Genomic DNA, 57,671 nt, shown 5'->3' on the forward strand with positions numbered 1-57,671 from the left:
TCATTAAAGCACCGAAAGGGTTGATTACTAAAATTGAAGAAGAACTCAGTAAAACATAAAAGGAGAGGAATTGGATGCTTCGTCAACTACAATTAAAAAAGCATGCACTGACAGCTATTTCATACATGTTACCAGTTGTTGTGACCGCTGGACTCTTGATCGCTATTGGGAATTTAACAGGTGGGCAAGTCATCAATGATTATCAAGCGTCTTATTCTGTACCCGATGCCTTAGTTTCTCTAGGGGTTTTGGGCATGGGATTATTGGCTCCAGTGATTTCTGCAGCGATTGCCTATTCCATTGCCGATCGCCCAGGGATTGGTCCAGGTTTGTTTATGGGGTTAATTGCCAATGCCATTGGCGCAGGTTTTTTAGGTGGTATGTTAGGCGGTTACTTGGTGGGGTTCTTTGTCCTGTTATTGGTGAAATATCTCAAAGTTCCTAAGTGGGCACAAGGATTGATGCCGATGATGATCATCCCACTGTTAGCGACCCTTAGTATCGGTTTATTGATGTTTTTCGTGGTAGGTGTGCCGATTGTTTGGGCAACAGAAGCGATGACCGATTTTTTACAAGGACTACAAGGTTCTGGAAAATTCCTCTTTGGGTCAATTGTCGGTGGGATGGCTGCCTTTGATTTTGGTGGACCAGTCAATAAGGTAGCCTCATTGTTTGCTGATGGGATGCTTTTGGAAGGTGTGCAAGAACCAGAAGCTGTGAAAGTGTTAGCGTCAATGGTTCCGCCTTTCGGTGTCACCATTTCATGGGTTTTATCTAAGTTATTTCGGCAAACAAAATATTCAAAAGAAGAAGAAAACAACATTAAGATTGCTTTTCCGATGGGACTTTGCATGATTACGGAAGGCGTTATCCCCTTAGCGGCAGTTGATCCGCTTCGTGTGATCATTTCGTGTACAGCTGGTGCAGCGATTGGCGGAGGTTTGAGTATGTCGTGGGGAATTGGGTCACCAGTTCCTTCTGGTGGGGTCTTTATTATCCCAGCAATGACGGATCCGTTGAAGTTTACCTTTGCCTTATTGATTGGTTCTGCAGTTACCGGCATTCTATTGTTTGTTTTGAAAAAGGCGCCAGCTGAACACCCTGTCGTAGAGGAAGAAGAGGAAGAAGAGGAAGAAGTAGATTTTTCTTCTATTAAATTATCTTAAAAACTGTAGAGAGAAGGATTTGATATGTATGTGTCAATGAAAGAGATGCTCAAAAAAGCAAATCAAGAAAACTATGCTGTCATGGCGATCAATTGCTTTAATCTAGAAACAGCTAAAGCAACGATCCAAGCTGCTGAGGAATTACATGCGCCGATCATCATAGATTTATTGCAAGATCACTTAAAGCAACACATCAATTATCATTATTTAACGAAGCCCATCATCCGTATGGCACAGGATGCCAAAGTCGAAGTAGCGATTAATCTAGATCATGGTCAAGACATCGCATTTGTCAAGCAGTGCTTACAAGAAGGATTTTCCAGCGTCATGATGGATGCTTCGATGTATCCCTTGGATCAGAATATCGAAATAACGAGAGCGATGGTTCAATTTGCCCAAACGTATGATGCGAGCGTAGAAGCAGAAGTAGGAAATATGGGGGCAGTCACAGGCGACCATTTTACAGATGATGCCATGTGTACGGACCCAGCAGAAGCAATCCGATTGATCAATGAAACGGGTGTGGACTGCTTAGCGATTTCCTATGGCTCCAGTCACGGAGATTATCCTAAAGGGTACAAACCACGTTTTCGTTTCGATATTGTCCAAGAAATAAAAGAGAAGACTCAACTTCCGTTAGTTTTACATGGGGGGTCAGGAGCGGGAAAAGACAACATTCGCCAATCCATTGAGTTAGGAATCAATAAGATTAATGTTGGTTCTGATTTTATGAAGGCGCAACAACAAAGATGCCAACAGCTTCTACAACAGGAGCCAACGATCGAATACCCCACTCTCATCCAACAAACAGTCATAGCAGGAAAAGAGTTAGTTCAGCAATACATTCAACTATCAGGTTCAACCAATAAATCATAGAAATGGAGAAAATAGACGATGTTAATCAATATGAATCAAATGTTAGAAATTGCCAAGGAAAATCATTTTGCAGTAGGGGCGTTTAACGTTGCTGACAGCAACTTTTTACGAGTAGTCATTGAGGCGGCAGAAGAAAATGATGCACCCGCAATCATTGCAGTCCATCCGACAGAATTAGACTTTACCAAAGATGAGTTTTTCCAATATGCAGTGAGCCGAGCGAAAAACAGCACTGTGCCTTTCGTTATCCATATGGATCATGGCGATAGCTTAGCAAGTATCATGCGAGGGATTCATTGTGGGTTTAGTTCAGTTATGATCGACGGCTCCTTGTTGCCATTTGAAGAAAATATTGCACTAACAAAAGAAGTGGTAGATGTTTGCCATAAGATCGGGGTCTCAGTTGAAGGCGAACTAGGAACGATTGGTAACACGGGTACTTCAGTAGAAGGCGGTGTATCGGAAGTCATTTATACGAAGCCGGAAGATGCACAGGAATTTGTGGAACGTACAGGAATCGATTCGTTAGCGGTGGCAATCGGAACCGCTCATGGTATCTATCCAAAAGATGTCAAGCCAGCATTGAAAATGGATGTTTTAACAAGTATTAAAGAAAAAGTAGCCATTCCGCTAGTTTTACATGGAGGATCTGCTAACCCAGACGAAGAAATTGCAAAAGCAGTGCAAATCGGTATTCAGAAAGTCAATATTTCATCCGACTATAAATATGCTTTTTATAAAAAGTGTCGTGAGATCTTAGCTACAACAGAGCTATGGGACCCAAATGCCATTTATCCTGAATGTATCGCAGCAGCAAAAGAAGTGGTGAAGCAAAAGATGGAACTCTTCCATTCAATCAACCAAGCAAAAGTCTATCGTCAAGCGAATATTCAACCTTGGCGACAAGAACAGAACTAAAAAAAATAATCCAAACTTTGTTTTTCAAGAAAAGTGTATGGCTTAGATCGTCTATCACTTCCGATAGTTAATAGAATAAAAAACCGTAGAAACCAACATGATTGGGGGTTCTGCGGTTTTTTTGAATAACTGAAGATAGGCGAACTACTATAGGAAGGAAGTTTAGTAGAAATAAAATGTGACATTTAAGGATAAGAGGCATCTAAAGTTATCTAAATGAAAAATTATGAAAACAAATTGTTTTTTACAGGAAAAAAGCCTTGCTTTGTGGATTTAGATATATTATAATTACAAAGGTGCGTTTACCTAAACGTAAATGTCACAGACGTGATCTATAGGATTTCGTCGGCTAAGAAACGAGAGGTTGCGACACGCCCGGACGCTTTGCCACGAACGAGCGTGACGGAAATTTTCGTGGAGCTATGTCTACTTTTCAAAATAGGCGAAGGAGGGAACAAGATGGCAAAACAAAAAATTCGTATCCGTTTAAAAGCGTATGAACACCGTATTTTAGATCAAGCGGCGGATAAAATCGTGGAAACTGCAAAAAGAACTGGAGCTAGCGTGTCTGGTCCAATTCCATTACCAACTGAACGCAGTCTTTACACAGTTATTCGTGCGACTCACAAATACAAAGATTCACGCGAACAATTCGAAATGCGTACACACAAACGTCTTATCGACATTGTGAACCCAACACCAAAAACTGTTGATGCTTTGATGAAGCTAGACTTACCATCTGGTGTTAACATCGAAATCAAACTATAATATTAAAATAAAATTAATGGAGGTGTACTCATGACCAAAGGAATCTTAGGGAAAAAAGTGGGAATGACACAAATCTTCACTGAATCTGGCGAATTAATTCCAGTAACTGTTGTAGAAGCTACTCCAAACGTAGTGCTACAAGTGAAAACAATGGAAACTGATGGCTACGAAGCTATTCAAGTTGGTTACCAAGATATGCGTGAAGTTTTATCAAACAAACCTGCGAAAGGTCATGTTGCAAAAGCAAACACGGCTCCTAAGCGCTTCATTCGTGAATTCAAAAATGTTGAGCTAGGAGAATATGAAGTAGGAAAAGAAATTACAGTAGATGTTTTCCAAGCAGGAGACATTATTGATGTAACAGGTACTACGAAAGGTAAAGGATTCCAAGGGGTTATCAAACGTCACGGCCAAAGCCGCGGACCAATGGCTCACGGTTCTCGCTACCATCGTCGTCCTGGGTCAATGGGTCCAGTTGCACCTAACCGTGTATTCAAAAACAAACGTCTTGCTGGCCGTATGGGTGGCAACCGCGTAACAATCCAAAACTTGGAAGTTGTTCGCGTTGATGCAGAAAGAAACGTTATCTTAATTAAAGGAAATGTTCCTGGAGCTAAAAAATCATTAATCACTATCAAATCAGCTGTGAAAGCTAAATAATAGTAGGATGAAAGGAGGAACTAAGGAATGCCGAATGTAGCATTATTCAAACAAGATGGAAGCCAAAACGGTGAAATCACACTTAACGAAGAAATCTTCGGAATTGAACCAAATGAAAGTGTTGTTTACGATGCAATCGTTATGCAACGTGCGTCATTAAGACAAGGAACACATGCGGTTAAAAACCGTAGTGCTGTTCGAGGCGGTGGACGTAAACCATGGCGTCAAAAAGGAACTGGTCGTGCTCGTCAAGGATCAATCCGCTCACCACAATGGCGTGGAGGTGGCGTAGTCTTTGGACCAACACCACGTTCTTACAGCTACAAACTTCCTAAAAAAGTTCGTCGTTTAGCAATGAAATCTGTATTGTCAGAAAAAGTTGCTGAAAACAACTTGGTAGCAATTGAAGGATTAAGCTTCGATGCACCAAAAACAAAAGAATTTAAACAAGTTCTTGCTAACTTATCTATTGACTCTAAAGTATTGGTTGTTCTAGAGAATGGTAACGACTTTGCTGCTTTATCAGCACGTAACTTACCAAACGTAACTGTAGTAACTTCTGATAACGTAAGTGTTCTAGATGTTGTTTCAAATACAAAAGTGTTAGCAACACAAACTGCTCTTACTCAAATTGAGGAGGTGCTTGCATAATGAACTTACTAGACGTAATCAAACGCCCAGTGATCACTGAAAAATCAATGCTTGCCATGGATGACAAGAAATATACTTTTGAAGTGGACACTCGTGCAAACAAAACTTTAGTAAAACAAGCGGTTGAAGCTGCTTTTGACGTAAAAGTTAAAAACGTGAACATCGTGAACGTACGTGCGAAATTCAAACGTATGGGCAAATATGCAGGATATACAAAAAAACGTCGCAAAGCGATCGTTACATTGACTGAAGATTCAAAAGAAATCCAATTATTCGAAGCTGCTGAATAAGCACTTACTAGATAACTCATTAAATTAGGAGGGAAAAACGTGGCGATTAAAAAGTACAAACCTACCTCAAATGGTCGTCGTAACATGACAGGTTCTGATTTTGCTGAAATCACAACATCAACACCTGAAAAATCATTGTTACAACCATTGAAAAACCATGCTGGACGTAACAATAACGGCCGCATCACTGTACGTCACCAAGGCGGCGGACACAAACGCCAATATCGCGTGATCGACTTCAAACGTAATAAAGATAACGTTGTTGCAACTGTTCAAACGATCGAATACGATCCAAACCGTTCAGCTAACATCGCGTTAGTACACTATGAAGATGGAGTGAAAGCTTACATCTTAGCACCAAAAGGACTACAAGTTGGAATGAAACTTGTTTCAGGTCCAGATGCAGATATCAAAGTCGGAAATGCTCTTCCTTTAGAAAACATTCCAGTTGGTACTGTTATCCACAATATTGAAATGAAACCTGGTAAAGGTGGACAATTAATCCGTTCTGCTGGTACAAGTGCTCAAGTACTTGGTAAAGAAGGCAAATACGTATTGATCCGCTTAAACTCTGGTGAAGTTCGTATGATCTTAGCTGCTTGCCGTGCAACAATCGGTTCAGTAGGTAACGAACAACACGAATTGATCAACATCGGTAAAGCTGGACGCTCTCGTTGGATGCGTAAACGCCCAACTGTACGTGGTAGCGTAATGAACCCTAACGATCACCCACACGGTGGTGGTGAAGGTAAAGCTCCTATCGGACGTAAAGCACCAGTTTCTCCTTGGGGACAACCAGCACTTGGTTACAAAACTCGTGATAAAAAAGCTAAATCAGACAAACTTATTGTTCGTCGTCGTAAAAATAAATAATTTCTTTGACCATGTGTCGCACATTTTGAGAGGAGGTTCACCATGGGTCGTAGTTTAAAGAAAGGACCTTTCGTTGATGAGCATTTAATGAACAAAGTTGAAGCTCAAGCAGGGGTTGAAAAGAAAAAAGTTATCAAAACTTGGTCTCGTCGTTCGACCATTTTCCCAAGTTTTGTTGGATATACCATCGCAGTATACGATGGACGTAAACACGTACCAGTTTACATCCAAGAAGATATGGTAGGACACAAACTAGGTGAATTCGCACCAACAAGAACTTATCGTGGCCATGCTGCAGACGATAAGAAAACGAAACGCTAATTGAGGGGAGGATAAAACCAAATGGCAGAACAAATCACATCAGCTAAAGCAACTGCAAAAACAGTTCGCACTTCACCTCGAAAAGCCCGTTTAGTAATTGACCTTATCAGAGGTAAAAGTGTTGCGGATGCAATTTCAATCTTGAAATTCACACCAAACAAATCTGCTGGAATCATTGAAAAAGTATTGATGTCAGCAGTTGCGAATGCAGAAAACAATTTTGACTTAGATGTTGAAAACTTGGTAGTATCTGAAGCATTTGTTAACGAAGGACCAACAATGAAACGTTTCCGTCCACGTGCAAAAGGATCAGCTTCTCCAATCAACAAACGTACAAGTCATATCACGGTAGTCGTATCAGAAAAATAAGGAGGGATAATCAGTGGGTCAAAAAGTACATCCAATTGGAATGCGTGTAGGCATCATCCGCGACTGGGATGCTAAATGGTATGCTGAAAAAGAGTATGCAGAGTTCTTACACGAAGATTTAAGAATCCGTAAATTTATTTCAACTAAACTTGCTGATGCTGCTGTATCAACAATTGAAATCGAACGTGCTACAGGCCGTGTTAACATTTCAATTCACACAGCAAAACCAGGTATGGTTATTGGTAAAGGCGGATCTGAAGTCGAAAACCTAAGAAAAGAATTAAATAAATTAACTGGTAAAAGAATCCATATCAACATCGTGGAAATCAAAAAACCAGATCTAGATGCAAAATTAGTAGGTGAAGGAATCGCACGTCAATTAGAAAATCGTGTTGCTTTCCGTCGCGCTCAAAAACAAGCCATCCAACGTTCAATGCGTGCTGGCGCTAAAGGGATCAAAACTCAAGTATCTGGACGTCTAAACGGTGCGGACATCGCTCGTTCAGAAGGATACTCAGAAGGAACTGTTCCTCTTCACACATTACGTGCGGATATTGATTACGCATGGGAAGAAGCAGATACAACATACGGAAAACTAGGAGTTAAAGTGTGGATCTATCGTGGAGAAATTCTTCCAACTAAAAAAAACACTGAGAAAGGAGGGAAATAATCATGTTAGTACCTAAACGTGTAAAACACCGTCGTGAATTCCGCGGAAAAATGCGCGGGGAAGCCAAAGGTGGTAAAGAAGTAGCATTCGGTGAATACGGTTTGCAAGCTGTTGATTCACATTGGATCACTAACCGCCAAATCGAAGCTGCTCGTATCGCAATGACTCGTTACATGAAACGTGGTGGGAAAGTATGGATTAAAATTTTCCCTCACAAATCTTATACTGCCAAAGCAATTGGGGTACGTATGGGTTCTGGTAAAGGGGCACCTGAAGGATGGGTTGCACCAGTAAAACGTGGTAAAATCATGTTTGAAATTGCAGGCGTGTCTGAAGAAGTGGCTCGTGAAGCGTTACGTCTAGCTTCTCACAAATTACCAATGAAAACTAAGATCGTAAAACGTGAGGAAATGGGTGGTGAATCGAATGAAGGTTAAAGAAATCAGAGAATTAACCACTGCCGAAATGCTTGATCAAGAAAAACAATTAAAAGAAGAATTGTTTAATCTTAGATTCCAATTAGCAACAGGTCAATTAGAAAACACTGCACGTATTAAAGAAGTACGTAAATCGATTGCACGCATCAAAACTGTATTGCGTGAACAAGCTAAGTAATTATGGAAGGAGGCCATTAAGCGTATGACTGAAGAAAGAAATCAACGCAAAGTTTATCAAGGTCGCGTGGTATCTGACAAAATGGATAAAACCATTACAGTTTCTGTTGAAACAAAGAAAAACCACCCTATCTATGGCAAACGCATGAACTATTCTAAGAAATACAAAGTGCATGATGAAAACAACACAGCTAAAGTTGGCGACATCGTGAAAATTATGGAAACTCGTCCATTATCAGCTACAAAACGTTTCCGTTTGTTGGAAGTAGTCGAAGAAGCAGTTATTATCTAATAACACGAGATTTTCCTATATAGATTGAATGCAAAATCTGAAAGGAGGATACACAACGTGATCCAAGCAGAAAGTCGTTTAAAAGTCGCTGATAATTCAGGCGCACGTGAAATTTTGACGATCAAAGTCCTTGGTGGTTCTGGTCGTAAAACTGCTAACATCGGTGATGTGATCGTTGCTACGGTTAAACAAGCAACGCCAGGTGGGGTTGTCAAAAAAGGTGACGTCGTAAAAGCCGTTATCGTTCGAACAAAATCAGGAGCTCGTCGTACAGACGGTTCATATATTAAATTTGATGAAAATGCTGCAGTGATTATTCGTGATGATAAAAGCCCTCGTGGAACGCGTATCTTTGGGCCGGTTGCACGTGAACTACGTGAAAACAACTTCATGAAGATCGTTTCACTAGCACCAGAAGTTTTATAATCTTGAGACACTTATCAAAGGAGGTGCGAAACAGTTATGTTTGTTAAAAAAGGCGATAAAGTTAAAGTTATCACTGGAAAAGGCAAAAATAAAGAAGGCGTTGTATTAGCAGCGTTTCCGAAAAAAGATAAAGTCATTGTCGAAGGTGTGAATGTTGTTAAAAAACACCAAAAACCTTCTCAAGCTGCTCCTCAAGGTGGAATTGTTGAGATGGAAGCACCAATTCATGTTTCTAACGTGATGGTGATCGACTCTACTGGCGTAGCTGGCCGAGTTGGCTACAAAGAAGTAGATGGCAAAAAAGTCCGCGTTTCTAAAAAAACCGGTGAAGTTTTAGATAATAAATAAGTTTAAGGAAGGAGGGGCTTACTGAATGAACCGCCTAAAAGAAAAATATCTTAAAGAAGTAACTCCATCATTGATGGAAAAATTTAACTATAGCTCTGTTATGCAAACACCTAAAGTTGAAAAAATCGTCATCAACATGGGTGTTGGTGATGCGGTATCAAACGCTAAAAACTTAGATAAAGCAGTTGAAGAATTAACTTTGATCACTGGACAAAAACCAATGATTACTAAAGCTAAAAAATCAATCGCTGGATTCCGTTTACGTGAAGGAATGCCAATTGGGGCAAAAGTTACCTTGCGCGGAGAAAGAATGTACGAATTTCTAGACAAATTGGTTTCAGTTTCTCTACCACGTGTACGTGACTTCCATGGTGTAAGTAAAAAAGCCTTTGACGGTCGTGGAAACTATACTTTAGGTATTAAAGAACAATTGATCTTCCCAGAAGTAGATTACGATTTAGTAGATAAAGTACGTGGTATGGACATCGTTATTGTAACGACAGCTAACTCAGATGAAGAATCTCGTGAGTTGTTGACACAATTAGGCATGCCATTCCAAAAATAATTAAAGGAGGCGAACTACGTGGCTAAAAAATCAATGATTGCTAAAAACAAACGCCCTGCAAAACATTCAACACAAGCTTACACTCGTTGCGAACGTTGCGGACGTCCACATTCAGTTTATCGTAAGTTCCATCTTTGCCGTATTTGCTTCCGCGAACTTGCCTATAAAGGTCAAATTCCCGGCGTGAAGAAAGCTAGCTGGTAAAAAAGTAAATTCGCATAAGAAGGAGGTAAAAGATCAATGGTCATGACAGATCCAATTGCAGATTTTCTAACTCGTATCCGTAACGCAAACATGGTTAAACATGAGTCTTTAGAAGTTCCTGCATCAAAAATTAAACGTGACATCGCTGAAATCTTAAAACGTGAAGGTTTCGTTCGTGATGTTGAATATATCGAAGATGACAAACAAGGCGTGATCCGTGTTTTCCTAAAATTTGGTAAAAACGGCGAACGTGTTATCACTAACTTAAAACGTATCTCTAAACCAGGTTTGCGTGCTTATGTCAAAGCTGACGAAGTACCAAAAGTATTGAACGGTTTAGGTATCGCAATCATTTCGACTTCTGAAGGTGTTGTTACTGATAAAGAAGCTCGTGAAAAAAATATCGGCGGCGAAGTTATCGCTTACGTATGGTAATCAACTAGAATTTACAAGGAGGTGTCTTTAAGTGAGCCGTATTGGAAATAAAGTTGTTGTGATCCCTGAAGGAGTAACAGTTACTCAAGATGGAAACAACATTACAGTTAAAGGACCTAAAGGTGAATTAACACGTACTTTCTCTTCTGATATCAAAATGAATATCGAAGGAAACGAAGTGACTTTCACTCGTCCAAATGACAGTAAAGAAATGAAAACAATCCATGGAACAACTCGTGCTAACTTCAACAACATGGTTGTAGGTGTTAGTGAAGGATTCCAAAAAGCATTAGAATTGATCGGGGTTGGGTACCGTGCGCAATTACAAGGATCAAAACTTGTCTTGAACGTAGGTTACTCACATCCAGTAGAAATCACACCACCAGCTGGCGTAACTGTTGAAGTACCAGCTAACACACAAGTAATTGTTAAAGGTGCGAACAAAGAAGAAGTTGGCGAATTAGCTGCGAACATTCGCGGAACTCGTCCTCCAGAACCTTATAAAGGTAAAGGTATTCGTTATGTTGGCGAATATGTACGCCGTAAAGAAGGTAAAACTGGTAAATAGTTTAGAAAAATTGCATAGAAGCCAGCAGCAGGAAAAAAGGATTTTGCAGAAGTTTACCTTCATTCAAAAGAGATTTAACTTGTGCCGCAGCTTCTATTTTTCGAGACTTTGGTGTTTCTGCCTAAGTGCAGTACAATAAAATTAAAGAGGTGACAATTGTGATTACAAAACCAGATAAGAACAAAACACGTCAGAAAAGACATCGTCGTGTACGTAACAATATCTCTGGTACTGCTGAGCGCCCACGCTTGAACGTTTTTCGTTCTAACAAAAACATCTACGCTCAAATTATTGATGACGTAGCGGGTGTAACGCTAGCAAGTGCCTCTACCTTGGATAAAGAAATTTCAGGTGGAACAAAAACAGAAGCAGCACAAGCTGTCGGTAAATTAGTTGCTGAACGTGCAACTGAAAAAGGCATTAAAGTAGTAGTCTTTGACCGTGGTGGATACCTTTACCATGGCCGTGTGCAAGCTTTAGCTGAAGCTGCTCGCGAAAATGGACTAGAATTTTAGGAAAAGGAGGAATACCATTCATGGTTTATATCGATCCAAAACATTTGGAATTAGAAGACCGCGTTGTTGCAATTAACCGTGTAACAAAAGTTGTTAAAGGTGGACGTCGTCTACGTTTTGCTGCTTTAGTTGTTGTCGGTGACAAAAACGGACATGTAGGATTTGGTACTGGTAAAGCACAAGAAGTACCTGAAGCAATCCGTAAAGCAATTGAAGATGCGAAGAAAAACTTAGTTGAAGTACCTATGGTTGGTTCAACAATCCCACACGAAGTCATCGGTGCTTTTAGTGGTGGTAGAATCCTAATGAAACCTGCTGTTGAAGGTTCTGGGGTTGCTGCTGGTGGACCAGTTCGTGCCGTATTGGAATTAGCAGGGGTAGCAGATATCACTTCTAAATCTTTAGGTTCAAATACACCAATCAACGTTGTTCGTGCAACTGTTGAAGGTTTGAAACAATTGAAACGTGCAGAAGAAGTTGCAGAACTTCGCGGCAAATCAGTTGAAGAATTAATCGGATAAGGAGGACAAAAATAATGGCTGAATTAAAAGTTACTTTAAAACGCAGTATTATCGGACGTCCTCAAAACCAACGTGATACAGTAAAAGCGTTAGGTCTTACAAAGATTAACAGCTCAGTGGTTAAACCTGCTAATGAAGCAATCAAAGGCATGATCAACACTGTTTCTCACTTGGTGGACGTTGAAGAAATCTAATTAAACAAACCTAGTATATAGTAAGAAATATGAACTAGAATATTAAGGAGGTGCCAAACCTATGAAACTTCATGAATTAAAACCTGCAGAAGGTTCACGACAAGTACGTAACCGTGTTGGACGTGGTACTTCTTCTGGTAACGGAAAAACTGCTGGACGTGGTCAAAAAGGTCAAAAAGCTCGTTCAGGCGGTGGTGTACGTCTAGGATTTGAAGGGGGTCAAACTCCATTATTCCGTCGTTTACCAAAACGTGGTTTCACAAACGTGAACCGCAAAGATTATGCAGTCATCAACCTTGATGTCCTAAATCGTTTTGAAGATGGTGCTGAAGTAACTCCAGTTGCTTTAGTAGAAGCTGGAATCGTGAAAAACGAAAAATCTGGAATCAAAGTATTAGCTAACGGTGAGTTAACTAAGAAATTGACTGTGAAAGCCGCAAAATTCTCTAAGGCAGCTGAAGAAGCAATCGTTGCTGCTGGTGGGTCAATTGAGGTGATCTAATGTTCAAACTGTTAAAAGATGCTTTTAAAGTAAAAGACATTAGATCCAAAATCCTATTTACTGTTTTTGTTCTATTTGTGTTTCGCTTAGGTGCACATATCACTGTGCCCGGAGTAAATGCTAGTTCATTGCAAAACCTTTCTTCTTTGCCTTTTTTCAACATGTTGAACTTGGTGAGTGGTAGTGCGATGCAAAACTTCTCCATCTTCTCAATGGGGGTTTCGCCTTACATTACAGCTTCGATCGTTATCCAATTGTTACAAATGGATATCGTGCCACGTTTTGTTGAATGGTCAAAACAAGGGGAGGTTGGTCGTAAGAAGTTGAATCAAGCAACTCGATACCTGACATTAGTATTGGCATTTGTCCAATCTGTTGGGATCACTGCTGGATTTAACCAGTATGCTCAACTAGGTTTTGTGAATAACCCTAACGTTTCAACCTATGTTACTATCGGTCTGATTTTGACTGCGGGTACAATGTTTGTCACTTGGTTAGGAGAACAAATCACAGAAAAAGGAATCGGTAACGGAGTATCAATGATCATCTTTGCAGGGATCATTTCTCGACTTCCTGAAAGTGTAAAAGAAATTTATGAAGACTATTTCGTAAATATCAATCAATCAGATATCTGGAAATCTGCAATTTTCATTGCTATTTTAATCGTTGCAATCCTATTGATCGTAACGTGCGTTACATTTTTCCAACAAGCTGAACGCAAAATCCCAATTCAATATACGAAACGTGTAGCAGGGGCGCCAACAAGTAGTTATCTACCGTTGAAAGTCAATGCGGCTGGGGTTATCCCGGTTATCTTTGCAAGTTCGTTTATTGCGACACCTAATGCGGTTTTACAAGCATTGAGTGGAAGATTTGGGGCTGAAAACTGGTATAAAATAATGATGCAGATCTTTAACTATAATACTGCACCTGGTGCAACTATTTATACGATCTTGATCGTCGCATTCACATTCTTCTATGCTTTTGTTCAAGTAAACCCTGAGAAATTAGCGGAAAACTTACAAAAACAAGGAAGCTATATACCAAGCGTACGTCCTGGTAAAGGAACTGAAGAGTATGTCTCAAGCTTATTGATGCGTTTAAGTACAGTCGGTGCGATTTTCCTTGGTTTAGTGGCTTTATTACCGATCATTGCTCAAATGATTTGGAATCTGCCTCAGTCCATTGGGTTAGGTGGTACTAGCTTACTGATCGTCATCGGTGTAGCTTTAGAAACTGCGAAACAGTTAGAAGGCTTAATGCTGAAACGTAAGTACGTTGGATTTATCGAGTAAGAAAGCGTGTTGAGGTTTTTCCTCAACACACGTTCTCACATTTATTAGGAGGGAAAACAATGAACCTCATTTTAATGGGGCTACCAGGCGCAGGTAAAGGAACACAAGCAGAAAAAATCATTGATGCTTATCATATTCCTCACATCTCAACAGGAGACATGTTCCGTGCAGCAATGCAAAATGAAACAGCTCTTGGCTTGGAAGCAAAGTCTTATATTGATAAAGGTGAATTAGTTCCTGATGAAGTAACAAATGGAATCGTGAAAGAGCGCTTAGCTGAACCTGATACGGAAAAAGGCTTCTTATTAGATGGTTTTCCCCGTACACTTGAGCAAGCAGAAGCGCTAGATGTAATGTTAAAAGACTTAGACAAAAAAATTGATGCAGTCATCGATATCCATGTTGGTGAAGATGTATTGGTTGAGCGTTTAGCTGGCCGATTCATTTGCAGCAATTGTGGAGCAACTTATCATAAAATTTTTAACCCTACAAAAGTTGAAGATACATGTGATCGTTGTGGTGGGCATGAATTCTATCAAAGAGAAGATGATAAACCTGAGACGGTTAAAAATCGTCTGGCTATCAACATCAAAAATAGTGAACCAATCTTGGCCTATTACAAAGAACAAGGTTTGCTAAACACTATCGATGGTGATCGTGAAATCGATGCTGTATTTACTGATGTCCAAAAAATTATTGAAAAATAGCACGATTGCCCGTAGCCGACTTGCATTAAGCAGTTACTCTTGTCAAGTTCAATAAATTATGATAAAATATGTCAGTCCGACTTCTAGAGAAATCCTCTAGATGATCCATTTTGAGAATTTTGAGGTGGGAACTGCAGTTTCCGCCATTTTATCGTGTGAAAATGCGAAACAAGTACAAGGAGGTACTGTGCGTGGCAAAAGAAGATATGATTGAAGTCGAAGGTACAGTCGTCGAAACTTTGCCGAATGCAATGTTTAAAGTTGAACTAGAAAACGGACACCAAGTTCTTGCTACTGTTTCAGGTAAAATCCGTATGCATTACATCCGTATCTTACCTGGTGACAAAGTGACGGTTGAATTGTCTCCGTATGATTTAAACCGTGGCCGTATTACTTATCGCTTTAAATAATTGTACTCCGTAAAACTACAGGAGGTATTATCATGAAAGTAAGACCATCAGTAAAACCAATGTGCGAACATTGTAAAGTAATTCGTCGTAAAGGACGCGTTATGGTGATTTGCCCAGCAAATCCAAAACATAAACAACGTCAAGGATAATTGGAGGTGCAATAAATATGGCTCGTATTGCAGGAGTAGATATTCCTCGTGATAAACGTGTAGTAGTTTCTCTTACTTATATCTATGGTATTGGTAACACTACTGCTAAAAAAATCTTAGCTGATGCTGGTGTATCTGAAGATGTTCGTGTTCGTGAATTAACGAATGAACAAACAGATGCTATCCGTGCAGAAGTAGATAAATTAAAAGTTGAAGGTGACCTTCGTCGTGAAGTGAACTTAAACATCAAACGTTTGATGGAAATCGGTTCATACCGTGGAATCCGTCATCGTCGTGGATTGCCTGTTCGTGGACAAAACACGAAAAACAATGCACGTACTCGTAAAGGTCCAGCTCGCGCTATCGCTGGCAAGAAAAAATAATTCTTAAGTGAAGGAGGTTAGAACTTCATGGCAGCAAAAAAAGTGAATCGTAAACGCCGTGTGAAAAAGAATATAGAAGCAGGTATTGCACATATCCATTCTACATTCAACAACACTATCATCATGATCACTGATACTCACGGGAATGCATTAGCGTGGTCATCAGCTGGTTCATTAGGCTTCAAAGGAAGCAAAAAATCAACTCCTTTTGCCGCTCAAATGGCAGCAGAAACAGCTACAAAAGCAGCAATGGAACACGGATTAAAAACTGTTGAAGTAACAGTTAAAGGACCTGGTTCTGGACGTGAAGCAGCAATTCGTTCATTACAAGCTACAGGTTTAGAAGTGACTGCAATTCGTGACGTGACTCCAGTTCCTCATAATGGTGCCCGCCCTCCAAAACGCCGTCGTGTTTAATGAGTGCCGCTCATTTTGAGTTCTATTAGTAACGTCATTGAACAAGACACTTTTCGTTTTGAAAGGGGTAAAGATAAGAATGATTGAGTTCGAAAAACCAAGAATCGCAAAAATTGATGAAGAAAAAGATTATGGCAAGTTCATCGTTGAACCTCTTGAAAGAGGATATGGGACTACTTTAGGGAATTCCCTACGTCGTATTTTATTATCTTCTTTGCCAGGTGCTGCCATCACTAATATTCAAATTGATGGTGTACTGCATGAATTCTCTACCATTAAAGGGGTAAGAGAAGACGTCACTCAAATCATCTTGAACATTAAAGGCTTAGCACTTAAAATGTATGGTCAAGAAGAAAAAACCCTTGAAATCGATATTACCGGACCTGCTACAGTAACTGCTGGCGATATTATCGTTGATAGTGAGGTAGAAATTCTTAACAAAGATATGTACATCTGTAGCGTCTCTGAAGGAGCTACGTTCCACGCTCGCTTAACAGTGAAGCCAGGACGTGGTTATGTTCAAGCAGATGAAAACAAAAAAGAAGATATGCCAATTGGTGTACTTCCAGTCGATTCAATCTACACGCCAGTTCGTCGTGTGAACTACCAAGTAGAAAACACTCGTGTTGGACACCGTGAAGATTTTGATAAATTGACGATGGAGATTTGGACAGATGGTTCAATCGAACCGTTGGAAGCAATGAGTTTATCTGCAAAAATCATGACAGAACATTTAGACATCTTTGTAAACCTAACTGATGAAGCTAAAAATGCTGAAATCATGGTCGAAAAAGAAGAAACACAAAAAGAAAAAATGTTAGAAATGACAATTGAAGAATTAGACTTGTCTGTTCGCTCTTATAATTGTTTGAAACGTGCAGGAATCAATACTGTACAAGAACTTACAAATAAATCTGAGCCAGAAATGATCAAAGTCCGTAACTTAGGACGTAAATCATTAGAAGAAGTGAAAGCTAAATTACACGACTTAGGTTTAGGTTTACGTAAGGAAGATTAAAACCTTTTACGAAGGAGGGAAACCAACGTGAGTTATCGTAAACTAGGACGCACATCTAGCCAACGTAAAGCGATGTTGCGTGATTTAACAACTGACTTATTAATTAACGAACGTATTGTGACTACTGAAGCTCGTGCGAAAGAAGTTCGCTCAACTACAGAAAAAATGATCACTTTAGGCAAACGTGGAGACTTACATGCACGTCGTCAAGCTGCGGCTTTTGTACGTAATGAAGTTGCTAGCGTACGTGAAGAAAATGAGGACATCGTCATTGAATCAGCTTTACAAAAACTATTTAATGATATTGCACCTCGTTATGCTGAACGTCAAGGTGGCTACACTCGTATCTTGAAGACAGAACCAAGACGCGGTGATGGTGCACCAATGGTTGTCTTAGAACTTGTCTAAAATCACACTAATAACATCACTTTATAGATGATTCTTTTAGAGTGTTATGATGTTGGAAGTTAACTCTTCCGAGTCTAGCTCAGCGCTACTCCCCAAATCTATCGGTTTGGGGAGTATGCACTCATCATAAAGTGTTTTTTTGTACCTTCAATTACCTGTCAAGACATCTAATTGAAGGTGTAAAAAAACACTTTAATTAAAACGGAAACAATTGAAAAATCAGGTGTTTTTTGATAGTGTTAGTAGGAACTTAGGATGGAGAAGGAGTAATTATGGAGCCAATAATTGAATTAGGAAAGATTAATTACAAATATCAACCTGATGACCCTCGTCCAGCATTAAAAGACATTTCATTTACCATCAAGCAAGGTGAGTGGATCGCAATCATCGGACATAATGGATCAGGGAAATCAACACTTGCAAAAACAATCAATGGGTTGCTTCTACCAGAGTCTGGTATTGTGAAAGTTGGCAATCAAACACTTAATGAAGAAAATATCTGGTCGATCCGTCAAATGGTTGGAATGGTTTTCCAAAATCCAGACAACCAATTTGTTGGATCTACTGTTGAAGATGATGTTGCTTTTGGTCTTGAGAACCAAGGTATACCTAGAGAAGAAATGGTGATCCGTGTACAAGATGCGCTAGAAAAGGTACGTATGATCGATTTTGCCAAACGTGAACCAGCAAGACTTTCTGGTGGACAAAAACAACGAGTAGCCATTGCTGGAGTCGTAGCTCTACGTCCAGATATTATTATCTTAGATGAAGCTACTAGTATGCTTGATCCAGAAGGTCGTGAAGAAGTGATTTCCACGATTAAAAAAATCAAAGATGAAAGTAATTTGACCGTCATATCTATCACTCATGATATCGATGAGGCAGCAAATGCCAATCGGATATTAGTGATGAAACAAGGAGAATTAGTCAATGAAGGCACACCAGAACAAATCTTTTCTGCTGGTCCAGAATTGATCAATTTAGGGTTAGATCTTCCTTTTCCTGAAAAATTGAAAAGCGCCTTGAAGCAACGAGGAATTGATGTTCCTAGTGAATATATGACAGAAGAAAGGATGGTGGAATGGTTATGGACATCCGTTTTGAAAAAGTAGATTTCACCTATCAACCAAACACACCATTCGAACAACGTGCATTATTTGATATTGATTTAATGATTAAAGAAAATAGCTACACAGCCTTAGTCGGGCATACTGGAAGTGGGAAATCAACCTTACTGCAACATTTGAATGCGTTGATTAAACCTACCAGTGGGATCGTACATATTGGCGATCGACAAATCAAGCCCGATACGAATAATAAAAACTTAAAACCCATTCGTAAAAAAGTAGGTATTGTTTTTCAGTTTCCTGAAGCCCAATTATTTGAAGAAACGGTAGCAAAAGACATTGCTTTTGGACCAAAGAACTTTGGTGTCAGTGAGGAAGATGCACGAGATTTAGCTAAAGAAACATTAGAACAAGTTGGTTTAGATGAAACTTACTTAGAGCGTTCTCCTTTTGAATTATCAGGAGGACAAATGCGTCGAGTAGCGATTGCAGGTGTACTTGCTATGAAGCCGGAAGTACTAGTATTAGACGAACCAACGGCTGGACTTGATCCTCAAGGTCGAAAAGAAATGATGGATATGTTCTGGCGACTGCACAAAGAACAAAAAATCACGATCGTATTGGTCACTCATTTAATGGATGATGTGGCAAATTACGCTGATTATGTTTATGTCTTAGAAAAAGGTAGGATTGTAAATAGCGGTCAACCTCATGCAGTTTTTCAAAATCTATCTTGGCTCAAAGAAAAGCAATTAGGTGTTCCGACTGCGACAGAATTTGCGGAAAAGCTGAATAGTCGAACAGCGCTTTTTTCCGAACTTCCAATCACTGCAGATAAATTAGCAGATCAGCTCGTAGCATTAGTAGGGGGACAACCTTATGATGAATAAATTAATTTTTGGTCGATACATGCCTGGAGATTCCTTGATCCATCGATTAGACCCTCGAGCAAAGTTATTAGTAAGTTTCTACTTTATTGGAATTATTTTTTTGGCAAATAATTGGCAGACTTATGCGTTATTAGCTGTTCTCACTTTACTTGCTGTCTTTCTCTCAAAGGTAGATTTCAAATTTTTCATCCGAGGCATCCGTCCTTTGATCTGGTTGATTTTATTTACAGTGGCACTCCAAGTATTATTTACTAGCGGTGGTGCTACCTACTGGAGTTGGGGAATCTTCAATATTACGGAGTTCGGTGTAATGAATGGGCTGTTTATTTTTTGCCGATTTGTACTAATCATTTTTATGTCTACCTTATTAACATTAACGACTCCACCTTTGGAATTATCTGATGCGATTGAGTATTTACTTCGCCCATTAAAAGCAGTTCGCTTTCCGGTGCATGAAATTTCGTTGATGCTTTCGATTGCTCTACGATTCGTACCAACGTTGATGGATGAAACAGAGAAAATCATGAATGCACAACGAGCCCGTGGGGTTGATTTTGGTGAAGGAAGTCTAGTCCAAAAAATGAAAGCAGTTATTCCTTTACTGATTCCTTTGTTTGTTAGCAGTTTTAACCGGGCAGAAGATTTAGCGACTGCCATGGAAGCAAGAGGATACCAAGGTGGTGAAGGAAGAACAAAGTACCGCATACTGCATTGGCATCAACGAGATACGATGGTCCTTGTTGTTTTTGTCTTGATGACCATTGCATTAGTCTTTTTAAGAAGTTGATGAGTAGGTGAAAGTATGACACGTTATAAAGCAATTATTGCCTATGATGGTACCCATTTTAATGGTTTTCAGAAGCAACCAAATGGTCGTACTGTCCAAGAGGAAATGGAAAAAACGCTAAAGAAAATGGCCAATGGAAAAGAGATCACTGTCTTTGGTTCTGGCCGTACTGATGCAGGGGTCCATGCGATGGGGCAAGTGATCCATTTTGATTATCCTGAAGAACGACCTTTAGAACGTATGCGTTTTGCATTAGATACGCAATCGTCAGAAGATATCGCAGTTAAAGCCGTTGAGATCGTTTCAGATGATTTTCACGCGCGCTATTTAGTAAAAGAAAAAACTTACCAGTTTCGGGTCGATATTGGAAAACCACGCAGTCCGTTTCGTCGGCATTACGCAAGTTATTTCCCCTATCCACTTGATTTATCGAAAATTCAACGAGCATTGCCTGACTTAATAGGTACCCATGATTTCACTTCTTTTTGTGCTTCTGGAAGTTCAATCGAGGACAAAGTAAGAACGATCTATGAAGCAAAGATGGAAGTCAATGAGGCCGGGGATGAGTTGTTATTTACTTTTCGTGGGAATGGTTTCTTGTACAAGATGATTCGGATCCTTGTCGGTACGTTGCTGAAGATTGGGAACGGACGACTTTCAGAGGATAGTATACCCGAAATCATTGCGAAAAAAGATCGAAATGCTGCAGGACCCACAGCTCATCCAGAAGGGTTATATCTGTATGAAGTGGTGTATGATTAATAAAGACCTTTTATTCACACGTTTCGTTTAGAGAAAAAATATTTCTCTAAACGGAACGTTTTTTTATTTTTTTATGAGTTTTAATTCTCCAAAAAATAATAACAGTAAAAAGATATTACTAGCATATAAGTAGCTAAATGATCAATTTTATAGAAATATAAAATAACTATTATTTAAAATAACAATCGAAATAACATAAAGTATATAAAAAAGAAAAAGTTGTTGCTAAAGAGAGGATTCTTTTCTTTATAATAGAACCTAATGAGCGAAAGGAGAATAAATGATATGAGCAATGAAAAATTAGATCAGAATACTTTAATCAGCATACTGGGAGAAGTACATGAGGAAAAACCCTTTATTGAGACGAGACTAGATGAGAAAGAAAATTTTAAAAACGCTATGGGTAATATATTCCAACAAAACGCATCCATACAGCCAAAAATAGTAACACCAGACCCAGCAAAAAATTCGGCAAACAATAATCCATCAATACTATCGAGTGCGAAGATGGGAAATGCAACTAGCATATTGGGAGAAACAACCGGTTCAAAATCGTTTATGGCTATGACAGCAGATGAGAAAAAAAATTTAAAAACGCTATGGGTAATATATTCCAACAAAAACTACCCATACAGCCAAAAATAGTAACACCAGACCCAGCAAAAAATTCGGCAAACAATAATCCATCAATACTATCGAGTGCGAAGATGGGAAATGCAACTAGCGTATTGGGAGAAATAACCGGTTCAAAATCGTTTATGGCTATGACAGCAGCTGAGAAAGAAAATTTTAAAAATGCTATGGGTAATATATTCCAACAAAACCCATCCATACAGCCAAAAATAGTAACATCAGCCTCAGCAAAAAATTCGGCAAACAATAATCCATCAGTACTATCGAGTGCGAAGATGGAAAATCCAACTAGCATATTGGGAGAAACAACTGGTTCAAAATCGTTTATGGCTATGACAGCAACTGAGAAAGAAATTTTTAAAAACGCTATGGGTAACATATTCCTAAAGAACCTGCCCATACATCAGACAACAGTAATACCAGTGCCAATAACAAAGGAATCGTCAGAAACTAAACCTTCTGATCAAGGAGAGCATAGAAGAAAATTCGTTGACGTATTAAATCAAATAAAGTTAAATAATCCAGTAGCACAAGAAAGAACAGCAGAGTCTGCAAAAAAAGAATTTACAGAAAACACCTCTTTGATATTACCGAGTGAGGAGAAGTCAGGACAAGAAGGAAAAACAGGCAGTTTAAATCAACTTACCTCTCAAACCAAAAAAACAGGTGGAGTTCCTTTGTCTAAATCTACATATGTGAATAATATTAGAGACTTGCAAAACAACCCAATATATCAAAGAATCGCTAGACAATTAAGTAATGAAGAGGGGAATAATGGCAAGTTTAATAACGGAGAAGTGGAGAATGGAAAGGTAGATAACGGTAGGTTGAGTAATGGTCAGAAAAAAGAACTGAGAGTAATTTTAGGAGACTGTGGCACACAGGTGGTCAAAATAGATTCGCAGTCTGAAAGACCTACAGCATCTCCAAATCTTGTAAGCCGGGTAAATAATCCTAAGGGCGCCGTTGGGTACGACAGATAAGTAATCAATAAACCAGAACATTTAACTTTTTAACTTCGTTGAGGAATGATCAGAAATTGATGTTGGTTATGAGAGATAGAATAATTGGGACAGAAAGAAGAAAAGTTTCTTTCTGTCTTTTTTTATTTGGTAGGTTTTGCCATGACGGAACATGTTTTGTAGGTTGAAATAATAAAAATAAGCGATTGGATCCTTGACAATTCACCCTCTCTTTCCGGAGGTGGGAATTTAAATAATGGCAGTTCATCTAATCAACAGGGTGATGTTCAACGCTTAGGAGAGCTTTTGGAGAAAAGGCGTGAATCAAGTTCGAGTCTGCAATCAACGTCAAGGATTGCAGGCTCCACAAGTCCTGTAAGGAAGATAACAGAACATAATGAAATTACTGAATACGGTAGTAGATAAGTAATCAGAACTACAAGAGTCATCAACGTAAAAATCAGCGCCATCATTTCAATTTTAGAAATGATGGCGCTGAGTGGATCATTAACTATGTTTATATCGCTTATTTACTTTGGGCTCTTTCTTTTGATACCACACATATAGGATAAAAAGTCCGATACAAAGAACGAACAAAATCGATCCGATAATAAAACCTTGAGGTAAGTAACTAAAAGTGACGGTATGTTTGCCTGCAGGTAGTTTGATCATTACAAAGGCATCTTTGAAGTTTTCGACTTTGACTGCCTTTCCATCGATTTTTGCGGACCAGCCAGCATCATAAGGGATCGTTGTGACTAGCATTCTTTCTTCGGATGTGTTGACAGTACCAGTGGCGGTTCGGCCGGTCGTTTTCATAGCAACACCATTTTCTTTGATTTGATTCATTGCTGCTTGATAAGCAACAACATCAAGTCCAAGAACTTTAGGTTCCATAAAGCTAACCTCTTTTGTGCCATAAAAACTAGCAGAGAAAGTAACTGTTGTGTCTTGAGGATAATATCCTAGATCATAATATTGTCCAGAAATACTGATCTGAGTCTTTCGTGACACACCGTTGACAGTAATCGTGGCGGTAGAACTTTCTAATTGGGCATAGTTAGTAGGGAACAAACTGAGATAAGCTTGTGTGTTTGCTGGTACACGCACTTCCCAAGTGAGCGTTTTGGGCTGGTTATTCGTGGTTTCAGAATAAGTCACCCCGGTAGACGTCTTGTTTACTGTGACGTTTTGTTGGCTTTTCAAAGTTGGTGTGTAGAAAGTAAAATACCGCTCATTTAAATCAGCCAGCCGATTGATCAAATTGGTTTGACTCGTGAGATTGTCAGTTAATGGTTGTTCCACGTGATTAATATCTACTGGTGCTGTAAAAGCTAGCGGTAAAGCATTTAGATTTTTATAGAGTGTATAGTCATCGCTCTGACTTTCTTTCACAAAGCCATATTTGCTAAAGCTACTGTCGTTTTTAGCAATATTATATTTTATTCCTGTAAACCCATCCATCAATAACGTATTGTTTGCGTAGCGGATATTAAGATTTGTTCCTCTTGAACGAAAGCCTAACGAATCTAGATAAGCAGAAGAGTTCCTGTTTCTAATAGAAGAAAACAAACTGATACCACTATAGCCATAGTTAATGGAATCATTAGGAGAAATCGGATCAAGATTTTCTAATCGATAAAAAGTATCCGATTCTTGTTTTGTCTGATCAACAAGTGACTTGATGCTAGGAGCAGGATCAGTATATAAGCTTCGTGAAGCATAATTCCAATCGTCTAATATCCCATGAATCATACTATTCGTATTGACACTTGCTTCTCCTGTCATCAGTAACAGTAACAATAAGCTAAGGTATTTAACGGGCTGTTTTGGTTGCTGGAAAAAGCCAATTGTTAACGCGTAAAGACTCAAGAAAACAATCGTTAAGACAAACGATGTCGTTGTAATATAAGAGTAACTATTATTAGGCTTAAGTCCCCATGCGATAGCAAAAACTGCTGCTAAAATGATGATGATACTTAGGAGTAAGCCTTGATCCTCTTTAGTTATTCGTTCCCATCCTTTGGCCGCTAACAAAAGGACGAGAAAAGAAAACAAATAGGAATAGCGGAACAAAAACATATTAGGCGCATGCATACCATGCCAAAAGAGGTTGAGTGGTACAAGATAGAAACTAGCAATCAATAAAGCAAATAAACTACCATACAAAAGTTTGTTCTTTAAGTTGATTTTTCGACTAGCAAAATAAAATAGACATAAAACTAATGGAAACAAACCAGCATAAATAAAAGGAATGGAGCCATATTTGGTTGTGTCATAGACACCGATCATGTTTTTCATGATGATATCCAAATATGAGGTAGCTTCGGTTTTTAGTGTAGTGATCTGTGTTAATGTTTCGCCATTTGATCGGAGATCCAAGACTGCTGGAAGAATAATGATCATTGATGCTCCACCAGCTAATAAGGAAGTAATCCCATAAGGTACAATCGATTTTTTGTAGAGTGACCATTTTGTAAACAGCCTTGCCATAAAATAAAGAAAAGAAAAAATACCGATCATAAAGCCCATATAAAAACTGGATAAAAAGAGCAATAAGTAACTAACAAATAATAATGTTGGTCGTTTATAATCCATGACCCGATGGATACCCAAAATAATAAGTGGAAGATAAATAAACGCATCCAACCACATAATGATCTCAGAATGAGCGGTAATGAAAGAGATCGAAGCATAGCTAACACTTAAAGCCACTTGTCCCCAACGTGGAATTTTATACGTCCGCGCAAGGAACCAAAAAGATAATCCAGCAAACCCAACTTTAAGCAGAGTTAGAAAATATAAAGCATCAGGCATCATATTATTAGGAAACAAAAGAACAAGCGGAGTAAATAATCCGCCTAAGTAATATGAAATTAAAGATAAATAATTCAGACCTAATGAAGCGTTCCAAGTATAAAAAATACTTTGCTTTCCTAATAACATGTTCCGAAAGCTTGCATGGAAATTTGAAAATTGAGAAAATGCATCACTTGCAAGAATGCTTCGGCTACTTCCTGGATAAATTCCGATACTTAAGTAAACTAACGCAAGTATCAAAAAAGGGATCAGAAAACTAGCAAAAGCATAACGACCATTTTCTTTTAAAAAAAGTTTGATTTTTGTTTTCATTGATTCATTCACCAAATTTCTATGAAATATGAAGTTATCTCTAGTTTATCATATTCATATTTTTAACTACATGAAAAGACTTGGCATTTCCAAAAAAATAAAAAAACAATAATAAATAACGTTTATTTTGAAAATAAAAGGCAAGAAAACTTATATAAACTGATTTTATAAATAATAAAATACCAGTTTTTAAAAGAATACATGTTTAATATTAAGGACTTGGCAAAACCTAAAAAGCCTACAAATGATCGTTCATCAAGATCATTTGTAGGCTTTTCAACTAACTTCTTTTATGAAAAGTAAGGCATTATAATAAAAATAAAAACCGTTCACGCACCGAACGGTTCAAACTTCATTCAATTAAACGCGTGCAACTTTTCCTGACTTCAAAGCACGAGTTGACACCCAAACTTTTTTAGGTTTTCCGTCGATCATAACGCGAACTTTTTGTAAGTTAGGTTTAACAGTACGTTTTGTTGAGTTCATCGCATGAGAACGATTGTTTCCACTTTTTGTCTTGCGACCAGTAAAGTAACAAACTTTTGCCATGTAATTTTCCCCCTTTACCTCGATTTGGAGCGATAGAATAATTCAGCTCATACCAGAATAACATATCATATGAAGGGGTAATATGCAAGTGTCTTTTCATAGCAAGAATTGACAATCCATGGGAATAATTGTAAATTATACAGGACTAATTTTAAAATTTTCAGCGGTTTTTGAGTACTTTAGGGTAACTGCCTTTTATTTCGGGTGACGCTATGATAAAATATGATAGAAGAAAAATGGGAGTATTTTGCCCGTTAAGGAGGCTCATTCATGGCTGTAAAAATTCAAACGTCAGCTGGAACCATTGAAATTACCAATGATGTGATTGCAACAGTTGTTGGTGGCGCCGCAACAGATGTGTTCGGTGTTGTAGGAATGGCCAGCAAGAACCAAATAAAAGATAATATTACTGAAATTCTACGAAAAGAAAATTATTCTCGAGGAGTAGTTGTTCGCCAAGAAGCTAATGGCATCGCAGTAGATGTTTATACGATCATTAGTTATGGTACAAAAATTTCAGAAGTTTCTCGCAATGTCCAAGAAAAAGTAAAATACAACTTGGAGACATTACTAGGTGTAACAGCCAATTCTGTTAATGTTTTCGTCCAAGGTGTTCGTGTACTGCCAGACTAGGCAGAAGGCTTGCTGAATGATTCAGCAGTCGATCTGAAGGAGGATTATCTAGGTGAGTGTAACAGAAATCAGTGCAAGCCAATTCCAGGAAATGGTTCAGGCGGGCGCGAATCGTCTGCAAGTAAATGCAGAATATGTCAATTCGTTAAATGTATTCCCAGTTCCTGATGGAGATACAGGTACAAATATGAATTTATCTATGACAAGTGGAGCTAAAGCAGTTGCTGATTCTACTTCTGAAAAAGTAGGCGAGTTAGCAGCAATGTTATCAAAAGGCCTACTAATGGGAGCCAGAGGAAATTCAGGAGTTATTTTGTCTCAATTATTCCGAGGCTTTTCAAAGCAAATACCTGATGTGACAGTGTTAAACGCTGCAGATTTAGCTGCGGCTTTTACGCATGGCGTTGAGACAGCTTATAAAGCAGTCATGAAGCCTGTTGAAGGAACCATTTTGACAGTAGCCCGTGAAGCTGCAAAAGCAGGAGAAAAGAAAGCTAAAACAAGTGACGACGTTGTTGAAGTGATGACGGCTGTGGTAAAAGGTGGGAAACGTGCCTTAGCGAAAACACCTGATTTGTTACCAGTGTTAAAAGAAGTCGGTGTCGTCGATAGTGGCGGTCAAGGTTTGCTATTTGTATATGAAGGCTTCTTAAGTGCCTTGAATGGTGAATTCAAAATGACAGAAGTCTATGAACCATCACCAGCTGAAATGGATGAAATGGTCAATGCTGAGCATCATCGCAGTGTCCAAGGTCAATTAGCAACAGAAGATATCCATTATGGTTACTGTACAGAAATCATGGTAAAAATCGGTGAAGGGCCAACCGTCGATAGCCAATTTGACTATGAAGAATTTCGTAATTACTTAGATGGAATCGGTGATTCATTATTGGTTGTTAATGATGATGAGATCATTAAGGTCCACGTGCATACCGAAAATCCAGGTGAAGTATTAAATTATGGACAAAAATTTGGTTCATTAGTAAAAATCAAAGTCGACAACATGCGTTTACAGCATGAAACGATTTTAGAACACGATGAGCAAGCGAAACCACAAAAAGCAGCTCGTACACCTTATGGGATCGTAGCGATTGCAGCCGGTAAAGGAGTGCAAGAGTTATTTGAAAGTTTAGGAGCAAACTATGTCATTAGTGGTGGACAAACGATGAACCCAAGTACGGAAGATATCGTTAAAGCGATCAAGGAAGTCAATGCGGATAAAGTCATCGTATTACCAAACAATAAAAATATCTTCATGGCTGCGGATCAAGCGGCTGAAGTAGCAGATATCCCAGTAGCGGTCGTACCATCAAAAACGATCTCTCAAGGATTAACTGCGATACTTTCATTTAATGATCAAGTATCGTTGGAAGAAAACAAAGCGACTATGACAGAAATGCTTGCAAGTGTCGTTAGTGGGCAGATTACTCATGCGATTCGTGACACAACCATTGATGGTGTGAAAATTACTGAGGGCGATTTCTTAGGGATGATTGACGGGAAAATCGTTATCTCAGATTCTGACATGATGGCAACTTCATTCGCTACCTTAGAAAAAATGATCACTGAAGAAACAGAAATTGTGACGATTTTAGTAGGTGAAGGTGGTTCGGTTCATCAAGCAGAAGAATTATCAGCTAAATTAGTTGAACAACATCCAGATTTAGAAATTGAAATTCATCAAGGCGATCAACCGGTTTATCCGTATTTATTCTCTGCAGAATAGAAAAGGACAATCCTTTTCGCCTGAACGAACGGTAAAAGAACGGGGGCTGTACCAGGTTGTTGGTGCAGCCCTATTTCTAAGGAATGGATTGATAGTGAAACATACGGTAAAGGAGGGTGAAATATGAGGTCTTTAAATGATCCAGTGACGATGTTAGCCGGTGTGGGAGCAAAAAGGGCGAATAGTCTTGCTAGTCTGGGAATCCAAACCATCGAAGACCTATTGACCTATTATCCTTTTCGCTATGAAGACATTCAAGAAAGAAATTTAAATGAAATACTTGATCAAGAAAAAGTGACTTTAAAAGGCCTGGTTGTTTCACCACCAGTAATGAGTCGCTTTGGCTACAAAAAGAATCGACTCCAATTTCGTATGATGCAGGATCATGCTGTTTTCAATGTTTCTTTTTTCAATCAACCATATTTGAAAGATAAAGTGATCTTATCCGAAGAAATTGCTGTCTATGGAAAATGGGATGCGAAACGGAAGTCATTAAATGGTATGAAAATTTTGGGTTCTCAAGCGGTGGATGATTTTTCTCCAATCTATCATGTCAATAAATCAATCCGTCAAACAACTTTAGTCGATTTGATTCGAAGAGGTTTCGAAGAGTATGGTGATTTGATCGAAGAGAATCTTCCCAATGGATTAGTTGAGAAATATCGACTGTTGGATCGGCCAACAGCTGTTAAAAGCATGCATTTTCCGAAAAATCATGAAGAAAACCATCAAGCAAAACGAAGAATTGTCTTTGAAGAATTCTTTTTATTTCAAATGCGACTTCAAGGGCTTAAAAAATCGGAAAAAGCAGAAACAAATGGCATTGAAATTTTATATGACATCCAGCGCTTGAAACAATTTATTCAAAAACTACCTTTTGAATTGACGGATGCCCAAAAAAGAGTCACGAATGAAATTTGTCGTGACTTAAGAAGTCCGCAACATATGCAACGCCTATTGCAAGGTGATGTAGGTAGCGGAAAGACGATTGTTGCAGCAATTGCCTTATATGCGGCGGTCACTGCAGGGTTTCAAGGCGCATTGATGGTACCAACTGAAATTTTGGCACAACAACACATGGAAAGCCTTCTTCAATTATTTGATGCGCAAGAAGTTAAACTTGCTCTGTTAACGGGTTCGACGAAAGCCAAAGAACGAAGAGAACTACTCGAATTGCTGGAACAAGGAGAAATCGATATCGTTGTCGGTACCCATGCGTTGATTCAAGAAGGAGTCGAATTTCAACACTTAGGTTTAGTTATTACGGATGAACAACATCGTTTTGGTGTGAATCAGCGAAAAGTACTCCGTGAAAAAGGCTGGCGTCCAGATGTTTTATTTATGACAGCCACACCAATTCCTCGGACTTTAGCGATTACTGCATACGGAGAAATGGATGTTTCGGTAATTGACGAACTTCCAGCTGGCCGGATTCCAATAGAGACGAGATGGGTTCGTACGCCACAATTAAATAGTGTGTTAGATTGGACATGGAAGGAACTGGCGAAAGGACATCAAATGTATGTCATTTGCCCGTTGATCGAAGAGTCAGAAGCATTAGACGTTAAAAACGCTGTTGAAATTTATGAAAAATTAAGTGCGCTTTTTGCGCCTCAGTATGAAGTCGGATTGTTACATGGTAAAATGAAGAACCAGGAAAAAGAAGCAATTATGGAAACATTTAAAGAAAACAAGATGCAAATCTTGGTTTCAACGACGGTCATCGAAGTGGGTGTAAATGTTCCGAATGCTACAGTCATGTTGATCATGGATGCTGATCGTTTTGGATTAGCACAGTTACATCAATTACGTGGACGTGTTGGACGTGGTAGTGATGCTTCTTATTGTGTATTGGTAGCTAATCCTAAAAATGAATTAGGGATTGAGCGAATGAAAATAATGACAGAAACGAACAATGGCTTTATTCTAAGTGAGAAAGATTTAGAGTTGCGTGGACCAGGAGAAGTATTTGGTTTTCGCCAATCAGGCTTACCGCAATTTGCAATTGCTGATCTTGTAACAGATAGTAATATATTAGAGGTAGCTCGTGATGAGGCACAAAAGCTATGGCAGTTAAAGGATTGGCAACTATTGCCAGAATACCAACATTTGGTCCGCAGTTTAGACTTGGAAAATCAAGATAATCGTTATTTTGATTAATAGACTGTGCTATACTTTATAGTGATGATAAAAAAGGAGTGGAAATAATGAAAATTGCCGTAGATGCAATGGGTGGAGATCACGCACCACAAGCCATTGTGGAAGGTGTGGCTTTAGCTCAAAAAGATTTCCCAGATGTGGAATTTATCCTTTATGGTAAGGAAAATGAAATAAGAAAATATCTAACAACAGAACACAATGTGACGATCATTCATACAGATGAAAAAATCGATAGTGATGATGAACCAGTTAAAGCCATTCGCCGTAAAAAGAATGCTTCGATGGTTTTGGCAGCACAAGCTGTCAAAAATGGTGAAGCAGACGCGATTTTTTCAGCGGGGAACACTGGCGCATTATTAGCAGCTGGACTCTTTATTGTTGGTCGTATCAAAAACATCGAACGCCCTGGTCTGATGTCTACTTTACCGGTAGTCGGTCAACCCAATGCAGGGTTTGATATGCTTGATCTAGGTGCAAATGCTGAAAATAAACCGGAACATTTATTACAATATGGCATCTTAGGCTCATTTTATGCAAGAAAAGTCCGAGGAATCGGTAGACCTCGAGTTGCTTTATTGAATAATGGGACGGAAGCAACAAAAGGAAGCGAATTAACTAAAAAAGCTTTCGAATTACTTCAAAATGAAACCAGTTTGAATTTTATTGGAAACGTTGAAGCGAGGGAACTATTGAACGGGGTAGCAGATGTTGTTGTAACCGATGGATTTACAGGCAATGCAGTATTGAAATCCATTGAGGGAACAGCCATGAATCTGATGGACCTTTTGAAAGCTGCCATTTTAAATGAAGGGTTTAAAGGAAAAATGGGCGCACTATTGTTGAAAGATGGGTTACGTTCATTAAAATCAGAAATGGATTATTCAAAACATGGCGGAGCAGTTCTTTTTGGATTAAAGGCACCAGTCATCAAAACTCACGGTGCGACTGGACCAGATGCAGTGAGACATACCATCAGACAAATCCACACTATGTTGGAAACCAATGTGGTAGGGCAGTTAGTTGAACAATTCGAAAAACCTGCAGAATAATGTTTCTGGTTGCTCGTCGACGACCCTATAGAAAAAAAGGTGGACAATATTAGAAAATGTCAGTAAAATTAGCCTTGGTGAAGGAAATCGGCAATTTTGATAATTGTTGGAGGTGAAAACATTGTCACGTGAAGAAGTATTTAATAAAGTAGCGAAAATTATTTCAAATCATTTTGAAATTGATACAGATAAAGTAACTGATGAATTAAATATCAAAGATGACCTAAAAGCTGACTCAATCAGCATCATGGAATTTGTTTTGGAACTTGAAGATGAGTTTGGAACAGAAATTTCTGACGAAGATGCAGAACAAATTGAAACAGTTGGTGGGGCAGTTGACTACATCAGCAATCATCTTAACTAATCATCAGCATGAAAGTGAGTAAAGATCAATCGGATCTTTACTCACTTTTTTTTAATTTTTCAAGTGATTTATCTTTATTTTAAATAGATTTTTCTGATAATTCTGGCAACTGACTGAAATTCTCTTGCATTGTAGAGGGGTTTTATATATAATTATTAATAATATATTGCACTATCCTTAGAATAACGCTTATTATAAAACGTTTTATTCTGTGGGATATCATTTTTTATTAAGAAAACTTCCAACCAGGGAGCAGAGAGGGGTATTCGATTGTCAGATAATCAACTATTAGATGTTCAGAACCTACATACAGGCTTCCGTCTTAAAGATGAGTATTACGATGCAGTAGATGACGTTTCTTTTACATTAGATAAAAACGAGATCTTAGCAATCGTTGGAGAATCTGGTTGCGGGAAAAGTACATTAGCGACTACTATTATGGGGTTACTTGATCCAAACAACACAAAGATCACAGGCGAAATTTTATATAATGATTTAAACTTGATTGAATTGAATGAAACTTTGTATAACAAAATCCGCGGGAATGATATTGGGATGATTTTCCAAGATCCGTTATCTGCGTTAAACCCTTTGATGCGTATTGAAGATCAAATTAAGGAAGGGTTATCTTATCATACCAAAATGAACGCTGAACAACGGCAAGCTCGTGCCTTGGAATTGTTGGAGCAAGTTGGGATTCCTAATCCTGCCAGAGTCGGACGACAATATCCTCATGAATTATCTGGGGGGATGAGACAGCGGGTAATCATCGCCATTGCGATTGCGTGTAAGCCACCGATTGTTATTGCAGATGAGCCAACGACAGCGCTAGATGTAACGATTCAAGCGCAAATTCTTGATTTATTAAAAGACTTACAAGAAGAAACCAAAACAGGAATCATTCTGATCACGCATGACTTAGGTGTTGTGGCAGAAATGGCTGATCGGGTAGCGGTAATGTATGGCGGTCAATTTGTTGAAGTAGCTGGGGTCAAAGAACTTTTTGAAAATCCTAAACACCCTTATACCCGTTCATTGTTGAACTCTATTCCTCAAGAGGGGAACCATGAAGCTGAGCTCCATGTGATTGAAGGCGTTGTTCCTTCTTTGAAAAATATGCCACGAACTGGTTGTCGTTTTGCTCCTCGGATTCCTTGGATTCCAGCCAGTGATCACGAAGAAAACCCTGTCCTTCATGAAATTGCTCCGAATCATTTGGTTCGTTGCTCTTGCTACAAACATTTCCACTTTAGAGACGAAAAAGGAGAGGTGTAGATGACAGAATTAATTACAATCAGCGATTTGAAAGTACACTATCCTATTCGTAGTGGATTCTTTAATCGAGTAACGGATCATGTATATGCAGTAGATGGTGTCGACTTCATTATTGAAAAAGGAAAAACGTATGGCTTAGTCGGAGAATCTGGTTCTGGTAAATCAACGACAGGGAAAGCAGTCGTTGGATTAGAAAAAGTGACTTCAGGACAAATCATTTATGAAGGTAAAGATGTCACTAAAAAAAGTAACCGACAAAAAATTGGCTATAACAAAGATGTTCAAATGATCTTCCAAGACTCAATGTCCAGCTTGAATCCTAAAAAGCGAGTATTGGATATTATTGCAGAACCGATCCGTAACTTTGAACGTTTGAGTGATCAAGAGGAAAAGAAAAAAGTGAAAAATCTACTGGATATCGTAGGGATGCCGGAAGATGCGCTGTATAAATATCCACATGAGTTTTCAGGTGGACAGCGTCAACGTTTAGGGGTTGCACGTGCAGTTGCGACAAACCCAAAACTCATCGTAGCAGATGAACCAGTTTCTGCATTGGATTTATCCGTTCAGGCGCAAGTATTAAATTTCATGAAACGAATCCAACAAGAATTTGGTTTAAGTTATTTATTTATTTCTCATGACTTGGGAGTCGTGAAACATATGTGTGATAATATCGCAATTATGTATAAAGGTCGATTCGTTGAAATTGGTACACGAGAAGATATTTATAATGATCCACGTCATATCTATACGAAACGTTTACTGTCTGCTATCCCTCGGATTGATGTCGAAAATCGGGAGTTACACAAAGAGAATCGACGAAGAGTGGAACGTGAGTACATCCAAAATCAAAAGGAGTACTACGATGCAACTGGTCGAGTGTACGATCTCCGTACGATCACACCGACGCATAAAGTAGCGTTGAAAGATGGAGGTGCCAGCTAATGTGGAAAACGATATTACGACGTGTATTATTAATGATCCCACAAGTTATTATTCTTAGTATTTTGATCTTTATGTTGGCAAAAGCGATGCCTGGAGATCCTTTTACCGGGTTGATCAACCCCAACCAAGATCCAGCAGTCATCGAGCAAATGAGACAGGCAGCTGGTTTGAATGATCCTTGGTATGTCCAGTATTTCCGATGGATCGGGAATGCGTTACAAGGAGACTTCGGTCAAAGTTTCTTATACAAACGTTCAGTTTCTGATTTGATTGGTGAGCGTATCGTCAATACTCTTTACTTGTCGATCTTAACAGTTATCATTACTTATTTGATTGCTGTACCACTAGGTATGTTGGCGGGCAGATACCAAAACTCATTTTTGGATAAAGCTGTTGTAATCTACAATTTCTTTAGTTTTGCTGTTCCGTTATTTATCTTTGGATTGATTATGTTATTTGTATTTGGTTATCGTCTAGGTTGGTTCCCAACCAGCGGCTCCCAGACGTTAGGAATCCAAGGGGGCTTTTTCACCCAGTTGATTGATCGCATGAAATACATCATTTTACCATCGATCACTCAAGCCTTTTTAGCTACAGCTGTAACGATTCAGTATTTACGTAGCGAAGTCATTGATTCAAAATCTTTAGACTTTGTGCGAACTGCCCGTTCAAAAGGGGTACCAACCAATAAAGTATTTAGTCGTCATATTTTCCGAAACGCGGCATTGCCGATGGCTTCACAAATGGGTTATGAAATTACTTCCTTGATTGCTGGTTCAGTAGTTATTGAAAAGATTTTTGGCTACCCAGGAGTCGGTAAATTGTTTATTGATTCGATCGGACAACGTGACTATACAGTTATTACCTCCTTAGTATTGATTTTAGGAATTGCGACGTTGATCGGAACCTTGCTTTCAGATATCATCATGAGCATTGTTGATCCACGTATCCGTATCCAATAAAATTCAATCAGAAAGGAGAAAAGACAAATGAGTGATAAAAAGAAAGACGTTGTGCAAGAAAGTATCCCGCCAATGGGATTACGAATGATTGCCCGTGAATTTAAAAAAGATAAAATCGCCATTTTTTCATTAGGTTTACTCGTTATTTTATTGTTAGTTATCTTTATCGGTGCGTTATTTACAGACCAAGATAAAGTAATGTATGTCAGCATCTTTGATAAATATGCAGCTCCAGGTGCTATCTCTACCGAGGGGACAAAATTTATTTTAGGAGCAGATGAAGGTGGTCGGGATGTTTTAGGACAACTGATTATCGGTGCAAGAAACTCCGTCACCATTGGTTTTGCAATCACAGTCATCACTTCGATTATCGGGGTTGGACTAGGGATCATTTCTGGGTTTTATGGGGGGATCATCGATAATATTTTGATGCGTATCGTTGACTTCATTATGATTTTACCGATTATGTTGATTATTATCGTATTTGTATCGATTATCTCTAGATATAATGTTTGGTCGTTCATCTTCATTATGAGTGCATTTTATTGGGTTGCTAAAGCTCGATTATTCAGAAGTAAAACTTTATCAGAAGCAAGGCGTGATTATGTGAGTGCTTCAAAAACAATGGGAACAAGTGATTTTAAAATCATGTTCCGTGAAATCATGCCTAACTTAAGTTCATTGATCATTACCAACTTAACGATGAACTTTGCAGCAAATATTGGGATCGAGACCACTTTGACTTTCTTAGGGTTTGGCTTACCAGCAAATGTTCCTAGTTTAGGAACACTAATCGGTTATGCCAGCAACGGTGAGGTTTTAGTGAATCGACAATGGATCTGGTTACCTGCGTCAATTCTAATTTTAGTATTGATGTTGAGTATAAACTATGTTGGACAAGCGTTTAAGCGTTCTGCCGATGCACGCCAACGATTAGGATAAAGAAGAAAGCAAAGGGGGAAATAAGGAATGAAGAAATCAATTTTAGGCGTTGTTACACTTTTTTCAGTAATGGCATTAGCTGCTTGTGGAAGCGGCGGAGGTTCTAACTCTTCTGGGAGTTCAGCAAATAACGGTGAGAAGAAGGAATTAACATTTCCAATCTCAACGAAAAATGATAAAGATGCAATAAAAGATGGCGAATTAGAGGCTGCAGTAGCAACCGATAGTCAATTCAAAGGATTGTTCCAATGGGAATTTTATCAAGATTCTTACGATGCAGCATTTATGGCACCTTCTCATGAAGCACTATTTACAAATGATGCGGACTTCAAGATCACAAATGATGGTGCAGCGAGTTTAGATTTAGACCAAGAGACGAAAAAAGCAACGATCAAAGTAAAAGACAATGTAAAATGGTCAGATGGTAAAGATGTAACCGCAGATGACGTGATTTTCCCTTATGAAATTATCGGTAACAAGGATTATACAGGTATCCGTTATGATGATAACTTCCGAAACATCGTTGGGATGGAAGAATACCATAGCGGTAGCGCTCCGACAATCTCAGGTATCAAAAAAGTGGACAATAAGACAGTTGAAATCGAATATAAAAAAGTGGAACCAAGTATGCTTCAATCAGGTGGTGGGATTTGGGCATATGCAGCTCCAAAACACACACTTGAAGGTGTAGCAATCAAAGACATGGAATCAAGTGATCAAGTACGTAAAAATCCAGTGACTTTTGGTCCATATTACATGAGTAATATCGTTGCAGGAGAATCAGTAGAGTATCTACCAAATGAATATTACTGGAATGGCAAACCACAATTGAAAAAAATCACGATGAAATCATTGCCGATTGCTAGTGCAACAGAAGCTTTGAACTCAAAACTTTATGACATGATTTTCCAAATGCCTACAGATACGTATGACACATATAAAGATGTCTCAGGTTACACAAACTTAGGACGTGAACAAACATCATACACTTACTTAGGCTTCAAATTAGGTAAATGGAATGCTGAAAAGAGCAGTGTTGAATACGATCCAAATTCTAAAATGGCAGATAAATCATTGCGACAAGCAATGGGTTATGCATTAGATAACGATGCAGTAGGAGAACGTTTCTATGCAGGGTTAAGAAGCAATGCTACTTCATTGATTCCTCCTGTATTTGAATCATTCCACGATGACGATCTAAAAGGATTTACGCAAGATATCGATAAAGCAAACAAATTATTGGATGATGCTGGCTATAAAGATGTAGATGGTGATGGGTTACGTGAAGATAAAGACGGAAATAAATTAACGATCAACTTTGCTTCAATGTCAGGTGGCGAAACAGCGCAACCATTATCTGATTACTATGTGCAACAATGGAAAAAAATCGGCTTAGATGTGAAATACACGACTGGACGTTTAATCGAATTTAACTCATTCTACGATAAATTAGAAAATGACGATCCTGAAATTGATGTATATCAAGCAGCTTGGAGTACAGGAACTGATCCAAATCCAAACGGACTATGGGGACCAAATGCAGCATTCAACTACACTCGTTTTGAATCAGAAGAAAATACGAAATTGATCAATGATATCAATTCAAGTGAAGCATTTGATGCAGATTACCAAAAAGAAGCATATAAAAAATGGCAAGCATATGCATTTGAAGAAGCTTTCGCAATTCCAACATTGTTCCGTAATGAAGTACTACCAGTGAGCGATCGTACTAAAGATTGGGATTGGTCATATGATGCACCAAATCCATGGGCGAAAGTAACGGTAACAGCAGAATCACGTTCTTAAAATAAGGACATACATGCCGTTTAGCGAAAGTATTGAACGAATCTGGCAATGAGAAAGACCTCCCAAACACGGAAACGGTTTGGGAGGTCTTTTCGTATAGCTGGCAACTTTTGAATACTATTTATCAAATCAATCAAATGATCAGCTAATAAATTCTTTAATCGAAAAAATCATTGGATTCTTGAGGTTTATTAAACCTTTACTTACCTTTTGTCGGAACCATTTCAAATTTAGACAAAAACCAGTATAATAAGGAAGTATTGAAAAAATATCCATAAAGGAATGTGAAAAATGGACAATCAGCTGACAAATGAATTAAAAGAAAAGTATACTATCGTTTTTCACGATCTCAATTTACTTGAACAAGCTTTTACCCATTCATCCTATGTGAATGAGCATCGCAACCTTCAATTATCAGATAATGAACGATTAGAATTTTTAGGAGATGCCGTATTAGAATTAATGGTTTCAGAATATTTATATCGTTTATATCCAGATATCCCAGAAGGGAAACTAACAAAGACACGTGCGGCGATCGTTCGTGAAGATAGTTTATCCAAGTTTGCCAAAGAATGTGGATTTGATAAATATATCATGTTAGGTAAAGGAGAAGAAAATTCTGGGGGAAGAACCAGACCAGCTCTTCTTTGTGACTTATTTGAAGCCTTTCTAGGTGCTTTGTACCTTGATCAAGGGTTTGAAGCAGCCCATGCCTTTCTTCAAACAGTTGTCTTTCCAAAAGTCAAAGCAGGTGCTTTTTCACATGAGATGGATCATAAAACGAAGTTGCAAGAAGTGTTGCAAAAATCAGGTGATGTATTTATTGAATACCGATTAATAAAAGAGGAAGGTCCGGCACATGAACGGATTTTTTGGATCGAAGTCTATGTAGATGACAAGTTGATTGGGACTGGGCAAGGAAAATCGAAAAAACTAGCAGAACAAGCTGCTGCAGAAAATGCACTGGCAGCACTGTAAAAGTAAGTGAGGGAACGCTTCGTGTATTTAAAACGAATTGAAATAGCTGGATTTAAATCCTTTGCAGATAAAACAGTGATTGATTTTGAAAATAGTGTGACAGCCGTCGTTGGACCAAATGGGAGTGGCAAAAGTAATATCACTGAAGCAATCCGCTGGGTTTTAGGCGAGCAATCTGCTAAGAGCCTTCGAGGGGGGAAAATGCCCGATATTATTTTCGCTGGTTCAGACTCTCGTAAGCCTTTGAATGTGGCAGAAGTTACAGTACTTTTGGATAATTCCGATCATTATTTACCATTGGATTATCAAGAAATCAGCGTGACTCGTCGCTATCGACGAACAGGCGAAAGTGATTTTTTTATCAATAAACAACCTTGTCGATTGAAAGACATCCAAGAACTGTTCTTAGATTCAGGTTTAGGAAAAGAATCGTTTTCGATCATTTCACAAGGGAAAGTAGAAGCAATTTTTAGTAGTAAGCCAGAAGACCGTCGGGGAATATTTGAAGAAGCAGCAGGTGTATTAAAATATAAACAACGCAAGAAAAAAGCGGAACAAAAGTTATTTGAAACAGAAGATAATCTTAGTCGAGTACAAGACATTATTTACGAGTTGCAAGAGCAATTAACACCTCTAGCTGAGCAAAGTGAAATCGCTAAGAAATTTTTGCAGTTAAAAGAAGAATTAACCCAAACGGATATAGCGTTGATGATTACGGAGATCAACGTAGCGAAAAAAGAGTGGGAAGAAAAACAAACTCAGCTGACACAATTCAATCAAGAGCTGACAAAATTAGCGACACATATCCAATCGCAAGAAGCCGTACTATCAGAAAAAAGAAAGCAAAACGCCAAAAAAGACCGTCAAATTGAAAAAGGTCAACAAAGTCTGTTGGCATTGTCTGAAAGATTAAAACAAGCAGAAGGGCAAAAAGATGTCTTAATAGAGCGGACAAAGCATACACAAAAGAGTACGCAAGAATATCAGGCTTCTTTGGCCGAGGCGCAAAAGAAAGTAGCGCATTTTGAGGAACTTCAGGAAAAATTGACAAAAGAAACAACTGAAAAAGAAACAGAAATCCAAGAAGCACAACAACAGTTGATGAAGACACAACAAGAATTGGAAAAATATCAAAAATCAACGAAGGAATTATTATCTGAATTACGAGATCAATATGTTGATTTGATGCAAGAACAAGCGAATGTCGGAAATGAATTGAAATATCTTGAACGTCAATATTTACAAGAAACGTCCAAAAGTAAACAAACATTAGCGAAGCAATCAGAAGTAGAAGCCTCTGTCTTGGCGTTATCCTCTCAAAAACAGGAACTATCTGAAAAACAAGCAAATCTTCAACAAGCTTTAGTTAAGAACCAACATGAGTTGGAAGAAGTTCAAACAAAAGGGAAAACAGTACAAACTAAATTAACCAATGAACAACCTAAAATGTACCAATTGATGAACCAAGTCCAACAATTACAGGCACGCCAAAAAAGTTTACAAGAAATCCAAGAAAACTATTTTGGTTTTTACCAGGGCGTTCGGTTAGTTTTACAACATAAACAACAATTATCTGGTATCGTAGGTGCAGTCGCTGAGTTGATTGATGTACCTAGCTCTTTTACCCTTGCAATCGAAACAGCTCTAGGTGGAGCAGCGCAACACGTCATTGTTGAAAACGAACACGATGCACGTCAAGCAATCACTTATTTGAAAAAGCAAAGAGGGGGTAGAGCGACCTTTTTACCGTTAACAACGATTAAACCTAGACAGTTACCTGCGCACGTTCTTTCGCAAGCAGCAGCGGTAGATGGGTTTTTAGGTATCGCAAGTGAACAGGTGACATTCCCTGCAGAAATTCAAACCGTGGTCCACAATTTATTGGGAACGATCTTATTAGCGAAGGATCTAACTAGTGCCAATGCTATTGCTCAGACCATACGATACCAATACCGAGTAGTGTCTCTGGAAGGAGACGTGATGAATGCTGGTGGTTCCATGACGGGTGGAGCAAATAAACGGGGAAATCAAGGCAGTCTCTTCTCTCAAAATCAAGAATTGAAACAGCTGACAGCTGAATATGAACAAGCAGATCAGCAGTTGCAAAATCAAGAAAAAATTGTTCAAGAACTACAAACCAAAGTCGCTGACTTGAGCCAAAAACAAGAAAAGTTGCGTACGCAAAATGAACAATTGCGGTTTGAAGAGCAGGAAATAACGAATCAACTGCAAAATATCACGAATGACTTAGCACGCTTTGAAAAAGAAAAGCAACTCTCAAACTTTGAAACGAGAGAATTGCAACAATTCATCGAAACATATCAAAAACAACAAGCAGAGTTAACGGCAAGACAAAAGGAAATCGAACAACAACGACAACAAATCGATGAAGAGATCAAATCACTGAACCAAGAAAGTGATCAAATGGAAGAAAAACGATCACAAGTCCAAGCACGAAAAGCACAGGAACAAGCAGATTTAGCTGTCTTGAAAGAGCAATTCAATCATTTACAGATCCAATTACGTGGAGCACGTGTTCAAAAAAATGAAGCACTTGAACGTCAGACAAGTTTAGAGCAACAATTAGCAACATTGACTGCAGATTTTTCTGATCATGAAATCACTGAAGAAAGTTTAGCGAGCCAAATCACGGAACTTGCGCAACAGCGTGAAGAACTACAAGCAGAACTAGTGGCAGTGAAGGAACAACGAGAACGTACGCAAAAAGAAATCGATCAGCTTGAAACAGTACTTGCTGAAAAAAACCAACAACAAAAGCAACAGCTAACAGAACAATCGAAACTGGAAGTGCAAAAAGACCGTGCAGAAATGTTGTTGGATCATCAGCTGAGCTATTTGCAAACGGAATACCAAATCAGCTTTGAAAAAGCTGTCACTGATTACCAGCCAACTTCCGATATTGTAAGTAGTCGCACGAAAGTAGCAGTCTTAAAAGAGCAGATCGCAGACCTTGGACCAGTGAATATCCGTTCGATTGAGCAATTTGAGCAAGTGAATGAACGACATACGTTTTTAGCCACACAACGTGATGATTTGTTATCTGCAAAGAACCAATTGTTTGAAACAATGGAAGAAATGGATGCTGAAGTACGGGCTCGCTTTAAAGAAGTCTTTGAAGCAATCAGGCAAGAGTTTAAAGTAGTCTTTCCTAATATGTTTGGTGGTGGTCGCGCAGAATTGGTATTGACTGACCCATCGGATCTATTAAAAACAGGGATCGAAATCGAAGTGCAACCACCAGGCAAGAAATTACAAAGTCTGAGCTTGCTTTCTGGAGGGGAAAGAGCATTAACTGCTATCGCCTTGCTGTTTTCAATCATCCGAGTTTGTCCTGTTCCATTTTGTATTTTAGACGAAGTAGAAGCTGCGTTAGATGAAGCAAATGTGAAAAGATTTGGACGTTATTTAAGTGATTTCCAAGATGACACTCAATTCATCGTGGTCACACACCGAAAAGGTACCATGGTAGCTGCCGATGTTTTATATGGAGTAACCATGCAAGAATCAGGTGTTTCAAAAATTGTGTCTGTCCGTATGGAAGATATCAATGAAGAAGAAAAAATGGAAACGAAGGTGTAAGGAAATAAATGATTAAATTAATTGCGATCGACTTAGACGGTACATTATTGAATGAAGAAAAACAAATTTCAGATGAGAATAAGCAAGCTTTAGCGAAAGCAAAAGAAAAAGGTGTTAAGATCGTTTTATGTACTGGTCGTCCCTTAGCAGCAATGGCTCATTATTTGCAAGAGTTAGGATTAGTGGACGAAGGGGATTATAGCATCACCTTCAATGGTGGTCTTGTTCAAAAAAATGATACAGGAGAAATCATTGAGAAAAAAGTGATGGAAGTTGCTGATATCCATCGTTTATATGATCTTGCGCAAAAATTGGCATTGCCCTTAGATATATTATCAGATCATGTGGTTTTACAATTACCGACTGCACCAGGGAAAAAATCTTTATACAACACATTAAATAAATTATTGCAGTTTCAACCGGCAAATTTAGCAGATCTGACAGACGAGTTTGTGTTGAATAAAGCAGTTATTGCCTATCCGCAAGCGGAATTAGATCCTAAGATCAAAGAAATACCAGCCGAATTTCATGAACGTTATGAAATCATCAAGACCCGCAGTATGCTTTTAGAATTTATGCCAAAAGGTGTGACAAAAGCTTATGGTATTTCTTTACTAGCAAAAGATTTAGGTTTAGAACCAGCTGAGATCATGGCAATTGGGGATGAAGAAAATGACTTGCCGATGATTGAATACGCTGGAATGGGTGTTGCCATGGCAAATGCCGTCCCATTTGTTAAAGAAGCAGCGAATTATGTTACGTCAAGTAACTTAGAACATGGTGTAGCCAAAGTTATCGAAAAATTTGTTTTAGATTAGGGGGGATCATATGGGCTTTTTTGATAAAATCAAGCGTGCTTTTACTGGTGAACAACAAGAACCAGAAGAAGTCGAAGTACAAGAGAAATATGATAAAGGGTTAGAAAAAACCAGAAAAACATTTGGCGAACGAATGAATGAATTGTTTGCTAATTTTCGGACAGTAGACGAAGACTTTTTTGAAGAATTAGAAGAAACACTGATTGGTGCGGATGTTGGGTTTGATACGGCTATTCAGATTTCTGAAGCGTTGCGTCAAGAAGTAAAACTGAGAAACGCAAAGAAACCAGCTGAGATCCAAAATGCAATCATTGAAAAATTAGTGGATTTATATGAACAAGAAGGAATCAACGAAGTTAATGAATTAAATCTACAAGAAGAAGGATTAACAGTTATTTTGTTTGTCGGGGTAAACGGTGTTGGAAAAACAACCAGTATCGGAAAACTAGCCCACCAATACAAAAATGAAGGAAAAAAAGTGCTGCTGGCAGCAGCCGATACTTTCCGAGCAGGTGCGATTGACCAATTAGTGGTTTGGGGCGAACGTGCTGGTGTCGAAGTGGTTCGGGGAAATGCTGGTGGCGACCCAGCAGCCGTTGTGTATGATGCGATGGAACGTGCGAAAAGTGAACAGGCAGATGTGTTGTTAGTAGATACAGCTGGACGTTTACAAAACAAAGTCAACTTGATGAATGAGTTGGAAAAAATCAAACGTGTCATTCAACGAGAATTACCAGATGCACCTCATGAAACATTACTTGTACTAGATGCGACTACTGGTCAAAATGCAATGGTACAAGCAAAACAATTTAAAGAAACAACTGATGTCACTGGGCTTGTTTTAACCAAACTAGATGGTACAGCCAAAGGTGGGATCGTGTTAGCCATCCGTAATGAACTTCACTTACCAGTGAAATTGGTAGGGCTTGGCGAAGGAATCGATGATCTTGAACCATTTGAACCTAATGATTTTGTTATTGGTTTATTTAAAGGATTGTTGAAAGAAGAGTAAGCAGTTATTCTTTTTATCAGCAAGAAGAGCACCTAGCTAAAAAATTGAATCTTTTTAGCTAGATGCTTTTTCTTATAGAAAGGTAACGGTAATTCTACATATAATGATGGTATTAGTAAGGTATGGGAGTGAACCAACCCAACCGACGAAGTAAGCGTACATAAAATTGAACAGGCTTTTTTTATATTTTGAAACAATTTCATTCTTTTTCTGGCTATTTTTTACTATAATTAGAGGCATACGAACTGGAGGATAATCAACATGAATTTTAAACAATTACTAAAACATCCTAGTTCACGTCCATTTATCGATCAAGCACGTTTTGGTGTGGAACGAGAAGGACAGCGAGTGAACCTTACAGGAGATCTAACACGTACTGATCATCCAAGTGTTTTTGGCGATCGTACGTTTCATCCATATATACAGACAGACTTTAGTGAAACACAAATTGAATTAATTACACCAGTCACCGATTCGATCCATGAGCTTTTCCAATATATGTCAGCCATTTATGATGTTGCTGCTCGCTCAATTCCTGAAAATGAAATGATCTGGCCTTTAAGTATGCCACCAGCATTGCCAGCAAAAGATGAAGACATCATGATTGCAAAATTAGCAAATTTTGAAGATGTGTTATATCGCCGCTATTTAGCTAAAGAATATGGGAAAAGAAAGCAAATGGTTAGTGGTATCCATTTTAATTTTGAATTTGGAGATGATTTGCTTCGATCGTTGTTTGTGCAACAAACAGAGTTTTCGGAGTTTGCTGCTTTTAAAACAGAGCTATATTTGAAAACTGCGCGCAATTTTCTGCGCTATCGGTGGTTGATTACCTATTTTTATGGGGCATCACCATTAAGTGAAGCAAACTATTTCATTGATAAACCAGCTCCTAATGAGCCAGTTCGAAGTATTCGGAATAGTTCGTATGGTTATACGAATCATCCAAATGTCAAAGTTTCGTATGCTTCAATGGAGCAATATTTGTTCGACATTGAAAAGATGGTTGAAGAAGGAAAACTATCAGAAGAAAAAGAATTTTATACGCCACTTCGTTTTCGTGGTGGTAAACGGGTAGCAGATTTAGCTAAAACGGGTGTGCGTTATATCGAATTAAGAAATATCGATTTAAATCCCAATGCACGTTTAGGAATTGATCAAGAACAAGTTCGTTTCTTACAGTTATTTTTAACTTATATGTTATGGACGGAAGAAAAAGAAGCAGCTGATCAATGGGTAGAAGAAGGAACTAGAAAAAATGAAATCGTCTCTCTTGAACATCCTCTAAATCAAACCGAGTTTATCGAGGAAGGCCGTTATCTTTTAACTGATATGAAGAAAATGGCGCTCGAACTTGAGCAACTAGAGGCACTACCATTGATTGAAAAAATGTTAGAAGAACTGGAACGTCCAAGTGAAACACTAGCAGGAACAATCTATCAAGCAGCAAAAGAAAGTAGTCAACATCAGTTTGCTACCTCTTTGGGTCTTTCTTACTATCAAAAAGCGCATGAACGTCCGTATCAACTCGCAGGATTTAGAGAGATGGAGTTGTCTACGCAAATCTTGTTATTTGATGCGATCCAAAAAGGTATTGAAGTGAAAGTGATTGACGAATCGGATCAATTTTTGCGGTTACAGCATCACGATCATATTGAGTACGTGAAAAATGCAAATATGACAAGTAAAGATAGCTATATCGTTCCCTTGATCATGGAAAATAAAACGGTCACTAAAAAAGTCTTGAGAGAAGCCGGCTATCGTGTGCCAAACGGAGCCGAGTTTACGACAATGGAGGAAGCAGTCAAAGCCTATCCAAGATTCGCAAACAAAGCATTTGTCATTAAACCTAAATCAACGAACTATGGACTAGGCATCACGATTTTTAAAGAAGGTGCTGATTTAGCTGACTATCAAGCAGGACTTGCGATTGCCTTTAGCGAAGATCGTTCGATTTTAGTAGAAGAATTTATGCCAGGCACGGAATATCGCTTCTTTGTGATTGATGGCAAAGTCAAAGCAATCATGCTTCGTAAACCTGCTAATGTCGTTGGAGATGGACAACGTACAGTTGCTGAATTGGTCGCTGAAAAGAATCTTGATCCTTTAAGAGGCACAAACCATCGAGCACCTTTAGAGCTAATTCATTTAGGAGAATTAGAGCAACTGATGTTAAAAGAACAAGGGCTTACCGTTTCTTCTGTTCCCCAGAAAGATCAGGTTGTTTATCTACGAGAAAATTCTAATATTAGTACAGGTGGCGATTCGATTGATGTCACAGACGAATTTTCTGAAAGTTATAAGCAGATAGCTGTTTCTGCAGTTGAAGCTTTAGGCGCAAAAATTAGTGGAATCGATTTGATTATTCCGGACAAAGAGGTAGCACCGGAAAACAGCGCTACTGCTTATGGGATTATCGAAGCTAACTTTAATCCAGCGATGCATATGCACGTGTACCCATTTGCAGGTAAAGGGAGAAGATTGACTTTAGACGTGTTGAATTTATTGTATCCTGAACTTAATATCCTGACTCAAAATTAATCACATTATGGCAAAACTCACTAGCTAAAAAATAACCCATAGAATCCAGAAAATAAGGATGTTATTTTCGGATTTTATGGTTTTTTTTATGCATCGGGTTGCTAAGTACACGATTTATTTTTAAAAGTCATGTGCAAATGATCGCCCTGTTTACTACTTTTACTGCTCAGTCTCTTAGATTTTTTGAAAACAAGTATGAAATCAAAAAAAACGAACAAAAACTGAATCTAGTTTAATGATACGCTTTTTTTGTTCAATCAGGACAGTATAAAAATACCCGATGTTTGAAAAAGAAAGTGAGTGAAATAAATGAAAAAAAGTACTTTTTTAATCAGCACTGGCTTGTTGGCTTCTTTTTTATCAATTAATAATCCAAGGGTATACGCAGCAAGCACAACTACGACTCCGAGTCCAGCAACAGCTGAAACACCGATCAGTGCGCCATTAGAATTACCAACAAATGGTGGGACTAATCCAACGCCACCAAGTAATACGAAAGATCCTGCCAGCTCATCTGATCCAGGGAATAAATCAAATAATCCTACGGTTGCCTTTGGGATTGCTTATGAACCAGGTACTTTTACAATCCCGTCAACAAAATTATTGGAAACTGGCTCTCAAACGATCCCTGTGACCATGCCGCAAAATTCTGGCACATTTGATGTCGGGGTCAAAGACAAAACTCGGGAAACTATGGGATGGTCTTTAAAAGCACAAGTTGTTTGGGATAATGGAGAAAAAGGAATGTCGATTCAAACTGCCCATACTGGAACTAATGCGAAGGTCAATACTGGAAATGGTCAGTTAGTGGACGCTCCAGCTGGTTCAGTTACTGCTGTGCCTAATGTTGAGATTACATCAGATGCTCAAGTTTTATTGATGTCAGGAACACAGGGATTTGTGCATAATGACACCTATGATTATGGATTAGGACAAGTGTCTCTTAAAATAGCAGATACAAAAACTACGCCAGCAGGGACACATACAGGACATGTCGAATGGAATCTATCGGTTGCTCCATAATTACCTTAAGAAGGGAAAGGACTTACTCTTTTCCTTTTTTTGATTATTGGCAGACCAAGCTTTTGATCAAAGAGCTGCTGATAATCAAAAAAAGGAAGGAAGAACGGTATTGTTAAAAAAAGTGCAATCAATCATCTTATTTCTTATGTTTATGTTTATTGGTACGTTGGATGTTCAAGCAGAAGAAATAATGGGAGGCTATACGATCGAACATATTCCCAATGTGCATCAAATTGATATTAATTTAGGCTATTTTTATCTATGTGAGCAACCAGGTACACAAGATCAATTGGGTGTTAAATTGATCAATAGTTCAAATCAGGAGAAACGATTAACGATTAAAGTTACAAACGCAAATACCAATGTGAATGGTTTGTTAGATTATACAGGTACGATAAAAGACAACAAAGATTTGAAATTACCATTGACTTCGATCGTCAAATCGACACAGTCAGAAGTCAAAGTACCAGCAAAGAGTGAAGTAAATACCTCTCTTACGGTTACATTACCCAAAGAAAAATTTCCCGGTGTGGTCGTCGGAGGAATCGTGGTTTCTGAGAAAGCTGAAAAAACACCAAAAGATCAGAAAAAAGAAGTATCAATCGAAAATACGTATAACTACACATTAGGAGTAGTTTTAAACAACAATGCAAAAACCAAAATGAATCAACCTATTTCTGTTACTTTAGAAAAAGTCGCTCCGATTTTATCAAATGGAAGAAAAATCATTCAAGCAGATATTTTAAATCCTAACCCTTATATATTTGATCAAGCAACTGTTGCAGGTAAAATTCTTGAAAAAAATACAGATAAAGTCATCAAAGAGCAACAAAAAACAAATGTAAATATTGCACCTTATTCAGTCTATCCTTTTCAATTTGATTGGAAAAAGGATGAACTAAAAGCAGGGACATATGTTTTTACTGGTTCAGTTAAGGCAGGTGGCAAGGAATGGTTATTTAGCAAAGAATTTACGATCAATCCAACAACGGCTAATGATATCAATGAACAGTCGCTTTATCACGTTGTTGTTCCTCAATGGTTCCAAATTAGTTGGATCATTCTCTTTTTAGTCAATGTAGCTGGCATCATCTATCTGGCTATAAGATATAAGAAAAAATAATGAGTACTCATTCTCTTTTTTCGTTTATATCCATTTTTAGAAAAAATAGGAGTATGAATGATTTACTTTATGAACAGAAATAACATACTTTCAAAGGAGGAATCAAATAAGTATAAGTCTTATATTTATTTGATTGGAAGGAGTGAACAATTATGTATACGATACCGATTTTTATTATTTCAACGGGTATTCTCTTCATGAGCTTAGCCATTTACCTATTTTTAATGAATTATAAAAGAGTGATTATAGGAGAAGAAAATAAAACGATTCTTTATCTTAATACACTAATTCTTATTACTTCAATTTGTTTCATCTTATTAGGTATTGGTTACTTTTTCGTTGTGGCGAAACAATTATAAGTGAAGAGGAGCTGACTGATTTGAGAAAAATAAAATATGTTTCGATTATGATGATTTTGTTAGGAAATATGGTTTATTATGGACAATCAGGCTTTGCAGATAGCCAAACAGAGCAAACAGCGACTGCCGTTGAAAACAACGACTTGAAGCAAGTAATAGAATCGCCAAAACTACTCACTAAGAAAGAAAATTCGCCAACAGGAGGAATTCATCAGGGAGTCTATCAACACATCAACTATCTATTGAATGATTCAGAACTAACGCTGTCAGGATTGTCAGACAATACCCAAGTCCCAGCCATCGTGATTAATTCTTCATTTTTAGATGCTATTCAACCAAATATAAAAAAACTAATCTTATCTCCACAATTTTTGAGAGATATCAACAAAAATGAAGTGCATTCTTTGACGGTATCTGCTGATCTTCCTTTCGCCCCTTGTATTGCTAGTGATCAGGGAAATAGTGTCAACTTGTCACAAGTATTTTTTAGAAATCAAACACTTAGAAATGTTGATTTTGGGCAGACTGATTTTAGTCAAGTGACTAATACAAGTGAAATGTTTAAAAACTGTGCACAATTACAATCTGTAAAGATCAACAAACTTGATGCGACTAATTTAGGAGGCATGTTTATGAATTGTCCGAATTTAACACAAGTGACAATCTTAGAAAATGAAATGCCAGAAGATTTGAGTGATATGTTTAATGATTGTCCACAGTTAACAAAAATTGAGGGAATCAACAATTGGAAGACAACCATGATTAAAAGTGTCAAAGGATTCGTCACTAATTGTCACGCATTAAAAAATTTAGATTTAAGTCATTGGCCTGTTTCATTACAGAATCAATTGCAAGAACAACTAGCAAACAGTGTCATTTTAAAAGACCTAATGAATGAACATTCTATTGAGGGAAGTTATGTAGCGACATCGCCTGTAGATCAAATAACTTCCTCTGTTACAGCAGCAACCGGTACTGTATCGGAATGGCAATATCAGTTGACGCCACAAAAGGATCGTTATCTTTTAACGAAATACATTGGAAAGAGCCAAGAAATAATTGTACCTACAGTAATCAATGGAAAGCCGACTATTTTGAACAATATCAACACTGCAGTTTTCCCTAATTATAAATCGATTACCAGTTTTAAAATTGCTTCGGGGAATAAAGTACCAATTCAAACGACAGATTTAAGACATGCTTTTCAATTTTGGTCGAATTTAAAGGAAGTAGATTTGACGGGATTGGATGTTAGTACAGTGACAAACACAGGAGCGATGTTTGCTAATGATCCCCTTTTAACTAAAGCAAATCTGAGTGGTTGGGATACTTCCCATATTATAGATATGAATTATATGTTCAATGCAGATCGAAAATTACAAGAATTAGAACTAGCAAATTGGGATGTTCGTCAAGTAGTAAATATGGATCATATGTTTTCTTATTTATCTAGTGTAAAAAAATTAGATTTGAGCTCTTTTCAAACCGAAAAAGTAAAGATTATGAACAGCATGTTTCTTGGCATGAATGAGTTAAACTTATTAGATTTAAGACAATTTGATCTGACGAATGTCACTGATACTACTAATATCGTTACTACAGACAACAAGACTCCACTATTAGTTATTGCCAAAGATAATAAACTATTGAATTATAATTATCTTTCAAATAATCGGATAATCGCTGGTCCAACTTTTGATGCCAACGGGGGGACGTTTGAAGATAATAGTATAACAAAACACTATTTCCAATCTGTTGCGGTTTCTCCTACCGATCCTAAACTACAAATGGCAACACTTGATCAATTCAAAGCTACTCTAGTCGCTGAGAAACCAAATAGCATTTTTATCGGCTGGAACATAAAAGAAGGGGGCAGTGGAAATCAGGTGACAGACTTACTCAATACGACTTATCAAGCCATCTGGTCACCATTACCAGAAATGCCATCTCCTTCAGACAATATGAGACCGGGAACAACAAGTTCATTTGGACTTTCTTATATCCCTAAGAAATTTAGCTTTCTTGAAACACCATTAAAAGAATCAGGAGAGCAATATATTCCATTTATTAAACAAACTTCTTTTGATGTCGGTGTATGTGATGAGAGTCAAACTAATAATAGTTGGTCACTACAAGCGCAACTTGTTTGGGATAGCGCTCAGGAGATTCCAACAAGCTCGATCGTCCTAACTAACCAAGGTATCGTGAAGAAAAATATCAATGATGGAAATGCGCCATTTAATCCTAGTACGGACTTGGTTGATTGTGGTAGTGAAGTCCAAGGTACTATTTCACCAGAAATAAAAACGGATAGCCCAACCGTTATAATGAAAGCTACTCAAGCAATTCATACCTCTGTCTATAATTATGATTTAGGAAATGTCTCGCTCAAAATCACTGATGCAAAGGTAGCACAACCCGGAAATTATACGGGGCACGTTGAATGGAATTTAGTTAATGCCCCTTAAAATTGATTGAATAGTTATGAAGATCAAAAGAAATTAGCTATGGGATAACATAGGTGAAAGATTTTTTACTGAATGAGGTATGTTGTAGATTGAAAATAGTGTTCAACGCCAAAAAAAGAGAAGATACTTAAATTGCTTGTCAATTTTAGTATCTTCTCTTTTTTAGAGATTGTTTTGAGTATCATGCCTTTTATGGGAAATATGACAGTCAGCATAAGCTTAAAATAGTCGTTCCCAAAAACTTTTTTTCTTCGGCTGTTCTTTTGGAGAAAGAGACTCTTGTTTGGGATATTTCTTTTCTACATCAATGACTGGCTCGTTGACCGCTTCTTTAGCAGCGACTAATAAACCAAAGCTATTGGGATCATCAGATACATAATCATTAACGATCGTAAAGCGTACATTTTGTTTGGTAGCAAGTTGGATATATTGATTCTGGATCGTTAAAGGTAGCGAGCCATTCAGAAGAACCGTAACATCGGGTTGTTTTTCGATTTCTTTGAGAAAGTTTTCTTTGTTTATGGGATCTTTCATCTCAGCTACAGTCATACTTAAGTAGCAACGTTCACGGAATGTCCCCATATATTTATGTTGTTCCTCTGGATTAACTAATGGTGTACCATACATCCCCTTATCTAAGTGGCTCTGTACATCATCTTTTGACATCAAAATATCCTCCTTTTCATTGTATAGCTAATAAAAGTATAACATACAAACAATTGAAGTTTGAAAGGAAAAAAAGCGGTTGCTTTTGTTCATCTGTTCACTTAGAATAAGAATGAGAATCATTATCAATTACAGGAGGGGTTTGATGCGCTACGGTTGGCTCATAGGGTTGTTAGGTTTACTGACTATCAGCTCATTATTTATTGGTGTCTCAACGATTCAAGTAATTGATTTGCTTCAATTCAAAGGACAAAGCACGCAATTGTTTCTTGCCACTCGTCTGCCACGAACGGTTTGCCTGATCCTTGCAGGAGCAACTAGCAGTATTTGTGGCTTGATCATGCAACATTTGACGCAAAATAAATTTGTTTCGCCTACCACAGCTGGAACGATGGATAGTGCAAGATTGGGTATTTTAGTGGTGATGCTTTTTTTACCAAATGCACCGTTGCTTTTACGTTCATTTACCGCTTTTTTGTTTGCTTTTGGTGGGACACTTTTATTTCTTTTTTTGGCACAAACGTTACCTCAAAAGAATCAACTGATGTTACCATTGATCGGTGTCATGTTAGGTAATATCATCGGCTCCATTGCCACTTTTTTTGCTTATCAATTTCAATTGATCCAAAATATGTCTTCTTGGTTACAGGGGAATTTTGCCACGATTATACGTGGAAATTATGAATTGCTTTATGTAACCGTTCCATTATTAATCGTTATTTCTTTCTTTGCTTATCGATTTACGATTGTTGGATTGGGGGAGTCATTTGCGGTCAATTTAGGGATTGACTATAAAAAAATGCAGTTACTAGGGATCGGTCTCGTTTCTTTGGCTAGTGCGATTGTTTTGATCATGGTGGGAAGTATTCCATTTTTAGGGGTAATCATTCCAAATATCACAGCCCGTTTATATGGAGATCAAGTACATAAAACAATTGGTATTACTGCATTGTTGGGAAGTGTTTTCTTACTTTTTTGTGATATCGTTGCTCGCTTGGTGATCTATCCTTACGAAATCCCAGTAAGTGTGATCGTGGGAATCTTCGGGGCTATTATTTTTCTCTATTTGTTGGTTAGGAGGAAAAAATATGCTTAAAAAAAGGGGCGTATTCATTGGACTGTTGCTTCTTGTCCTCTTAGTGATTATGAGCTATTTAACGATCAACACTTATGGAAATTGGCAATTTGCTTGGGCCTTACGGAGTAAAAAAATCGTTGCTTTTTTACTGGTTGCGTTAGCCACCAGTAGTGCCACGATCAGTTTTCAGACAATTACCCAAAATCAGTTTTTGACACCCTCAGTATTAGGACTAGATTCTCTCTATGTCTTAGTTCAAACGGTCCTTTTCTTTATCGTTGGGGGTGTGACCATGCTTCAGCAAACAGGGACTGGCTTTTTTTTGACAAATATTGCGTTAATGGTTGGCTTGAGTCAATTACTCTTTTTCTTTTTACTAAAGAAAGGACAAATGAACTTGTTTTTGCTTTTGATGACTGGTGTCATCTTAGGGACTTTGTTCAGTAGTGTGAGTGCATTTCTACAAGTGGTGATGGACCCAAACGAATATGATTTATTACAAGGAAAATTATTTGCTAGTTTTGGGAACATCCCTAGTCATTATCTAGTACCAGCAACTATATTGATTAGTGGTACATGGCTCTTTTTGTTTTATAAAAGTCGTTATTTAGACGTTTTTCATCTAGGGCAAGAGCAGGCAATCAATTTAGGAATCGATACAGAGCGATTTCAATTTTTAATCCTGTGTTGTGTCAGTCTTTTAACAGGAACAGCAACGGCATTAGTAGGACCATTAACTTTTTTAGGTTTTATTGTAGCGAATGTTAGTTACCGATTATTTGCGACTTATCGGCATCGAGAGTTGTTTTTAGGTAGTTTTTTGGTAGCGTTACTGTTTTTGGTAGGGGGACAACTGCTGGTTGAACAAATTTTTAAATGGAATACCACTGTCAGTGTCATCGTAGAGTTTTCAGGAGGACTGTACTTTATGATCAAACTGATTCGAGAAAGGAAGACAATTGGATGATCGATTTAAAAAAGGTCAATAAAAGTTACCATGACAAACGGGTAGTCAAAGATGTCGATGTCTCTATCCATGACCAAAGATTAACGGCTTTTATTGGTCCCAATGGTGCTGGTAAATCAACGGTTTTATCCATGATTAGTCGTTTGATTGCGAAAGATACTGGGGAAATCTATCTTGATCATAATGAAGTGAAAGCCTGGCGATCAAAAGAATTAGCTCAAAAATTAGCCATTTTACGCCAATCAAATGGCATCAGTATGCAAATCACAGTGGAAGAATTGGTAGAATTTGGGCGCTTTCCTTATACAAAAGGCAAGCTAACTACAAAGGATCAACAAATCGTGGCGGAAGCTTTGCAACACTTAGGTTTAACCTCCTTAAAAAACCAGATGATCCATACGCTTTCGGGTGGGCAACTACAACGAGCCTATATAGCGATGGTGTTAGCCCAAGATACTGATTATATCTTACTAGATGAACCGCTAAATAATTTGGATATGAATTTTGCTGTTCAGATCATGCAAATTTTACAACACTTAGTTCGAGATTTAGGGAAAACGATCATTATTGTGCTTCATGATATCAATTTTGCAGCAAGCTATGCGGATGAGATCATTGCCATGAAAAATGGGGAACTGTTTCTTCAAGGAGCCACCAATGAAATTATTCAAAAGAACATCTTAGATGAATTATATGAAATGGACATTCGAGTTTGCGAGATTGAAGGGCGCAGATTCTGTCTTTATTTTTAAAATAGCAGAAGGAGAATCGGAATGAAAAAATTAGTTGTCAGTTTTTTATTAGTAGCAACAGTAGCGTTAGCGGCATGTGGTAGCAATGCGGGGAGTACTACGTCAAATACGAAAACCAGCGGCGGAGAAGTTCAATCTTCTTTGACCGTAAAAGACAGTAACGGTGAGAAAATTGAAGTTAAACAAAAACCTCAAAAAGTCGTCGTCTTTGATAATGGTTCTTTAGATACTTTGGATGCATTAGGAGTGAGGGATAAAGTCGTTGGTGCGGCCACGAAGAATTTACCAGACTATTTGGCAAAATATAAAGAAGTGGATTCCGCAGGCGGACTTAAAGAACCTGATTTAGAAAAAATCAACCAAATGCAACCTGATTTGATCATTATCTCAGGGAGACAAAGCGATTATCAAGAGGAATTAAATAAAATTGCGCCTACTTTATATTTAGCTGTTGATTCAAGCAAGCCATGGGAATCGATACAACAAAATGTTCAAACCTTAGGAAAGATTTTTGATCGAGAAGATCAAGCCGAGGCAGGACTTACCGATTTAACTAAAAAAATCAATGAGATAAAAGAAAAAACAAGTAATCTTGATCAAACTGCGTTAGTGACGTTAGTCAATGAAGGACAATTATCCGCCTATGGTTCAGGATCACGCTTCGGACTTGTTCATGATGTCTTTGGTTTTAAACAAGCAGATGAACATATTGAAGCTTCTACTCATGGACAAAGCGTCTCTTATGAATATGTATTAGACAAAAATCCTGGTATTCTTTTTGTGGTAGATCGTACGAAAGCGATCGGTGGCGATGACAGTAAGGATAATGTCGCTGCGAATGAGTTGATTGTACAAACGGATGCAGGTAAACATCATAAAGTGATTTCGCTACAGCCAGACGTTTGGTATCTAAGTGGTGGAGGCTTAGAATCCATGAAATTAATGATTGAAGATGTTGCTCAAGCCTTGAAATAAAGTAAAAACGAGATGGGACGATTGTTATCGGTCTCATTTTCTTTATATATAAAAAAATATTAGATTCTATAGATGGTGGAGTAATCTTTTTTATAGTCATAACGGGATGTGCTCATATTTATGTAAGCTTAGAACGACTATTTCTTTCTTGAGGAAAAAATTAATGAATATTATATCTTCAACTATGCTATATTTGTTAGCAACTCCCACTAATGAATCGAATAAAGTTTTTTAAATTATTCATCTTAATCTCTACATATGAAAGGAATTGAATTATATGGATTATTATCAACGTCGTTATGAGCTTTTAGCCCTGACCTTAGGGTTAAAACGTAATACCAACTTATACTATAGAATGGAAGATGCTGTCAAAGAGCACAAGAGAGACGGTGATACTGGCACAGAGGACGAAGTGATGCTACTTTCTACCTACAAAAAAATGATTGAACAGGATACTGATGGGTTCTTTATTGATGAAAATAGGAAAGAACACATTCTTTCGTCATTAACAAAAACACTAGATTTTTGTAATGCACCAAGTACTACTGCATCGTTACAAATACTGGAAAGTCTTAAAACAAATGATCCTACGTCATTTTTGATTGTACCACTTGCCTATCCTCTTTATTCTGGTAAAGGACATTGTTCTGGATTAATAATATATAAACATGGAAATTGTTATGACGTAGTAATGGTTGATAAAGCGAAACTATTTAATCATCAATTTCCTGTTGGACTTGTAACCATCTATGCTGAAAGAATAGATCAGCTTAATCATGTACTTTATTTAAGTAATAAGTTTGCTCTACCAACGATACAACCTTTCGAAGAATTAAAGAAATTAGTTCACATATCAACAAAAAAGTGTGTTTCTAGGCTTAACGTTGATATGTCACCTCAAAATGTTGGAAACTGCATTGTTAACGAGGTAGAATCTACACTTAAAGTAGCTCTTTTTAACTGTCAAAAAAGTATTCTGTCATATTCTCATTCTAAACCAACATTGAGACCTAAATGGAACTCTTGCCCTCATTCAACTTTAGAGATGAGAAAACGATTTCTTAAGGCTTTAAAAACTAATAAACATGAACAAAATAAGTCTTTTGACTATATTTTTAACAATTATTATCTGAA

Annotated in this window: 66 protein-coding genes (2 of these 66 cut by a window edge); 63 read left to right on the forward strand and 3 right to left on the reverse strand. The window is 38.1% G+C overall.

Going from position 1 to position 57,671, the window contains the following annotated elements; genetic code table 11:
• From AB3I42_RS05490 to AB3I42_RS05680, 39 genes are all read left to right on the forward strand, one after another.
• A protein-coding gene (locus AB3I42_RS05490; protein ID WP_010736797.1) for a PTS fructose transporter subunit IIB crosses the window boundary here: on the forward strand, window positions 1-59 show its 3' portion. 256 nt of this gene lie to the left of the window's left edge; the window shows 59 of its 315 coding nt (coding positions 257-315); its start codon lies beyond the left edge, outside the window; the stop codon is at window positions 57-59.
• 15 nt (window positions 60-74) lie between these two features.
• Window positions 75-1,166, forward strand: a complete 1,092-nt coding sequence (locus AB3I42_RS05495; RefSeq protein WP_088762596.1) for a PTS fructose transporter subunit IIC — start codon at window positions 75-77, stop codon at window positions 1,164-1,166.
• Between the two features lie 24 nt (window positions 1,167-1,190).
• Window positions 1,191-2,042: a class II fructose-bisphosphate aldolase gene (locus tag AB3I42_RS05500; protein ID WP_010720452.1), complete on the forward strand. Its 852-nt coding sequence runs from the start codon at window positions 1,191-1,193 to the stop codon at window positions 2,040-2,042.
• Between the two features lie 18 nt (window positions 2,043-2,060).
• Window positions 2,061-2,960 (forward strand): ketose-bisphosphate aldolase, encoded by a 900-nt coding sequence (locus tag AB3I42_RS05505; RefSeq protein ID WP_010736799.1) that lies wholly within the window; start codon window positions 2,061-2,063, stop codon window positions 2,958-2,960.
• A 459-nt stretch (window positions 2,961-3,419) separates the two neighbouring features.
• Window positions 3,420-3,728, forward strand: a complete 309-nt coding sequence (gene rpsJ, locus AB3I42_RS05510) for a 30S ribosomal protein S10 (protein WP_010720450.1) — start codon at window positions 3,420-3,422, stop codon at window positions 3,726-3,728.
• A gap of 30 nt (window positions 3,729-3,758) precedes the next feature.
• On the forward strand, window positions 3,759-4,388 hold the full coding sequence (gene rplC, locus AB3I42_RS05515) for a 50S ribosomal protein L3 (RefSeq protein WP_002290445.1): 630 nt from the start codon (window positions 3,759-3,761) through the stop codon (window positions 4,386-4,388).
• A gap of 27 nt (window positions 4,389-4,415) precedes the next feature.
• A complete protein-coding gene (rplD, locus tag AB3I42_RS05520; RefSeq protein ID WP_010720449.1) occupies window positions 4,416-5,039 on the forward strand; it encodes a 50S ribosomal protein L4 in 624 nt (207 codons plus the stop codon).
• Complete coding sequence (rplW, locus tag AB3I42_RS05525; protein ID WP_002290449.1) at window positions 5,039-5,329, forward strand: 50S ribosomal protein L23; 291 nt, start codon at window positions 5,039-5,041, stop codon at window positions 5,327-5,329. The genes rplD and rplW overlap by 1 nt, the downstream gene beginning before the upstream one ends.
• Window positions 5,330-5,368: 39 nt before the next feature.
• Window positions 5,369-6,202, forward strand: a complete 834-nt coding sequence (gene rplB / locus AB3I42_RS05530) for a 50S ribosomal protein L2 (protein ID WP_010720448.1) — start codon at window positions 5,369-5,371, stop codon at window positions 6,200-6,202.
• Window positions 6,203-6,244: 42 nt separating this feature from the next.
• Window positions 6,245-6,523 (forward strand): 30S ribosomal protein S19, encoded by a 279-nt coding sequence (gene rpsS, locus AB3I42_RS05535; RefSeq protein WP_010720447.1) that lies wholly within the window; start codon window positions 6,245-6,247, stop codon window positions 6,521-6,523.
• Between the two features lie 21 nt (window positions 6,524-6,544).
• Window positions 6,545-6,892 (forward strand): 50S ribosomal protein L22, encoded by a 348-nt coding sequence (gene rplV, locus AB3I42_RS05540; protein WP_002288657.1) that lies wholly within the window; start codon window positions 6,545-6,547, stop codon window positions 6,890-6,892.
• Between the two features lie 13 nt (window positions 6,893-6,905).
• Window positions 6,906-7,562 (forward strand): 30S ribosomal protein S3, encoded by a 657-nt coding sequence (gene rpsC, locus AB3I42_RS05545; protein WP_010720446.1) that lies wholly within the window; start codon window positions 6,906-6,908, stop codon window positions 7,560-7,562.
• Window positions 7,563-7,564: 2 nt separating this feature from the next.
• The gene (gene rplP, locus AB3I42_RS05550; protein ID WP_010720445.1) at window positions 7,565-7,999 is read left to right on the forward strand and encodes a 50S ribosomal protein L16; all 435 of its coding nucleotides are present in this window, start codon (window positions 7,565-7,567) and stop codon (window positions 7,997-7,999) included.
• Window positions 7,989-8,177 (forward strand): 50S ribosomal protein L29, encoded by a 189-nt coding sequence (gene rpmC, locus AB3I42_RS05555; RefSeq protein ID WP_002288664.1) that lies wholly within the window; start codon window positions 7,989-7,991, stop codon window positions 8,175-8,177. Before rplP ends, rpmC begins: the two co-directional genes overlap by 11 nt.
• 24 nt (window positions 8,178-8,201) lie before the next feature.
• Window positions 8,202-8,468, forward strand: a complete 267-nt coding sequence (gene rpsQ, locus AB3I42_RS05560; RefSeq protein ID WP_010720444.1) for a 30S ribosomal protein S17 — start codon at window positions 8,202-8,204, stop codon at window positions 8,466-8,468.
• Window positions 8,469-8,525: 57 nt separating this feature from the next.
• Window positions 8,526-8,894, forward strand: coding sequence for a 50S ribosomal protein L14 (rplN, locus tag AB3I42_RS05565; RefSeq protein WP_002288669.1), 369 nt, complete (start codon window positions 8,526-8,528; stop codon window positions 8,892-8,894).
• A 36-nt stretch (window positions 8,895-8,930) separates the two neighbouring features.
• The gene (gene rplX / locus AB3I42_RS05570) at window positions 8,931-9,242 is read left to right on the forward strand and encodes a 50S ribosomal protein L24 (protein WP_368022371.1); all 312 of its coding nucleotides are present in this window, start codon (window positions 8,931-8,933) and stop codon (window positions 9,240-9,242) included.
• 25 nt (window positions 9,243-9,267) lie between these two features.
• Window positions 9,268-9,807 (forward strand): 50S ribosomal protein L5, encoded by a 540-nt coding sequence (gene rplE, locus AB3I42_RS05575; RefSeq protein ID WP_002288671.1) that lies wholly within the window; start codon window positions 9,268-9,270, stop codon window positions 9,805-9,807.
• 18 nt (window positions 9,808-9,825) lie between these two features.
• Window positions 9,826-10,011, forward strand: coding sequence for a type Z 30S ribosomal protein S14 (locus AB3I42_RS05580; RefSeq protein ID WP_002356214.1), 186 nt, complete (start codon window positions 9,826-9,828; stop codon window positions 10,009-10,011).
• Window positions 10,012-10,047: 36 nt separating this feature from the next.
• Window positions 10,048-10,446 (forward strand): 30S ribosomal protein S8, encoded by a 399-nt coding sequence (gene rpsH, locus AB3I42_RS05585; RefSeq protein WP_002288675.1) that lies wholly within the window; start codon window positions 10,048-10,050, stop codon window positions 10,444-10,446.
• A 31-nt stretch (window positions 10,447-10,477) separates the two neighbouring features.
• Window positions 10,478-11,014: a 50S ribosomal protein L6 gene (gene rplF / locus AB3I42_RS05590; RefSeq protein ID WP_010720442.1), complete on the forward strand. Its 537-nt coding sequence runs from the start codon at window positions 10,478-10,480 to the stop codon at window positions 11,012-11,014.
• Between the two features lie 158 nt (window positions 11,015-11,172).
• Window positions 11,173-11,529: a 50S ribosomal protein L18 gene (gene rplR / locus AB3I42_RS05595; RefSeq protein ID WP_005880747.1), complete on the forward strand. Its 357-nt coding sequence runs from the start codon at window positions 11,173-11,175 to the stop codon at window positions 11,527-11,529.
• A 20-nt stretch (window positions 11,530-11,549) separates the two neighbouring features.
• Entirely contained in the window at window positions 11,550-12,050 is a 501-nt protein-coding gene (gene rpsE / locus AB3I42_RS05600) for a 30S ribosomal protein S5 (RefSeq protein ID WP_002288681.1), read from the forward strand.
• A gap of 14 nt (window positions 12,051-12,064) precedes the next feature.
• Window positions 12,065-12,244: a 50S ribosomal protein L30 gene (gene rpmD, locus AB3I42_RS05605; protein WP_010720441.1), complete on the forward strand. Its 180-nt coding sequence runs from the start codon at window positions 12,065-12,067 to the stop codon at window positions 12,242-12,244.
• A gap of 61 nt (window positions 12,245-12,305) precedes the next feature.
• Complete coding sequence (rplO, locus tag AB3I42_RS05610) at window positions 12,306-12,746, forward strand: 50S ribosomal protein L15 (protein ID WP_010720440.1); 441 nt, start codon at window positions 12,306-12,308, stop codon at window positions 12,744-12,746.
• Window positions 12,746-14,041, forward strand: coding sequence for a preprotein translocase subunit SecY (secY, locus tag AB3I42_RS05615; protein ID WP_010720439.1), 1,296 nt, complete (start codon window positions 12,746-12,748; stop codon window positions 14,039-14,041). Before rplO ends, secY begins: the two co-directional genes overlap by 1 nt.
• Window positions 14,042-14,100: 59 nt before the next feature.
• Entirely contained in the window at window positions 14,101-14,748 is a 648-nt protein-coding gene (locus AB3I42_RS05620; RefSeq protein ID WP_368022373.1) for an adenylate kinase, read from the forward strand.
• A gap of 191 nt (window positions 14,749-14,939) precedes the next feature.
• Window positions 14,940-15,158, forward strand: coding sequence for a translation initiation factor IF-1 (gene infA, locus AB3I42_RS05625; protein ID WP_002288695.1), 219 nt, complete (start codon window positions 14,940-14,942; stop codon window positions 15,156-15,158).
• 32 nt (window positions 15,159-15,190) lie between these two features.
• Complete coding sequence (gene rpmJ, locus AB3I42_RS05630) at window positions 15,191-15,307, forward strand: 50S ribosomal protein L36 (RefSeq protein ID WP_002288710.1); 117 nt, start codon at window positions 15,191-15,193, stop codon at window positions 15,305-15,307.
• A 17-nt stretch (window positions 15,308-15,324) separates the two neighbouring features.
• Window positions 15,325-15,690, forward strand: coding sequence for a 30S ribosomal protein S13 (gene rpsM, locus AB3I42_RS05635; RefSeq protein WP_002288713.1), 366 nt, complete (start codon window positions 15,325-15,327; stop codon window positions 15,688-15,690).
• A 27-nt stretch (window positions 15,691-15,717) separates the two neighbouring features.
• Complete coding sequence (gene rpsK / locus AB3I42_RS05640) at window positions 15,718-16,107, forward strand: 30S ribosomal protein S11 (protein WP_002288714.1); 390 nt, start codon at window positions 15,718-15,720, stop codon at window positions 16,105-16,107.
• A 79-nt stretch (window positions 16,108-16,186) separates the two neighbouring features.
• Window positions 16,187-17,125 carry a DNA-directed RNA polymerase subunit alpha gene (locus AB3I42_RS05645; RefSeq protein ID WP_005880735.1) on the forward strand — a complete coding sequence of 313 codons (939 nt, stop codon included), beginning with the start codon at window positions 16,187-16,189 and terminating at the stop codon, window positions 17,123-17,125.
• Between the two features lie 27 nt (window positions 17,126-17,152).
• Entirely contained in the window at window positions 17,153-17,533 is a 381-nt protein-coding gene (gene rplQ, locus AB3I42_RS05650; RefSeq protein WP_005880733.1) for a 50S ribosomal protein L17, read from the forward strand.
• Between the two features lie 272 nt (window positions 17,534-17,805).
• Complete coding sequence (locus AB3I42_RS05655; RefSeq protein WP_010736800.1) at window positions 17,806-18,645, forward strand: energy-coupling factor ABC transporter ATP-binding protein; 840 nt, start codon at window positions 17,806-17,808, stop codon at window positions 18,643-18,645.
• Window positions 18,621-19,490, forward strand: a complete 870-nt coding sequence (locus AB3I42_RS05660) for an energy-coupling factor ABC transporter ATP-binding protein (RefSeq protein WP_368022390.1) — start codon at window positions 18,621-18,623, stop codon at window positions 19,488-19,490. The genes AB3I42_RS05655 and AB3I42_RS05660 overlap by 25 nt, the downstream gene beginning before the upstream one ends.
• Entirely contained in the window at window positions 19,480-20,277 is a 798-nt protein-coding gene (locus tag AB3I42_RS05665; RefSeq protein ID WP_181914251.1) for an energy-coupling factor transporter transmembrane protein EcfT, read from the forward strand. Before AB3I42_RS05660 ends, AB3I42_RS05665 begins: the two co-directional genes overlap by 11 nt.
• 15 nt (window positions 20,278-20,292) lie before the next feature.
• Window positions 20,293-21,039, forward strand: coding sequence for a tRNA pseudouridine(38-40) synthase TruA (gene truA / locus AB3I42_RS05670; protein WP_010736802.1), 747 nt, complete (start codon window positions 20,293-20,295; stop codon window positions 21,037-21,039).
• Between the two features lie 285 nt (window positions 21,040-21,324).
• Window positions 21,325-21,684, forward strand: coding sequence for a hypothetical protein (locus AB3I42_RS05675; protein WP_014834361.1), 360 nt, complete (start codon window positions 21,325-21,327; stop codon window positions 21,682-21,684).
• A 62-nt stretch (window positions 21,685-21,746) separates the two neighbouring features.
• A complete protein-coding gene (locus AB3I42_RS05680; protein ID WP_258924791.1) occupies window positions 21,747-22,655 on the forward strand; it encodes a hypothetical protein in 909 nt (302 codons plus the stop codon).
• A gap of 486 nt (window positions 22,656-23,141) precedes the next feature.
• Here the strand turns inward: AB3I42_RS05680 and AB3I42_RS05685 are convergent, their stop codons facing one another.
• Window positions 23,142-25,766, reverse strand: a complete 2,625-nt coding sequence (locus AB3I42_RS05685) for a YfhO family protein (RefSeq protein WP_034866722.1) — start codon at window positions 25,764-25,766, stop codon at window positions 23,142-23,144.
• Window positions 25,767-26,126: 360 nt separating this feature from the next.
• Entirely contained in the window at window positions 26,127-26,315 is a 189-nt protein-coding gene (gene rpmB / locus AB3I42_RS05690; protein ID WP_010720425.1) for a 50S ribosomal protein L28, read from the reverse strand.
• Window positions 26,316-26,585: 270 nt separating this feature from the next.
• Between rpmB and AB3I42_RS05695 the strand changes: the two genes are divergently transcribed.
• The 19 genes from AB3I42_RS05695 to AB3I42_RS05785 all read left to right on the forward strand — a co-directional run bounded on the left by AB3I42_RS05695 (window position 26,586) and on the right by AB3I42_RS05785 (window position 52,099).
• Window positions 26,586-26,948: an Asp23/Gls24 family envelope stress response protein gene (locus tag AB3I42_RS05695; RefSeq protein ID WP_010720424.1), complete on the forward strand. Its 363-nt coding sequence runs from the start codon at window positions 26,586-26,588 to the stop codon at window positions 26,946-26,948.
• Window positions 26,949-27,000: 52 nt separating this feature from the next.
• A complete protein-coding gene (locus AB3I42_RS05700) occupies window positions 27,001-28,674 on the forward strand; it encodes a DAK2 domain-containing protein (protein WP_181914253.1) in 1,674 nt (557 codons plus the stop codon).
• A 123-nt stretch (window positions 28,675-28,797) separates the two neighbouring features.
• Window positions 28,798-30,834, forward strand: a complete 2,037-nt coding sequence (recG, locus tag AB3I42_RS05705) for an ATP-dependent DNA helicase RecG (protein ID WP_181914254.1) — start codon at window positions 28,798-28,800, stop codon at window positions 30,832-30,834.
• A 47-nt stretch (window positions 30,835-30,881) separates the two neighbouring features.
• Window positions 30,882-31,883, forward strand: coding sequence for a phosphate acyltransferase PlsX (gene plsX, locus AB3I42_RS05710; protein ID WP_010720421.1), 1,002 nt, complete (start codon window positions 30,882-30,884; stop codon window positions 31,881-31,883).
• A 121-nt stretch (window positions 31,884-32,004) separates the two neighbouring features.
• A complete protein-coding gene (gene acpP / locus AB3I42_RS05715; protein ID WP_010720420.1) occupies window positions 32,005-32,247 on the forward strand; it encodes an acyl carrier protein in 243 nt (80 codons plus the stop codon).
• 270 nt (window positions 32,248-32,517) lie between these two features.
• Window positions 32,518-33,522, forward strand: coding sequence for an ABC transporter ATP-binding protein (locus AB3I42_RS05720; RefSeq protein ID WP_010736807.1), 1,005 nt, complete (start codon window positions 32,518-32,520; stop codon window positions 33,520-33,522).
• Window positions 33,523-34,467 carry an ABC transporter ATP-binding protein gene (locus tag AB3I42_RS05725; protein WP_010720418.1) on the forward strand — a complete coding sequence of 315 codons (945 nt, stop codon included), beginning with the start codon at window positions 33,523-33,525 and terminating at the stop codon, window positions 34,465-34,467. It begins immediately after the preceding gene.
• Window positions 34,467-35,429, forward strand: coding sequence for an oligopeptide ABC transporter permease (gene opp4B, locus AB3I42_RS05730; RefSeq protein ID WP_010720417.1), 963 nt, complete (start codon window positions 34,467-34,469; stop codon window positions 35,427-35,429). Before AB3I42_RS05725 ends, opp4B begins: the two co-directional genes overlap by 1 nt.
• Before the next feature lie 27 nt (window positions 35,430-35,456).
• The gene (locus AB3I42_RS05735; protein WP_010720416.1) at window positions 35,457-36,371 is read left to right on the forward strand and encodes an ABC transporter permease; all 915 of its coding nucleotides are present in this window, start codon (window positions 35,457-35,459) and stop codon (window positions 36,369-36,371) included.
• 27 nt (window positions 36,372-36,398) lie between these two features.
• A complete protein-coding gene (locus AB3I42_RS05740; RefSeq protein WP_010720415.1) occupies window positions 36,399-38,177 on the forward strand; it encodes an oligopeptide ABC transporter substrate-binding protein in 1,779 nt (592 codons plus the stop codon).
• A gap of 291 nt (window positions 38,178-38,468) precedes the next feature.
• Window positions 38,469-39,155, forward strand: coding sequence for a ribonuclease III (gene rnc / locus AB3I42_RS05745; RefSeq protein WP_010720414.1), 687 nt, complete (start codon window positions 38,469-38,471; stop codon window positions 39,153-39,155).
• A gap of 21 nt (window positions 39,156-39,176) precedes the next feature.
• Entirely contained in the window at window positions 39,177-42,755 is a 3,579-nt protein-coding gene (gene smc / locus AB3I42_RS05750; RefSeq protein WP_081129467.1) for a chromosome segregation protein SMC, read from the forward strand.
• 8 nt (window positions 42,756-42,763) lie between these two features.
• A complete protein-coding gene (locus AB3I42_RS05755; RefSeq protein WP_034866719.1) occupies window positions 42,764-43,573 on the forward strand; it encodes a Cof-type HAD-IIB family hydrolase in 810 nt (269 codons plus the stop codon).
• Window positions 43,574-43,583: 10 nt separating this feature from the next.
• Window positions 43,584-44,585: a signal recognition particle-docking protein FtsY gene (gene ftsY, locus AB3I42_RS05760; RefSeq protein WP_010720411.1), complete on the forward strand. Its 1,002-nt coding sequence runs from the start codon at window positions 43,584-43,586 to the stop codon at window positions 44,583-44,585.
• Window positions 44,586-44,846: 261 nt separating this feature from the next.
• The gene (gshAB, locus tag AB3I42_RS05765) at window positions 44,847-47,126 is read left to right on the forward strand and encodes a bifunctional glutamate--cysteine ligase GshA/glutathione synthetase GshB (RefSeq protein ID WP_010736811.1); all 2,280 of its coding nucleotides are present in this window, start codon (window positions 44,847-44,849) and stop codon (window positions 47,124-47,126) included.
• A 309-nt stretch (window positions 47,127-47,435) separates the two neighbouring features.
• Window positions 47,436-48,149 carry a hypothetical protein gene (locus AB3I42_RS05770; protein ID WP_010736812.1) on the forward strand — a complete coding sequence of 238 codons (714 nt, stop codon included), beginning with the start codon at window positions 47,436-47,438 and terminating at the stop codon, window positions 48,147-48,149.
• A 109-nt stretch (window positions 48,150-48,258) separates the two neighbouring features.
• Window positions 48,259-49,272, forward strand: a complete 1,014-nt coding sequence (locus tag AB3I42_RS05775) for a DUF3324 domain-containing protein (protein ID WP_368022374.1) — start codon at window positions 48,259-48,261, stop codon at window positions 49,270-49,272.
• A 152-nt stretch (window positions 49,273-49,424) separates the two neighbouring features.
• The gene (locus AB3I42_RS05780; protein ID WP_010736814.1) at window positions 49,425-49,631 is read left to right on the forward strand and encodes a hypothetical protein; all 207 of its coding nucleotides are present in this window, start codon (window positions 49,425-49,427) and stop codon (window positions 49,629-49,631) included.
• A 20-nt stretch (window positions 49,632-49,651) separates the two neighbouring features.
• Complete coding sequence (locus AB3I42_RS05785) at window positions 49,652-52,099, forward strand: BspA family leucine-rich repeat surface protein (protein ID WP_181933801.1); 2,448 nt, start codon at window positions 49,652-49,654, stop codon at window positions 52,097-52,099.
• Window positions 52,100-52,318: 219 nt separating this feature from the next.
• On the opposite strand, the gene AB3I42_RS05790 is transcribed toward AB3I42_RS05785, so the two are convergent.
• Window positions 52,319-52,765 carry a YueI family protein gene (locus AB3I42_RS05790; protein ID WP_010720405.1) on the reverse strand — a complete coding sequence of 149 codons (447 nt, stop codon included), beginning with the start codon at window positions 52,763-52,765 and terminating at the stop codon, window positions 52,319-52,321.
• 145 nt (window positions 52,766-52,910) lie between these two features.
• Between AB3I42_RS05790 and AB3I42_RS05795 the strand changes: the two genes are divergently transcribed.
• The 5 genes from AB3I42_RS05795 to AB3I42_RS05815 all read left to right on the forward strand — a co-directional run.
• On the forward strand, window positions 52,911-53,861 hold the full coding sequence (locus tag AB3I42_RS05795) for an ABC transporter permease (RefSeq protein ID WP_010736816.1): 951 nt from the start codon (window positions 52,911-52,913) through the stop codon (window positions 53,859-53,861).
• Window positions 53,854-54,810: an iron chelate uptake ABC transporter family permease subunit gene (locus AB3I42_RS05800; RefSeq protein ID WP_131773314.1), complete on the forward strand. Its 957-nt coding sequence runs from the start codon at window positions 53,854-53,856 to the stop codon at window positions 54,808-54,810. Before AB3I42_RS05795 ends, AB3I42_RS05800 begins: the two co-directional genes overlap by 8 nt.
• On the forward strand, window positions 54,807-55,562 hold the full coding sequence (locus tag AB3I42_RS05805; protein WP_010736818.1) for an ABC transporter ATP-binding protein: 756 nt from the start codon (window positions 54,807-54,809) through the stop codon (window positions 55,560-55,562). The genes AB3I42_RS05800 and AB3I42_RS05805 overlap by 4 nt, the downstream gene beginning before the upstream one ends.
• Window positions 55,563-55,583: 21 nt before the next feature.
• Window positions 55,584-56,537, forward strand: a complete 954-nt coding sequence (locus AB3I42_RS05810; protein WP_081123104.1) for a siderophore ABC transporter substrate-binding protein — start codon at window positions 55,584-55,586, stop codon at window positions 56,535-56,537.
• Window positions 56,538-56,814: 277 nt separating this feature from the next.
• Window positions 56,815-57,671 carry the 5' portion of a hypothetical protein gene (locus AB3I42_RS05815; RefSeq protein WP_081124984.1) on the forward strand. It continues 349 nt past the right edge of the window, so only the first 857 of its 1,206 coding nucleotides appear in the window; its start codon is at window positions 56,815-56,817; its stop codon lies off the right edge, out of view.

It is taken from the genome of Enterococcus sp. C53 (assembly GCF_040887425.1).
GTDB classification, from domain to species: domain Bacteria; phylum Bacillota; class Bacilli; order Lactobacillales; family Enterococcaceae; genus Enterococcus_B; species Enterococcus_B hirae.

Coding starts and splice junctions, on each gene's coding strand:
- plsX (WP_010720421.1), top strand. CDS start 30,882: ATGAAAATTGCCGTAGATGCAATGGGTGGAGATCACGCACCACAAGCC.
- AB3I42_RS05735 (WP_010720416.1), top strand. CDS start 35,457: ATGAGTGATAAAAAGAAAGACGTTGTGCAAGAAAGTATCCCGCCAATG.
- rpsK (WP_002288714.1), top strand. CDS start 15,718: ATGGCAGCAAAAAAAGTGAATCGTAAACGCCGTGTGAAAAAGAATATA.
- rpmC (WP_002288664.1), top strand. CDS start 7,989: ATGAAGGTTAAAGAAATCAGAGAATTAACCACTGCCGAAATGCTTGAT.
- rplW (WP_002290449.1), top strand. CDS start 5,039: ATGAACTTACTAGACGTAATCAAACGCCCAGTGATCACTGAAAAATCA.
- AB3I42_RS05780 (WP_010736814.1), top strand. CDS start 49,425: ATGTATACGATACCGATTTTTATTATTTCAACGGGTATTCTCTTCATG.
- rnc (WP_010720414.1), top strand. CDS start 38,469: ATGGACAATCAGCTGACAAATGAATTAAAAGAAAAGTATACTATCGTT.
- rpmB (WP_010720425.1), bottom strand. CDS start 26,315: ATGGCAAAAGTTTGTTACTTTACTGGTCGCAAGACAAAAAGTGGAAAC.
- AB3I42_RS05660 (WP_368022390.1), top strand. CDS start 18,621: ATGGACATCCGTTTTGAAAAAGTAGATTTCACCTATCAACCAAACACA.
- AB3I42_RS05755 (WP_034866719.1), top strand. CDS start 42,764: ATGATTAAATTAATTGCGATCGACTTAGACGGTACATTATTGAATGAA.
- recG (WP_181914254.1), top strand. CDS start 28,798: ATGAGGTCTTTAAATGATCCAGTGACGATGTTAGCCGGTGTGGGAGCA.
- rplD (WP_010720449.1), top strand. CDS start 4,416: ATGCCGAATGTAGCATTATTCAAACAAGATGGAAGCCAAAACGGTGAA.
- AB3I42_RS05685 (WP_034866722.1), bottom strand. CDS start 25,766: ATGAAAACAAAAATCAAACTTTTTTTAAAAGAAAATGGTCGTTATGCT.
- rpmD (WP_010720441.1), top strand. CDS start 12,065: ATGGCTGAATTAAAAGTTACTTTAAAACGCAGTATTATCGGACGTCCT.
- gshAB (WP_010736811.1), top strand. CDS start 44,847: ATGAATTTTAAACAATTACTAAAACATCCTAGTTCACGTCCATTTATC.
- AB3I42_RS05805 (WP_010736818.1), top strand. CDS start 54,807: ATGATCGATTTAAAAAAGGTCAATAAAAGTTACCATGACAAACGGGTA.
- AB3I42_RS05645 (WP_005880735.1), top strand. CDS start 16,187: ATGATTGAGTTCGAAAAACCAAGAATCGCAAAAATTGATGAAGAAAAA.
- rplX (WP_368022371.1), top strand. CDS start 8,931: ATGTTTGTTAAAAAAGGCGATAAAGTTAAAGTTATCACTGGAAAAGGC.
- AB3I42_RS05505 (WP_010736799.1), top strand. CDS start 2,061: ATGTTAATCAATATGAATCAAATGTTAGAAATTGCCAAGGAAAATCAT.
- AB3I42_RS05770 (WP_010736812.1), top strand. CDS start 47,436: ATGAAAAAAAGTACTTTTTTAATCAGCACTGGCTTGTTGGCTTCTTTT.
- rplV (WP_002288657.1), top strand. CDS start 6,545: ATGGCAGAACAAATCACATCAGCTAAAGCAACTGCAAAAACAGTTCGC.
- AB3I42_RS05655 (WP_010736800.1), top strand. CDS start 17,806: ATGGAGCCAATAATTGAATTAGGAAAGATTAATTACAAATATCAACCT.
- AB3I42_RS05680 (WP_258924791.1), top strand. CDS start 21,747: ATGGGAAATGCAACTAGCGTATTGGGAGAAATAACCGGTTCAAAATCG.
- rplE (WP_002288671.1), top strand. CDS start 9,268: ATGAACCGCCTAAAAGAAAAATATCTTAAAGAAGTAACTCCATCATTG.
- AB3I42_RS05695 (WP_010720424.1), top strand. CDS start 26,586: ATGGCTGTAAAAATTCAAACGTCAGCTGGAACCATTGAAATTACCAAT.
- AB3I42_RS05810 (WP_081123104.1), top strand. CDS start 55,584: ATGAAAAAATTAGTTGTCAGTTTTTTATTAGTAGCAACAGTAGCGTTA.
- rpsH (WP_002288675.1), top strand. CDS start 10,048: ATGGTCATGACAGATCCAATTGCAGATTTTCTAACTCGTATCCGTAAC.
- AB3I42_RS05665 (WP_181914251.1), top strand. CDS start 19,480: ATGATGAATAAATTAATTTTTGGTCGATACATGCCTGGAGATTCCTTG.
- rpmJ (WP_002288710.1), top strand. CDS start 15,191: ATGAAAGTAAGACCATCAGTAAAACCAATGTGCGAACATTGTAAAGTA.
- AB3I42_RS05740 (WP_010720415.1), top strand. CDS start 36,399: ATGAAGAAATCAATTTTAGGCGTTGTTACACTTTTTTCAGTAATGGCA.
- AB3I42_RS05795 (WP_010736816.1), top strand. CDS start 52,911: ATGCGCTACGGTTGGCTCATAGGGTTGTTAGGTTTACTGACTATCAGC.
- truA (WP_010736802.1), top strand. CDS start 20,293: ATGACACGTTATAAAGCAATTATTGCCTATGATGGTACCCATTTTAAT.
- AB3I42_RS05800 (WP_131773314.1), top strand. CDS start 53,854: ATGCTTAAAAAAAGGGGCGTATTCATTGGACTGTTGCTTCTTGTCCTC.
- opp4B (WP_010720417.1), top strand. CDS start 34,467: ATGTGGAAAACGATATTACGACGTGTATTATTAATGATCCCACAAGTT.
- AB3I42_RS05495 (WP_088762596.1), top strand. CDS start 75: ATGCTTCGTCAACTACAATTAAAAAAGCATGCACTGACAGCTATTTCA.
- rpsJ (WP_010720450.1), top strand. CDS start 3,420: ATGGCAAAACAAAAAATTCGTATCCGTTTAAAAGCGTATGAACACCGT.
- AB3I42_RS05620 (WP_368022373.1), top strand. CDS start 14,101: ATGAACCTCATTTTAATGGGGCTACCAGGCGCAGGTAAAGGAACACAA.
- rpsM (WP_002288713.1), top strand. CDS start 15,325: ATGGCTCGTATTGCAGGAGTAGATATTCCTCGTGATAAACGTGTAGTA.
- AB3I42_RS05675 (WP_014834361.1), top strand. CDS start 21,325: ATGAGCAATGAAAAATTAGATCAGAATACTTTAATCAGCATACTGGGA.
- rpsE (WP_002288681.1), top strand. CDS start 11,550: ATGGTTTATATCGATCCAAAACATTTGGAATTAGAAGACCGCGTTGTT.
- rplO (WP_010720440.1), top strand. CDS start 12,306: ATGAAACTTCATGAATTAAAACCTGCAGAAGGTTCACGACAAGTACGT.
- rplP (WP_010720445.1), top strand. CDS start 7,565: ATGTTAGTACCTAAACGTGTAAAACACCGTCGTGAATTCCGCGGAAAA.
- rplC (WP_002290445.1), top strand. CDS start 3,759: ATGACCAAAGGAATCTTAGGGAAAAAAGTGGGAATGACACAAATCTTC.
- rpsS (WP_010720447.1), top strand. CDS start 6,245: ATGGGTCGTAGTTTAAAGAAAGGACCTTTCGTTGATGAGCATTTAATG.
- AB3I42_RS05500 (WP_010720452.1), top strand. CDS start 1,191: ATGTATGTGTCAATGAAAGAGATGCTCAAAAAAGCAAATCAAGAAAAC.
- ftsY (WP_010720411.1), top strand. CDS start 43,584: ATGGGCTTTTTTGATAAAATCAAGCGTGCTTTTACTGGTGAACAACAA.
- rpsQ (WP_010720444.1), top strand. CDS start 8,202: ATGACTGAAGAAAGAAATCAACGCAAAGTTTATCAAGGTCGCGTGGTA.
- AB3I42_RS05790 (WP_010720405.1), bottom strand. CDS start 52,765: ATGTCAAAAGATGATGTACAGAGCCACTTAGATAAGGGGATGTATGGT.
- AB3I42_RS05725 (WP_010720418.1), top strand. CDS start 33,523: ATGACAGAATTAATTACAATCAGCGATTTGAAAGTACACTATCCTATT.
- secY (WP_010720439.1), top strand. CDS start 12,746: ATGTTCAAACTGTTAAAAGATGCTTTTAAAGTAAAAGACATTAGATCC.